Annotated in this window: 49 protein-coding genes (1 of these 49 running past the window's edge); 31 read left to right on the forward strand and 18 right to left on the reverse strand. The window is 39.8% G+C overall.

Annotated elements, in window-relative coordinates; genetic code table 11:
* Positions 1 to 679: 679 nt before the first annotated feature.
* The gene (locus HWQ40_RS04940) at positions 680 to 964 is read right to left on the reverse strand and encodes a hypothetical protein (protein ID WP_292775315.1); all 285 of its coding nucleotides are present in this window, start codon (positions 962 to 964) and stop codon (positions 680 to 682) included.
* Positions 965 to 1706: 742 nt separating this feature from the next.
* Positions 1707 to 1895 (reverse strand): hypothetical protein, encoded by a 189-nt coding sequence (locus HWQ40_RS04945; RefSeq protein WP_292775317.1) that lies wholly within the window; start codon positions 1893 to 1895, stop codon positions 1707 to 1709.
* 509 nt (positions 1896 to 2404) lie between these two features.
* Between HWQ40_RS04945 and HWQ40_RS04950 the strand changes: the two genes are divergently transcribed.
* The 3 genes from HWQ40_RS04950 to HWQ40_RS04960 all read left to right on the forward strand — a co-directional run bounded on the left by HWQ40_RS04950 (position 2405) and on the right by HWQ40_RS04960 (position 4762).
* The gene (locus tag HWQ40_RS04950) at positions 2405 to 2590 is read left to right on the forward strand and encodes a hypothetical protein (RefSeq protein WP_292775318.1); all 186 of its coding nucleotides are present in this window, start codon (positions 2405 to 2407) and stop codon (positions 2588 to 2590) included.
* Positions 2591 to 2857: 267 nt separating this feature from the next.
* Positions 2858 to 4294, forward strand: coding sequence for a carotenoid oxygenase family protein (locus HWQ40_RS04955; RefSeq protein WP_292775319.1), 1437 nt, complete (start codon positions 2858 to 2860; stop codon positions 4292 to 4294).
* A gap of 240 nt (positions 4295 to 4534) precedes the next feature.
* Positions 4535 to 4762: a DUF167 domain-containing protein gene (locus HWQ40_RS04960; protein ID WP_292775320.1), complete on the forward strand. Its 228-nt coding sequence runs from the start codon at positions 4535 to 4537 to the stop codon at positions 4760 to 4762.
* A 122-nt stretch (positions 4763 to 4884) separates the two neighbouring features.
* Here the strand turns inward: HWQ40_RS04960 and HWQ40_RS04965 are convergent, their stop codons facing one another.
* Positions 4885 to 5496: a glutathione S-transferase family protein gene (locus HWQ40_RS04965; RefSeq protein WP_292775321.1), complete on the reverse strand. Its 612-nt coding sequence runs from the start codon at positions 5494 to 5496 to the stop codon at positions 4885 to 4887.
* 199 nt (positions 5497 to 5695) lie between these two features.
* On the opposite strand from HWQ40_RS04965, the gene HWQ40_RS04970 reads away from it, so the two are divergent.
* From HWQ40_RS04970 to HWQ40_RS04985, 4 genes are all read left to right on the forward strand, one after another.
* The gene (locus HWQ40_RS04970; protein ID WP_292775322.1) at positions 5696 to 6397 is read left to right on the forward strand and encodes an SOS response-associated peptidase; all 702 of its coding nucleotides are present in this window, start codon (positions 5696 to 5698) and stop codon (positions 6395 to 6397) included.
* Positions 6398 to 6587: 190 nt separating this feature from the next.
* The gene (locus HWQ40_RS04975; protein ID WP_292775324.1) at positions 6588 to 7109 is read left to right on the forward strand and encodes a photosystem I assembly protein Ycf3; all 522 of its coding nucleotides are present in this window, start codon (positions 6588 to 6590) and stop codon (positions 7107 to 7109) included.
* A gap of 69 nt (positions 7110 to 7178) precedes the next feature.
* Positions 7179 to 7469 (forward strand): Asp-tRNA(Asn)/Glu-tRNA(Gln) amidotransferase subunit GatC, encoded by a 291-nt coding sequence (gene gatC, locus HWQ40_RS04980; RefSeq protein ID WP_292775326.1) that lies wholly within the window; start codon positions 7179 to 7181, stop codon positions 7467 to 7469.
* Positions 7470 to 7883: 414 nt separating this feature from the next.
* A complete protein-coding gene (locus HWQ40_RS04985) occupies positions 7884 to 8144 on the forward strand; it encodes a MoaD/ThiS family protein (protein WP_292775327.1) in 261 nt (86 codons plus the stop codon).
* A gap of 61 nt (positions 8145 to 8205) precedes the next feature.
* Here HWQ40_RS04985 and HWQ40_RS04990 read toward each other — a convergent pair whose 3' ends face one another.
* Complete coding sequence (locus tag HWQ40_RS04990) at positions 8206 to 9063, reverse strand: lysophospholipid acyltransferase family protein (protein ID WP_292775328.1); 858 nt, start codon at positions 9061 to 9063, stop codon at positions 8206 to 8208.
* A gap of 262 nt (positions 9064 to 9325) precedes the next feature.
* Here HWQ40_RS04990 and HWQ40_RS04995 point away from each other — a divergent pair, with 262 nt between their 5' ends.
* On the forward strand, positions 9326 to 9583 hold the full coding sequence (locus HWQ40_RS04995; RefSeq protein WP_292775329.1) for a hypothetical protein: 258 nt from the start codon (positions 9326 to 9328) through the stop codon (positions 9581 to 9583).
* 500 nt (positions 9584 to 10083) lie between these two features.
* Here the strand turns inward: HWQ40_RS04995 and HWQ40_RS05000 are convergent, their stop codons facing one another.
* The gene (locus HWQ40_RS05000; RefSeq protein WP_292775330.1) at positions 10084 to 10482 is read right to left on the reverse strand and encodes a DUF2809 domain-containing protein; all 399 of its coding nucleotides are present in this window, start codon (positions 10480 to 10482) and stop codon (positions 10084 to 10086) included.
* A 1293-nt stretch (positions 10483 to 11775) separates the two neighbouring features.
* On the opposite strand from HWQ40_RS05000, the gene HWQ40_RS05005 reads away from it, so the two are divergent.
* The 4 genes from HWQ40_RS05005 to HWQ40_RS05020 all read left to right on the forward strand — a co-directional run bounded on the left by HWQ40_RS05005 (position 11776) and on the right by HWQ40_RS05020 (position 21354).
* A complete protein-coding gene (locus HWQ40_RS05005) occupies positions 11776 to 13566 on the forward strand; it encodes a calcium-binding protein (RefSeq protein ID WP_292775331.1) in 1791 nt (596 codons plus the stop codon).
* A gap of 272 nt (positions 13567 to 13838) precedes the next feature.
* Positions 13839 to 19313, forward strand: coding sequence for a DUF4157 domain-containing protein (locus HWQ40_RS05010; RefSeq protein WP_292775332.1), 5475 nt, complete (start codon positions 13839 to 13841; stop codon positions 19311 to 19313).
* A 62-nt stretch (positions 19314 to 19375) separates the two neighbouring features.
* Positions 19376 to 20005 (forward strand): hypothetical protein, encoded by a 630-nt coding sequence (locus HWQ40_RS05015; protein WP_292775333.1) that lies wholly within the window; start codon positions 19376 to 19378, stop codon positions 20003 to 20005.
* 215 nt (positions 20006 to 20220) lie between these two features.
* Positions 20221 to 21354, forward strand: a complete 1134-nt coding sequence (locus tag HWQ40_RS05020) for a YbjN domain-containing protein (RefSeq protein ID WP_292775334.1) — start codon at positions 20221 to 20223, stop codon at positions 21352 to 21354.
* A 107-nt stretch (positions 21355 to 21461) separates the two neighbouring features.
* On the opposite strand, the gene ilvN is transcribed toward HWQ40_RS05020, so the two are convergent.
* Positions 21462 to 21980, reverse strand: a complete 519-nt coding sequence (gene ilvN, locus HWQ40_RS05025; protein ID WP_104905365.1) for an acetolactate synthase small subunit — start codon at positions 21978 to 21980, stop codon at positions 21462 to 21464.
* Positions 21981 to 22249: 269 nt separating this feature from the next.
* Between ilvN and HWQ40_RS05030 the strand changes: the two genes are divergently transcribed.
* Positions 22250 to 22615 (forward strand): BON domain-containing protein, encoded by a 366-nt coding sequence (locus HWQ40_RS05030; protein ID WP_292775336.1) that lies wholly within the window; start codon positions 22250 to 22252, stop codon positions 22613 to 22615.
* Positions 22616 to 22650: 35 nt separating this feature from the next.
* Here HWQ40_RS05030 and HWQ40_RS05035 read toward each other — a convergent pair whose 3' ends face one another.
* The 3 genes from HWQ40_RS05035 to HWQ40_RS05045 all read right to left on the reverse strand — a co-directional run bounded on the left by HWQ40_RS05035 (position 22651) and on the right by HWQ40_RS05045 (position 26118).
* Positions 22651 to 23583 (reverse strand): alpha/beta fold hydrolase, encoded by a 933-nt coding sequence (locus HWQ40_RS05035; protein WP_292775337.1) that lies wholly within the window; start codon positions 23581 to 23583, stop codon positions 22651 to 22653.
* A 50-nt stretch (positions 23584 to 23633) separates the two neighbouring features.
* Positions 23634 to 24860, reverse strand: coding sequence for a transposase (locus HWQ40_RS05040; RefSeq protein WP_292775392.1), 1227 nt, complete (start codon positions 24858 to 24860; stop codon positions 23634 to 23636).
* A gap of 238 nt (positions 24861 to 25098) precedes the next feature.
* Entirely contained in the window at positions 25099 to 26118 is a 1020-nt protein-coding gene (locus HWQ40_RS05045; RefSeq protein WP_292775339.1) for a saccharopine dehydrogenase-like oxidoreductase, read from the reverse strand.
* 106 nt (positions 26119 to 26224) lie between these two features.
* On the opposite strand from HWQ40_RS05045, the gene HWQ40_RS05050 reads away from it, so the two are divergent.
* A complete protein-coding gene (locus HWQ40_RS05050) occupies positions 26225 to 26359 on the forward strand; it encodes a hypothetical protein (RefSeq protein ID WP_292775340.1) in 135 nt (44 codons plus the stop codon).
* Positions 26360 to 26743: 384 nt separating this feature from the next.
* Positions 26744 to 27001, forward strand: coding sequence for a hypothetical protein (locus tag HWQ40_RS05055; protein ID WP_292775342.1), 258 nt, complete (start codon positions 26744 to 26746; stop codon positions 26999 to 27001).
* A 169-nt stretch (positions 27002 to 27170) separates the two neighbouring features.
* Here the strand turns inward: HWQ40_RS05055 and HWQ40_RS05060 are convergent, their stop codons facing one another.
* Positions 27171 to 27557 (reverse strand): VOC family protein, encoded by a 387-nt coding sequence (locus tag HWQ40_RS05060; protein ID WP_292775343.1) that lies wholly within the window; start codon positions 27555 to 27557, stop codon positions 27171 to 27173.
* Between the two features lie 93 nt (positions 27558 to 27650).
* Here HWQ40_RS05060 and HWQ40_RS35560 point away from each other — a divergent pair, with 93 nt between their 5' ends.
* Positions 27651 to 27755, forward strand: coding sequence for a hypothetical protein (locus HWQ40_RS35560; RefSeq protein ID WP_366933913.1), 105 nt, complete (start codon positions 27651 to 27653; stop codon positions 27753 to 27755).
* Positions 27756 to 28322: 567 nt separating this feature from the next.
* On the opposite strand, the gene HWQ40_RS05065 is transcribed toward HWQ40_RS35560, so the two are convergent.
* The 3 genes from HWQ40_RS05065 to HWQ40_RS05075 all read right to left on the reverse strand — a co-directional run bounded on the left by HWQ40_RS05065 (position 28323) and on the right by HWQ40_RS05075 (position 33080).
* On the reverse strand, positions 28323 to 30431 hold the full coding sequence (locus HWQ40_RS05065) for an NACHT domain-containing protein (RefSeq protein WP_292775344.1): 2109 nt from the start codon (positions 30429 to 30431) through the stop codon (positions 28323 to 28325).
* Positions 30432 to 30546: 115 nt separating this feature from the next.
* On the reverse strand, positions 30547 to 31827 hold the full coding sequence (locus HWQ40_RS05070) for a VWA domain-containing protein (RefSeq protein WP_292775345.1): 1281 nt from the start codon (positions 31825 to 31827) through the stop codon (positions 30547 to 30549).
* The gene (locus HWQ40_RS05075) at positions 31824 to 33080 is read right to left on the reverse strand and encodes a VWA domain-containing protein (RefSeq protein ID WP_292775347.1); all 1257 of its coding nucleotides are present in this window, start codon (positions 33078 to 33080) and stop codon (positions 31824 to 31826) included. Before HWQ40_RS05075 ends, HWQ40_RS05070 begins: the two co-directional genes overlap by 4 nt.
* 238 nt (positions 33081 to 33318) lie before the next feature.
* Here HWQ40_RS05075 and HWQ40_RS05080 point away from each other — a divergent pair, with 238 nt between their 5' ends.
* From HWQ40_RS05080 to HWQ40_RS05090, 3 genes are all read left to right on the forward strand, one after another.
* A complete protein-coding gene (locus tag HWQ40_RS05080; protein WP_179067383.1) occupies positions 33319 to 33981 on the forward strand; it encodes an ATP-dependent Clp protease proteolytic subunit in 663 nt (220 codons plus the stop codon).
* Between the two features lie 107 nt (positions 33982 to 34088).
* Positions 34089 to 34700 (forward strand): ATP-dependent Clp protease proteolytic subunit, encoded by a 612-nt coding sequence (locus HWQ40_RS05085; RefSeq protein ID WP_292775349.1) that lies wholly within the window; start codon positions 34089 to 34091, stop codon positions 34698 to 34700.
* Positions 34701 to 34933: 233 nt separating this feature from the next.
* The gene (locus HWQ40_RS05090) at positions 34934 to 35560 is read left to right on the forward strand and encodes a J domain-containing protein (protein ID WP_292775350.1); all 627 of its coding nucleotides are present in this window, start codon (positions 34934 to 34936) and stop codon (positions 35558 to 35560) included.
* A gap of 505 nt (positions 35561 to 36065) precedes the next feature.
* On the opposite strand, the gene HWQ40_RS05095 is transcribed toward HWQ40_RS05090, so the two are convergent.
* Positions 36066 to 37268 carry a PLP-dependent aminotransferase family protein gene (locus tag HWQ40_RS05095; protein WP_292775351.1) on the reverse strand — a complete coding sequence of 401 codons (1203 nt, stop codon included), beginning with the start codon at positions 37266 to 37268 and terminating at the stop codon, positions 36066 to 36068.
* A 134-nt stretch (positions 37269 to 37402) separates the two neighbouring features.
* Here HWQ40_RS05095 and HWQ40_RS05100 point away from each other — a divergent pair, with 134 nt between their 5' ends.
* The 3 genes from HWQ40_RS05100 to HWQ40_RS05110 all read left to right on the forward strand — a co-directional run bounded on the left by HWQ40_RS05100 (position 37403) and on the right by HWQ40_RS05110 (position 42072).
* The gene (locus HWQ40_RS05100; RefSeq protein ID WP_292775353.1) at positions 37403 to 38191 is read left to right on the forward strand and encodes a basic amino acid ABC transporter substrate-binding protein; all 789 of its coding nucleotides are present in this window, start codon (positions 37403 to 37405) and stop codon (positions 38189 to 38191) included.
* Positions 38192 to 38604: 413 nt separating this feature from the next.
* Positions 38605 to 40608, forward strand: coding sequence for a serine/threonine phosphatase (locus HWQ40_RS05105; RefSeq protein WP_292775355.1), 2004 nt, complete (start codon positions 38605 to 38607; stop codon positions 40606 to 40608).
* Between the two features lie 180 nt (positions 40609 to 40788).
* Positions 40789 to 42072 carry a protein kinase gene (locus HWQ40_RS05110; RefSeq protein WP_292775356.1) on the forward strand — a complete coding sequence of 428 codons (1284 nt, stop codon included), beginning with the start codon at positions 40789 to 40791 and terminating at the stop codon, positions 42070 to 42072.
* A 70-nt stretch (positions 42073 to 42142) separates the two neighbouring features.
* On the opposite strand, the gene HWQ40_RS05115 is transcribed toward HWQ40_RS05110, so the two are convergent.
* Positions 42143 to 42361 (reverse strand): DUF4327 family protein, encoded by a 219-nt coding sequence (locus HWQ40_RS05115; RefSeq protein WP_012407469.1) that lies wholly within the window; start codon positions 42359 to 42361, stop codon positions 42143 to 42145.
* An 899-nt stretch (positions 42362 to 43260) separates the two neighbouring features.
* Between HWQ40_RS05115 and HWQ40_RS05120 the strand changes: the two genes are divergently transcribed.
* From HWQ40_RS05120 to HWQ40_RS05160, 9 genes are all read left to right on the forward strand, one after another.
* A complete protein-coding gene (locus tag HWQ40_RS05120; RefSeq protein WP_292775357.1) occupies positions 43261 to 43665 on the forward strand; it encodes a tetratricopeptide repeat protein in 405 nt (134 codons plus the stop codon).
* Between the two features lie 39 nt (positions 43666 to 43704).
* The gene (locus HWQ40_RS05125; protein WP_292775358.1) at positions 43705 to 44529 is read left to right on the forward strand and encodes a phytanoyl-CoA dioxygenase family protein; all 825 of its coding nucleotides are present in this window, start codon (positions 43705 to 43707) and stop codon (positions 44527 to 44529) included.
* Positions 44530 to 44569: 40 nt separating this feature from the next.
* Positions 44570 to 45319, forward strand: coding sequence for a class I SAM-dependent methyltransferase (locus HWQ40_RS05130; protein ID WP_292775359.1), 750 nt, complete (start codon positions 44570 to 44572; stop codon positions 45317 to 45319).
* 237 nt (positions 45320 to 45556) lie between these two features.
* Positions 45557 to 46243: a WbqC family protein gene (locus HWQ40_RS05135; protein ID WP_292775360.1), complete on the forward strand. Its 687-nt coding sequence runs from the start codon at positions 45557 to 45559 to the stop codon at positions 46241 to 46243.
* A gap of 130 nt (positions 46244 to 46373) precedes the next feature.
* A complete protein-coding gene (locus HWQ40_RS05140; protein ID WP_292775362.1) occupies positions 46374 to 47345 on the forward strand; it encodes a hypothetical protein in 972 nt (323 codons plus the stop codon).
* Positions 47346 to 47347: 2 nt separating this feature from the next.
* Positions 47348 to 47884, forward strand: coding sequence for a GNAT family protein (locus HWQ40_RS05145; RefSeq protein ID WP_292775363.1), 537 nt, complete (start codon positions 47348 to 47350; stop codon positions 47882 to 47884).
* Between the two features lie 271 nt (positions 47885 to 48155).
* Complete coding sequence (locus HWQ40_RS05150; protein WP_292775365.1) at positions 48156 to 49211, forward strand: FkbM family methyltransferase; 1056 nt, start codon at positions 48156 to 48158, stop codon at positions 49209 to 49211.
* A gap of 122 nt (positions 49212 to 49333) precedes the next feature.
* Positions 49334 to 50539 (forward strand): aminotransferase class I/II-fold pyridoxal phosphate-dependent enzyme, encoded by a 1206-nt coding sequence (locus HWQ40_RS05155; protein ID WP_292775367.1) that lies wholly within the window; start codon positions 49334 to 49336, stop codon positions 50537 to 50539.
* A gap of 24 nt (positions 50540 to 50563) precedes the next feature.
* On the forward strand, positions 50564 to 54418 hold the full coding sequence (locus HWQ40_RS05160; protein WP_292775369.1) for a glycosyltransferase: 3855 nt from the start codon (positions 50564 to 50566) through the stop codon (positions 54416 to 54418).
* Here HWQ40_RS05160 and HWQ40_RS05165 read toward each other — a convergent pair.
* From HWQ40_RS05165 to HWQ40_RS05175, 3 genes are all read right to left on the reverse strand, one after another.
* The gene (locus HWQ40_RS05165) at positions 54415 to 54750 is read right to left on the reverse strand and encodes a XisI protein (RefSeq protein WP_292775371.1); all 336 of its coding nucleotides are present in this window, start codon (positions 54748 to 54750) and stop codon (positions 54415 to 54417) included. The two genes, HWQ40_RS05160 and HWQ40_RS05165, sit on opposite strands and share 4 nt — an antisense overlap.
* 154 nt (positions 54751 to 54904) lie before the next feature.
* The gene (locus tag HWQ40_RS05170) at positions 54905 to 57124 is read right to left on the reverse strand and encodes a tetratricopeptide repeat protein (protein ID WP_292775373.1); all 2220 of its coding nucleotides are present in this window, start codon (positions 57122 to 57124) and stop codon (positions 54905 to 54907) included.
* Positions 57125 to 57259: 135 nt separating this feature from the next.
* Positions 57260 to 57671: the 3' portion of a type IV pilin-like G/H family protein gene (locus HWQ40_RS05175; protein WP_292775375.1), read on the reverse strand. 155 nt of this gene lie beyond the right edge of the window; only the last 412 of its 567 coding nucleotides appear in the window; the start codon falls outside the window, past its right edge; it ends in the stop codon at positions 57260 to 57262.

A 57671-nucleotide genomic window follows, 5' to 3' on the forward strand; every position in this document is an offset into this window, starting at 1 on the left:
CCAATTTGATTGGATACTTGTACGTTCTTACCTTTGGCTTTAACGTCAACTTTCGCCTTGCTATCGATATCTATACCTCCGCGTCCTCCGACAATTCCACTGATTTCTTCATCAGCTAACTCAGTCATGACTACGAGTGTTTCTTGTTCAAGTGTTACTACTGACATAAAAATTCCTTCCTTGTACAAAATGGTTTTGGAATAGTGAAATCTTTATTTTATTTAACCAAATAATAAAAATATTTAGATGCTTAAAATAATAAGTATCTGACGATTTTTATTATCAAATATGTTGTTAAAACACACTAATATAATGTGCATAACAACATTTTTTATTGGTTTATTTTGCGATTTCACTATGTTTAAACAATACAGGTTTTTGAAAGAATTTTATATAAAGAAATGATGAAGTTAGGAGAAAGTTTTTTAAAGATTAGTCTTTTAAGAAATATCAAATATCGGCATTAGTTCAAATTAAAAAAGGTAGGATAAGTAGAAGGTATATCTAAAAATCAATTTTTTTAAAGTGACTACAGGTATTACAAACCCTTGCTGAATAGGCAACGGCTAACATCTTAAATTATTCATAAAAATAATATCCCCAACTTCTAAAGAAGTTGGGGATACGTACCTTTAATTTGGTACATAAACTGTGAGTTTAATTTGAGTTACTGTGAATGCTAAGTAGATGAAGTCACTGTTGAATCTATTGTTTGCACTACTCCATTTATAAACGTATATATTCTTCTTCTGCGTGTTCTTTGCTTAGTCTTCGCATTCACAAAGTCCTGATTGGAGTCTTGAACAACAGCATCATTCCCATCAGTTGAAGTTGCATTTATCTGTGATGAAAAATCCAAAACAATACCTCCCACTATTCCCTTTAATTCACCATCTATCAGTTCCTCAACAATAACTTTTCGATTACAGGTGGATCTGAAACTCACTTGATTTACATTAGCCATAAATTCCTCCAGAAGTATGCAGACATTTTGTGTCTAAGATATATTTACAAATAACAGTTTATTTAATGTTTTGTCAATAGATTATAAAAAAATATCTAATTTTTCTTAATTAACTTATTCTTGTCATTTTTTAATTTTCACTTCTTGAATTTTTCCTAATTTTATTACTAATGTTTCTAGAACGTACAAGTTTACTACTACGATTTTTCATGAGAGAAGATTGTCGGCTAGTCTTTTCTATCCGACAAAAATTAACTATCAATAAAAGCTGTGAAAATATTCGCTCTATGCTTGCCAGACGACTTTTGATGTTGGCAGCTTCACGCATCTTTATTACAGCACTGAACCACTAAAATCTCAAATCCTCAATCTCAATTTAAACTTCTGGCACAAATAGATTCTTTGTGAACACAGAAGTGACATGAGAAAATTCAGAAGTCAGAATATTCTGACTTCTGGCTAAAGTATCCAACAATGAGGACTGTATAATTGGGGTTATACTAGGTATTAGTTCAGCGACAACGAAGGTGAATTTGTAGTATTTTTTTTGAGCAACAGACTTTTATAAAAATTACAACCTTTACAGGCTAATATTTTTATGCTAGCTGCTTCCTTGCCTTTATTTACTTTTCAAAAATCACCTTGAGTTGTTTTATGATGTTGATTCGCTCAAATTCACCTCATGTATTAGAAATGACATTTCTTAAACTTTGCTTTCGTGGAATTTGGCAGATCAACTACCTTAGAGAGGTCCTGAAAGCTGTCCAAGAAGTATATCGGCAGATGCGCCCACGTTTCCGAGGAAAGTGCCTACGGCTCCGAGTAAACCTCCGAGAACTCCTCCAGTTACTCCTTCTAATTCTTCCTCACTAATTTCCTCCAAAATAACTTCTTGATTGTTGGGTTGTGTCAAGTTTTTATCGTTAGTCATAATTTTCTCCAGAAAGTATGTAGGTAGGCATTTGTGCCTTGGATGTACTTATAAATATCAATTTATCTAAAAGCTTGTCAACAGTTTTTATAAAAGATCCCACTTTTCCCACTTTTTACACTTTTTAAATCCCACTTTTCCCACTTTTTACACTTTTTAAATCCCACTTTTCCCACTTTTTTCACTTTTTAAATCCCACTTTTTTAAGTTTTTTTCCTAATATTTTAACGACCTGCTAATAGGCGTTAAATAAGTAGTTATTATGAAGTTACATAAAATTTTAACGACCTGCTAATAGGCGTTAAATAAGTAGTTATTATGAAGTTACATAAAATTTTAACGACCTGCTAATAGGCGTTAAATAAGTAGTTATTATGAAGTTACATAAAATTTTAACGACCTGATAATAGGGGTGAAATAAGCAGTTATTCCGAAAGTCCCGCTAAGGATTTGATCCGCCGCTTTCAATATTCCGTAGCTTGCTGCCGCAGACATCGCCAGGGATAAAATTGTCTGGTGCAACTAGTAAAGAACTGCCATTAAAAATTGGTCTGGCAATTACCGTAATCGAATTGCTCCTTACACCTTTTGCAGGTTGGCAGAACTTTTGGAGCTACAACCTAATTTTGGGCTTCGTGGTTGCCGTGATTCTAGAAAGATTGGTATCGGGAGTTATACCAATACTTTTCGGATAAACCCAACAATCTCTCTTTTGGTCTGGGGAAAGGTTTCTGGGCAATACGCTTGGGTTAAGGGTTATTGGTGTAGAGAATTGGTTTTTCAAGACGCGATAAATCGCGTCTCTACATGAGGGTTTTGGGCTTATCTGATATAACTAGCATGAGGATGCAGGGGAGGAATTTTGTAAGTTGCTAAATCATCCCGCTTTCTCTGCAACGCCAAAAATTGCAACAATGTCAGAATACATCGGTCTACATCAATGTATCAGGCAATATTTTAATATGCAGACTATCACTAAAAAGTCAACAAAAAAAGCCTGGGCGAATGCGATCGCAGAACCAGCAAAAGAATTTCCCCTTACTCAACTGTCAATTATTTCTGGCAAAATCCCAGATGGCTTGCGTGGCACTCTTTACCGCAATGGCCCTGCACGCCTAGAACGCGGTGGTCATCGCGTGGGACACTGGTTTGATGGAGATGGGGCAATTCTCGGCGTCCATTTCACGGATGCAGGAGCTGCCGGAGTCTATCGCTATGTGCAAACAGCAGAATATCTAGCTGAAACTCAAGCGGATAGGTTCCTTTATGGTGTCTATGGGATGCATCCGCCAGGCCCCATCTGGAAGCGCTGGGGCCGACAGATTAAGAATGCAGCCAATACCTCAGTGTTAGCTTTACCTGATAAATTGTTGGGTTTGTGGGAAGCAACCAGTCCCTATGCCCTTGATTTGCAAACTTTAGAAACGAAGGGATTGGATGATTTGGGTGCTTTGGATAACGGATTACCTTATTCTGCTCATTACAAGCGTGATTCACAAACAGGCGAGATTTTTAACTTTGGAATCAGTATCGGAAGTTCTGTACAACTGAATCTCTACAAAAGCGATGACACGGGCAAAATTATCCAAAAAACTGCTTTCAAGCTAGATCGCTACTCGATAATGCATGATTTTGTTTTAACTCAAAGGTATCTGGTGTTTTTCATGCCACCAATGCGGATGAAAAAGCTGTCACTTTTGCTAGGTGTGACTACTTTTAGTGAATCTCTGTTGTGGGAACCTCAATTAGGAACCCAGGTATTAATCTTCGATCGGCAAAACTTATCCTTAGTTAGTCGTGGCGAAACCGATCCTTGGTTTAATTGGCATTTTGGCAATGGCTATGAAGATGAAGACGGTTCCGTGATTCTGGACATGGTGCGATATGCAGATTTTCACCAAACTAATGAGTATCTCAGAGAATTCGCAAGTGGTAAGACGCACACAATTTTTAGAGGAACATTGTGGCAAGTGCGCCTCAATCCTCAAACTGGTAAAGTTACAGCAATACAGGAAGTTGTCAACCGCAAGTGTGAATTTCCTGTAGTGCAGCGACCGCAAGTTGGGCAACCTTGCCGCTATACTTACATATCATTAATGCCTCAAAGAGGGGATATAGACAAAGAATGGTTCGGTGCGATCGCCCGCTTCGACTACAAAACTGAAACCCTCACCGAAGCAGACTTAGGAGAAAACCGCTATGGTTCAGAACCCATCCACGCGCAAGATGCCCAAAACCCTGAGCAAGGCTGGGTGCTAACTGTTGTATACGATGGTAATTCTCATAGTAGTGAAGTTTGGATATTTGATAGCGATCGCCTGGATGAAGAACCCGTTTGCAAACTAGGATTACCTAGCGTCATTCCCCACAGCTTCCACGGCACTTGGAACCCAGCTTAACAATTCGACTGGGGATTGGGGATTAGGGAAGGAGCAAGGGAGCAGGGGAGCAGGGGAGAGTTCTTGTACAAGTTCTTTCCCCTCTGCCCCTCCGCCCCTCCGCCCCTCCGCCCCTCCGCCCCTCTGCCTCTTGTGCCCAATACCCAATGCCCAAGTCGCGTCGCGGCAATGGTAGAGGTGCTGCGACTAGCTCCACCGCAGACCGGCATCGCAAATGATAGACTTTACAGTGAATAGGTTATGCAAAAAAAAGTCAAGGTTAAACCTAATTCAAAACAGCAAAAAATTGAAGAACAACCTGATGGCAGTTTGACTGTTTATTTAAAATCGTCCCCAGTTGATGGTAAGGCTAATGAAGAGTTAATTAAACTACTAGCAGATAAATTTGATGTACCCAAGTCTCATATCAGAATTAAGTCAGGTTTCTCCTCTCGGCAAAAGCTGATGGAAATTGATACGAATACCTAACTGCTGCTTAATAATATCTTTTTTGAAGACTTTGCTGCCTTCTGAATGTGAGCTACATTCCACCCAGTACATTCTCTACTAGAGACAAGAAACGAGAAATAGAAACTTGCAAAATCTAATTTTTATGCCTCTGTAATACTGATATACCTGGGTTGAGTTTTGACTCTTTCTATCCAAGCTTGGATAGCAGGATATTGTGTTAAATCAAACCCACCTTCATCAGCTACATGAGTGTAAGCGAACAAGGCAATATCAGCAATCGTATAACGTTCTGCCACAAAAAAATCTTGAGAAGTTAAGTGTTTATCCATCAAGTTAAGTGCTGCATAGCCTGGTTCACGTTTTTGTTTGATAGCTTCACTATATTCTTTAGTTTTACCTAAAATAGAAATCCAAAATCTTGATGTAGCAATAAAAGGATCATGGCTATATTGTTCAAAACATAACCATTGCAGCACCTGCGCTCGTAAAAAGCGGTCATAAGGTAAAAACTCTGTACCTTCACTCAGATAAACCAATATGGCATTTGATTCTGCTAAATATTTCCCTGGCTCGATTTCTAGAACAGGTATCTTACCGTTAGGATTTTTACTTAAAAATTCTGGTGTTCGAGTCTCGCCTTTTAAGATGTTAAGCTCTATCCTCTTAAAAGGCATACCTAGTTGTGTCAATAAAAGACGTATCTTATAACCATGACCAGAAGGTAAAAAATCGTACAGATGCAGTAGTTCCATGTTAAAATACAGTTGGTAATATGTTGATAAGTGAAGGTTCAAAATACAATATCTTACCAAAAGATTTTCCCAAAACCGGATATTTTTTTTGTATTTAGTATCTGAACGTACTACATAAAATTATTCGAGAAAATAAAAAAAAATATTATTTATTTCTAGATTGAGATGTTTAATTTAGTTAATGGTCGAAAATAAAACTATGTGTGGAAGATTTACTCTAAACCAGTCGGCAGCAGGATTATCTGAAGTTTTCCATGTCGAGTCAGTTCCCGATTTGGCAGCCGAATATAACATTGCACCTACGCAAATGGTGGCGACAGTGTTACAAAATCCTGAAAGCGAAAAGCGGGAATTTAAGCATTTGTATTGGGGATTAATTCCGTCATGGGCGAAAGATGCAGGAATGGGGGCAAAGCTGATTAATGCTAGGGCAGAAACTGTTGCCGAAAAACCTGCTTTTCGTTCGGCTTTTAAGCACAGACGCTGTTTAGTGCTAGCTGATGGCTTTTATGAGTGGCAACGCCAACAAGGTAAGAAGCAGCCATTTTATTTTCGTCTTCAAGATGGGCAACCCTTCGGTTTTGCAGGTTTGTGGGAGAGATGGCGTTCGCCTGCTAACGAAGAAATAATCTCTTGTACAATTTTGACAACGGCAGCTAACGAATTACTCCAACCCATCCACGAGCGGATGCCAGTGATTCTGGAGCCACAAGATTACGATTTATGGCTAGATTCCCAAGTGCAAACGGTCCAAACCCTACAGCAGCTATTGCGTCCATATCCAGCGCCAGCAATGATTGCATATCCAGTTAGCACCTTGGTAAACAACTCTCGACATAATAGTTCAGAATGTATCGTACCGCTCAGCGAGAAGAATGCCCCCGCAAATCAGTTAAATTAGCTATTGAGTGAACTAGGGGATTGGGGAGATGAGAGAGATGAGGGGCAGGGGAGTAGGGGAGACGAGGAGACAAGGGGGACAAGGGGGAATTATTGAACTTCTTTACTCAGCACTCGAAACTCGGAACTGTTTTGCCCCATGCCCAATGCCCAATACCCCAATACCCAATACCCAATACCCAGAGAGAAATATGCCAAGAACACAAAAAAACGATAATTTTATTGACAAATCCTTTACTGTGATGGCGGATATCATTCTGAAGATCCTGCCAACCAACAAAAAAGCTAAAGAAGCGTTTGTTTATTATCGAGATGGTATGTCGGCCCAAGCGGAAGGGGAATATGCTGAGGCATTGGAATACTATGAAGAAGCTCTAACACTAGAGGAAGATACCAACGATCGCGGCTATATTTTCTACAATATGGGGCTAATCTATGCCAGCAATGGCGACCACGACAAGGCTTTAGAACTATATCACAAGGCAATTGAGTTGAACCCACGTATGCCCCAAGCCTTAAACAACATCGCTGTGATTTATCACTACCAAGGCGAAAAGGAGAAAGAAGTTGGAGATAACGAGGCTGGCGAAGCACTTTTTGACCAAGCAGCAGACTATTGGATGCGTGCTATTCGCATGGCTCCCAATAACTACATCGAAGCGCAAAACTGGCTGAAAACCACTGGGCGATCGCAAATTGACGTATTCTTCTAAAAGTGATGAGTTAGGAATTATGATTTATTCACTCCTAACTCCTCACTCCTAATTCCTAACTAGAAAAAGATGATTGACCAAGAACAAGTTCACAAAGTAGCTAATCTTGCTCGTTTAGAATTGACTCCAGAAGAAGAGGAACAATTCACTACCCAGTTGGGAAATATTCTGGACTATATCGAACAATTGAATGAACTTGATGTCAGTAATGTGCTGCCAACAACACGCGCAATTGATGTCAGTAATATCACACGAGAGGATAAATTGCAACCCTATCCTGACCGGGAAAGTATTCTCAACAGTGCGCCTGAACAGGAAGGCGAATTTTTCAAAGTACCAAAAATCCTCAATGCTGAATAGTCAAACAATTTGGGATTTTAGATTTGCAATTTTAGATTGACGATAGCGCAGCGTAAAGCCTTCTCTTCTCACCGAGTCCCTTCGGGACGGGGGTAAGGGTGTAGGGGTGTAGGGGTGTAGGGGTGTAGGGGTATAGGGGAAACCCGTCCCGAATATTGGTTAGAAGCCTCCCCTTTTAAGGGGAAGAAAAAAAAGATGTGTTTTCAGACGGCGTTTGGCGCGAAAAAACACGGTGTCCTTGTTTAAAACTCCCTGTCCCGAAGGGTGGAGTCCCCTACACACTTCCAACCCCTATTCCCCTACACCCCTAGTTATAAGGGGCGGGGAAGCAAAACATACATAAGTTATGTTGAACATTTGTTTACATTATTGGCAACTATTAAAATACTTGCTCGTACTGCCAAAGTATGTTCTATGTCTAAATCTATAATCACCGTTACCGTCAAGTTGTTCGCTGCTTATCAAGAAGCCTTTAGGGTTTCGGAACTAGTGCTGGAATTTCCTAATAGTATGCCAGTCAAAGCAGTATGCGATCGCCTCATAGCTGAACACCCTGAACTCTCACAATGGCGCGATATAACCCGTTTTGGGATTAATTTGATATTTGTCGAACCAGATACCCTACTACAAGATGGGGATGAGGTTGTGTTGATTCCACCAGTTAGCGGCGGCTAGGAAAACAGTTAAGAGTTAGGAGTGATAAATTAAAGATTCAAAACTTCTAACTCACAACTATTCAAAGAGAATTGGTCTTAGCAGTTAGCTTTATTAAGTTATCTAACTCTTGCTGCATTTGACTAACAACTAATTCATAACATTCATTGACATAGTGGCGATCGCTAGCTGCTTCAGGGCCGTAGCGTTCAAATACAATTGGCGGACAAATCCGCGTGTAGATGGGCACTGGTAATGGAATATTGGGCAATGGGCCAATTGCTAATCCCCAAGGCAGTCCCAGATAAATTGGAAAAACTTCTGGATCGATACCTAATAGCCAAGGCATCCCCCACTCGTGGAGTTGCTGCACAACTTTGTAGCAGTCAGCGACTACAATGAGTGTATCGTGAGCGCCCCAGGAAATCACAGGCACAATCGGCACATTTTCCCGTAACGCTAACTTGATAAATCCTTGTCGCCCTGCCAAGTAGATTTTGTTACGTAAATAATGGGGTCGGAAGACATCTTCGGCTCCACCGGGATAAACTAGCACACTCGCTCCAGAGCGTAAGGCAGTGTAAGCCATTTTCGGATGGGCGATGATTGCTCCAGCCTTGGCGACCAGTTGCGCTAGTGGCGGGCTAACTTGCCAAGCCTTGGGATGCATCAAACCATAAATGGGTTTCTCTACACCAAATCTTCGGAACCAGTCGTACATCATCATTGACATATCGGGTGCCGCGAGTCCCCCATTGTGCGAACCAACAAATAGGACTTTTTGTTGGGGTGGAATATTATCCCAGCCACTAGTTTGAACTCGGAAATAGTAGTGATACAAAAAGCCAAACAGGGGCATCAGAGATTCTATGAACTTTGGATCTCGCTCATCCAAAGACCAACCGGGTTTTTTGTTTAAGAAATGTTGCTTTTTTGACATCGATGCATTCTAACAGGACTGAAGTCACGCAAAATCATACCAGCAAAAAGAAACTCCCTAGAGTAGAGGGAGTGTTTTTGTATCCCTAAATCAACGTGAGTTTTTGTTTCAATGCTCACCAACATTGCGTATTTATCCTAATTCCCAGTAGTGAAACGCTTCGTGGAAAAAAAAGTACGATCTTTTGGTAGGTACCTTGATTTTTAGTGTTATATTTAGTAGATTAAATACGCAGTCAATCAAATAGCAGTTCTAAACTAAGATGAAAAACAAAATCAAAGCAAAAACATTCAACATTGAAAACCTGCAAGCTCCAGTAATCGAGGAACTTAGTGATGTTGAAATCATAGCAATAGTAGGTGGAGAGTCGGCGGGCATACTAGAAAGCGAAATCAGGGAGTTGAAAACATTACCACGCGAACTCGAGAGTCCGAAGGAGCCCCAGGTAATTAAACGCCTTGAGCTTAGATTAGCAGGGGTAGAACGTCAGGCTGAGGAGACATTAAAGAGAATCGGCTAAGGCATTATGTAAAAATAAGTTGTACAAAATTTATATGGAATAGCTTGCTAAATCTAGCTTTCACACAAAAATTGTTCAGGTTATTTATACACAAATCCTAAACATAATACCTCACACTTGCACATCCGATACTTAGCACTGCCCACAGGGCAAACGTATCTAAATATTGATGAGCCTGAATCAGAGTATAAATTACCAAAACCCCAATCAGATAAGGCTTTCAGTAAATTAAATATTAATTCACATAGTAATGATAATCATTGTAAAGGGGGATTAGAGGTAGCTGTTGGCTGCCTGTTTCTTTAATTGCGATCGCTTAATCATTAGATGTTTCCAGAAATTAAATATGCGTTATCCATAACCTTTGTAGAGACGTAGCAGTGCTACGTCTCTACATTCGTTTTCACTCATATTTCTATTGCCACATCGCGGCGATTAATTTGGTGATGTCTATGGAGTAGTTGCTGGTTTTGAACGACCAGCCTTTTAAGGTTTCTGGTTTAACTTGCCATTTTGTGTAATTGTCGCAGCCACAACCAGCCTAAAACAGAACCCAATACATAATGAGGAAAATCCCACCAAACAAAGGTCGTACCAAGTAACAATTTACCTATCAAGGTGGCGCGAATTTGCTCTAATAGTGGCGGATGCCAAAGTTGCAAGAATTCTAGTATACAGGTGATGACAAAAACCCATATAGGAATTTGGATTACCGCTGCCCTACTTCTGAAAAACCAAAATGCGAACAGACACCAAAATATTTCGTAAAATACAGCTGCTCCGTAATCATTAAACCAGTGATGGGCAGGCCCATTATAATACTTAAATAAAAATCCTATCGGTACAACGATGAGCGCAGAAATAATAATAAATATTGTTTGGTTACGGTATCGAAGCATTTTCTATAGACTAAAGACTATGCAAGATTTTAGCAGCGGCATAACTATAAGTCTCGGCTGGGTACTAGCGAAGAAAATATAAGTAAGATTTGGTTGAGGTCTGAATCTTCATTCCAATTTTCAAGAGTCTCCAATTTACGCGCTCTGGTTTGGCTTCAGTCCCCTTTCAATCCTACATGGGCTATTGCTCCAAATACAGATTTGGCATGTATTGCTCTATATGGAAGCAATATATGACTAAATATTTATATTTATCATCCCACAGCTTGGTGCATGAGTTTTTATCTGAAATTAGTACTTTTCTATTACTTTCGTTAGTACACAATCTGAAACATCTGTTTCAGATCGGCTTTTGCCCATTGACATTTGTTTAGATGGTTTTTGTGGGTATGCGTAGACTAGCAAAAACCGCAGAGATCGCTAATTTCCAAAAAAGCATATAAAATTTATGTAAAGCTTAACTGTTATTAAGCATAAAAATCTTCTGGATATACATCAATTTAACTTATCTAAGTATAACGGCGTAAATATTTGTAGTTGAGATGAGGCAAGATGCAGATCGCCCTTGGCGTCTCCCCTTGGGAGAAGGCAGATCGCTTTTAGCGTCTCCCCTTGGGAGAAGGCAGGAAGAAAAAGAGTTTTAGCCTTATTTATCTTTCTTAACATAGTTGTGTTTTTTCCACTGACTTACTTATTTAAAAGATTATTTCTTTAATAGATAAATGGTTTTTTGTAATTAAACATAATAATTCTTTAACAAAAAAATGATCTTGAAACCTAACTTAATGACAAACCCCATCAAGCTAAAAAAACTGCCAACATTAACCAAACAAATCAGTAGATTTTAAAAAATATTTAATTTAAGGTTTACAAACATATATCAATATATTATGAATCGGATTTATTAAGTATTTTGAAGATTTAGTAAAGAAGTTTGTGTAACCTTGTACTTCATGATAATTAAATAATTACAGCATGGGTTCAAAAAGTTGGAAAAAAACCAAAATATTTGACATACATTACTTAATCATTTGCGTAATCAATTTAATGGATTGTCAGGAAATAAATTATCTGATTTTTTAGGTATGCGTTTTGCTTGCAACCAAGGGCTGGCTTTTCGGATCAGCCCACAGTAAGTAGTTGGATATTTTTTATTGAGCAGCTACTAACTAAATAGTTAATGTTTTTTAACATGAAATTACGCAAATGACAAGTCATCTATATGGAACTGATAAATAGTTCTTTGATTGATGCTGAACTTACATATTTAGTGAGAAATTTAGGAGAGATAATATGGCTTTCGGTACTACAAATCCTGACACGATAAATGGGAGTTCGGGAAATGATACCATAGTTGGTTGGGCTAGTGGTGGTAACGCCAATACTACCTCCGGTAACGATATCTTGAATGGTTTGGCTGGTAACGATTCCCTCGCAGGTGGGACGGCAAACGATAGTCTAAGCGGTGGAGATGGCAATGATACACTTGATGGCGGCACAGGAAACGACATTTTAAAAGGTGGTGCTGGCAGTGATACCTTCACAGGCAGTCAAGGTAACGACAACATTGATGGTGGAGATGGCATTGATACCGCAGACTACACTCAACTAGGTCAAACTATTACCTTGTCAGGTGTTGGAACCATTCAAAAAGCTGGGGGATTGGGAAAAGACCTACTCTTTAAAGTAGAAAAAGTTATTGCTAATGCTAAGGTTGCCAACAATACCATAGATGCATCCCAATCTTTGGCTGGGGTATCTATCATCGTTAACCTGCAAACCCAAAGTTTAGCTGCCAATAACGTTCCTGGTTTAGGAACATTGTCATTTACCGCAGTCAACTTTGATAATGTCATCGGCACAAATGGAAATGACATCATTGTTGGCGATAACCAAAATAACCAATTATCCGGTAATAATGGCAATGACACACTTAATGGTGGTGTAGGAAATGATACTTTAAAAGGTGGTGCAGGTGACGATAGTTACTTTGTTGACACTACTCTTGATACCATTACAGAGGCTGCGAATTCAGGCATAGATACCGTCCGGTCTTCTGTCAACTACACACTAGGAGCCAATCTGGAGAACCTGAGGCTGAGGGAAGGTGGCAACATTACCGGGACAGGTAACAGTTTTAACAACTTCCTTTTTGGTAATACTTCTAATAACACTCTAAATGGAAGAGTAGGCGATGATACGCTAGACGGTAGTAATGGCGATGATATCCTCAATGGTGAGGACGGCAATGATAGCCTACAAGGCGGGCCGGGTAATGAAATACTCAATGGGGGATCTGGAAACGATATCCTCATCGGTACTTTTCCTGGTAGTCCGCTTCCACCTGGATTAGGGGAAACTGATACCTTAACTGGCGGGACTGGAGCAGATAGATTTATCCTGGGGGACGCTGTAAATATTTTCTACGACGATAACAACAGTGCAAATCCTGGTTTTGGGGACTACGCTACTATTACTGACTTCGACTCTAGCCAAGATCGAATTGAACTCAAAGGATCTTTACAGGACTACCGCCTGCAAGTTGTTGGAAGCAACACACGAATCTTCTCAAACAAACCAGGAACAGAACCAGATGAGATCATCGGTATTGCGTTAGGGAAAAACAATTTCAAACTTGATAGTGATGACTTCCTTTTCTTTGAGGGGGAGAATGCTGGAGAAGGTACAAACAACACACTGGCCACCGCTGAAGGATTAGGTTCCTTATCATCAGGCTCAAACATTAATCTTTCAGCCCAAATTGCCACAGTTCAACCAGGGGACGATCCCGATTTCGACTTTTTTAAATTTTCTTTAGCAAATCCAGGAACTGTCACTATTAAGACAGTGACATCGGGAGATACAGTTCTTGGACTGTTTGACGATACTGGGATTGGGACTTTATTGGAAACGAACGACGATAGTGGCGGTAGCAATTCGTCATTAATTACCAGTTCCCTGGGTGCAGGTACGTACTACATTTCAGTGAGTAAATATGCTTTCTTGCCTGAAAATGGCGGAACTTTCTCTGGTAGCAGTTCTAATCCTGATTTTTCTTATACACTAGGAGTCAGTTTTGCATAAAAACATTGTCAACTTAAGAAAGTACTAATATTTAGAAGGCAAATTCAAGGATACTTTTCCTCGTGGCTAGGGGAACACGGCAGCGTGTTCTCCTTTATCCGACATGAGACCATCTACAAGCAAGTACTTATCTCCAGGGGCAACACATCTTAATTCTTTCTAATTGATTAGCATTCTAAAATTATCTTGATAATTGCAATTTTGGGTAAATGATAATCAAAACTAATCACCTAGACAAATTGAATCGTCAATAGATAGTTGCAATAAAACCGATGAAATCCCTTAAAAGTCCCTCATCCAGCTTTTCTAATTCCCAAGTACCAGAACAAACTCCTCAACTGGCGTATAGACCGTTTGGTGGCCAAACTCAAAAAGCATCTTTTACGCCAGTGACACAAACGGACGTAGAGAATGAAGCTTTTGCAGAAGAAAAGATGGAAGTAACTGGATTGGAATTACAAGCCAAGCATCGGACGATTACGCCAGAGGGACAAGAACGGCTGACTGTATTGCAAGCCAAGATGGATCAATCATTGAATTCTCGACTGGAAAAAGCAACTCGATTTGGTCATAACTTTGCCAATATTCCAGTAAGAAGACCAGATACATCAACACCAATTCAGGCAAAACTGACGATTGGGGAGCCTGGAGATCGTTACGAGCAAGAAGCTGACCAAACAGCACGTCAGGTGATGCGAAGAATTCATCAGCCACAGAGTGAGAAACTTCAGCGAGAAGAATCACCTGATGATGAAGATGAATTGCAAATGAAACCAGAGGGCAGTATTCAGCGCGAGGAACTGCTAGAGGAAGAAGAATTGCAAATGAAGCCGCTTGGTACTTCATCCCAGACAGTAAATGAGGCAAAATCCCCAAGCAAACCGCTTGGACATGACATTAGTCGAATATCACTCCGGCGTCCACAAACAAAACTGACAGTTAACCAGCCTGGAGACATTTATGAACAGGAGGCTGATAGCGTCGCTCAGTTGGTGATGCAGAGGATGAGCGAACCTGTGCAGTCTATCCAACGGGAGGCATTACCAGAGGAAAAAGACCAATTACAAATGAAATCCCTGGCGGATTCCGTTACTCCTTTGTTACAGCGTCAGGGTGGAGGAAGAACAGCAGCGACATCTGAGCTAGAAACTTCAATCCAACAAGCACGTGGCAATGGACAGCCGCTTGCAGATGATATCAAGCAACCAATGGAGCAAGCATTTGGGGCTGATTTCGGTAGTGTCCGGGTTCATACTGATGCTCAATCTAATAGCTTAAATGAATCTATACAAGCTCGTGCTTTTACCACAGGGCAAGATGTGTTCTTCCGTCAGGGCGAATACTCTCCTGAAAGTGATGCAGGCAAAGAATTACTGGCCCATGAGTTGACGCACGTTGTCCAGCAGAATGGCAGTGCAGTGCAGCCGAAATCTCTTCATGTTGTAGCACCAAAAGAAAATAAACTCCAGACAAAAGCTCTGCCGACAACCTCTGCGGGGCATGGGCTAGCTATCCAACTGCGGGAGAATTTCCAAAAACCAACTGACGAAGATAACCAAAAAAATTTAGAATCCAAAACTGATACAGAAAACGGCGAACAACAAAATCAGGCTACGACAGAAAAACATCAAGCTATCCCCACACCCCCAGATGATGGTGGGAATGCGGTAACAGATCCACCCCCGACAAAAAAGGTTGGTGCAGCAGTAACTCAGAAACAGGTTGAGGTTGGGGGAAATCAACCAAAAGAGCCTGAGTCAAAAGATACCAAAGTTAATACAGAAAAGGTCGATTCTCAACAGCAAGCTCAAAGCAAAGGAGGATTACCAGGAGCAGATGTAGGTAAGGGAGCCATAGATTTACCTGGAGGAAACGCAGGGAAAGCGATCGCACTATTACCAGGAGCAAATGTAGCCAGTACAACAGCAGTTGATGGTGAAAAGGCTCCCACTTCCCCTAAAGATGACCCAGCATTTCAAGCGGTAGTCGGCACAACAAAAGAGGTTGCCGGACAACAGAAAAAACACCCACCTGCCAATAGCAAAGCCCAAGAAGCCCAAGCGGCAGCCCAACCCCCAGGTAATGAAGTAGACAGCAAAGCGCAAGCCAATCAAGTTGGGGAGATGCAACAAGCCCCAACACCAGGATTTGACGCTGCCGCCTTCAAAGCCAAATTGATGGAGCGCATTGCTGATATGGCTCCCAAGAACTTGGAAGAGGCGGACAACTTTAAAAATAACAACAAACTGGATTCTGTTAAGGGTGATTTGAGTGGCCAGGTTAAAGAAGAACAGAAAAGTTCTCAGGGTCAGCTAGAAGAGAAAACCAAAGAAAAACCTGATGCCAGTGGTATTGAGGCTAAACAAGTAACACCACTGCCAAAGAATGAGCCAGGGACACCGCCAACAGGCGTTGATGCAGATAAAGCTGCACCCAAATCTAAGGGACAAGGTGAAGTCGAGGCACCACTGCAAGATGACAGTAAAAAACTTGACCAGCAGATGAAAGAGGCGGATATTACTGAGGAGCAATTGGCAAACTCCAATGAACCGGAGTTTCAAGGGGCACTTGCAGCCAAGAAAGACGCTCAAACTAATGCACAAGAAGCGCCGCCACAATATCGCCAACAAGAGCAAGGCATACTAGCAACCGCTCAAGCGACGGCAGAAGCTACAGCCCAGCAGCATTTGCAAGCAATGCACGGTATCCGTACCCAAAACCTGGGTCAGGTAGGGGAGCAACAGGTTGGAGCCAAGAGCAAGGATGAACAAGCACGGGCAAAAGTTGCTGGTGATATTAATAAGATTTATGACAAGACCAAAGGCAAAGTTGAGAAAACCCTCGGTGAACTAGACGGGCAAGTTATACAAGCCTTCGATGCTGGTGCTGCTGACGCAAAGAAAGCCTTCGAGGATTACGTTGGCAAGCGGATGGACGATTATAAGAGCGATCGCTACAGTGGCTTTTTTGGGCCATTAAAATGGCTGAAAGACAAATTGTTTGGTATGCCCTCAGAGGTGAACGCCTTCTATCAAGAGGGTCGGCAGCTTTACATCAATCAGATGGATGGTGTAATTAACAAAGTTGTCGCCATTATCAGTAAAGGACTTACCCAAGCCAAAGCAGAAATTGCTAATGGGAAACAAGAGATTCAGAATTATGTTAACCAACTGCCGCAAGACTTGAAAGGAGTTGGTCAACAAGCCGCCGCAGACATTGACAGCAAATTTGAAGAATTGCAACAAAGTGTTGACGATAAGCAAGATGAGCTAATTGACACCCTAGCACAGAAATATCAGGAGAACTTGGAAGCTGTTGATGCCCGCATTGAAGAGATGAAGGCAGCAAATAAAGGTTTTATTCAAAAAGCTTTCGACTTCATCGTGGGAATCATCAAGACGATCATTGAACTGACCAAAATGCTTTTGGAAGTGCTAGCGCGAGTTGCTGGCGTAATTGGGCAAATCCTCAAAAACCCGATTGGTTTCTTGACTAATTTGATCCAGGCGGTGAAGCAAGGCTTCCTCAACTTCATGAATAATATCGGGAAGCACCTCCAGCAAGGATTAATCGGCTGGCTGACAGGCACAATGGCAGAAACTGGTATTGAAATGCCAGAAAATTTCGACCTCAAAGGGATCTTTAGCCTAGCCATGCAGCTTTTGGGCTTCACCTATCAAGCAATTCGTGCCCAAGCTGTGAAACGATTGGGTGAAGAAAAGGTCAGCCGATTGGAACAAACTGTTGATGTATTTCAAGTCTTAGCCAGTGAGGGTGTGGCTGGGATGTGGCAGTTTGTCCAAGAGAAGATGGGCGACCTCAACGCTTTGGTAATCGAACCCATCAAGAATTTTATTATTGAAAAAGTGATTACAGCCGGGATTGAGTGGATTCTCAGCCTGTTGACCCCAGCTTCAGCATTCATCAAAGCTGCTAAGGCGATTTATGAGATTGTCAAATTCTTTATTGAACGCGCCCAGCAGATTGCCGATTTAATTAATGCTATTTTAGACGCGATTGGGGCGATCGCTAGTGGTGCGATCGATCAAGCAATCAAAGGTGTTGAAAATGCTCTAGCAAAATCTTTACCTGTAGTTATCAGTTTCCTAGCAAGTCTTTTGGGCTTGGATGGAATTGCCGGCAAGATTCAAGGAATATTCAAGAAGCTGCGTAAACCGATGCAAAAAGCAGTTGATTGGGTAATTGATAAAGGTGCAAAGGCGTTTAAGAAAGTTGGCAACAAGGTTAAGAATAGCAAGTTTGGTAAGAAGGCTGGAGAACTGAAAGATTCAGCGAAGGAGAAATATAAAGCAGGTAAGCAGTGGGTTGATGATAAGAGAGAAGCTGGTCAGCAATGGGTTAATGATAAAAAAGAAGCCACTGAGCAGTGGGTTAATGACAAGAAGGGGGCGCTCAAGGATAAGTTTAAGCAGAGCAAGCTAGGTCATAAGTTTGAGTCAGCGAAAACTTGGGGAAGTAAGAAGAAACAAGCAGCTAAAAACTGGCTGGAAGATAAGAAGGGAGCAGTGAAGGATAAGTATAAAAAAACAGTAGACAAAGGTAAAGAAAAAGTAGCTGCGATCGTTGAATGGTGGAAAGCTAAGAAGCAGTTTAAAGCTTCAGACGGCGAAACTCATACTCTATTTTTTAAGGGGACTGATAGAAACTCCACATTAATGGTAGCGAGTAAGAATCCAAAACCCTATACGCAATTTTTAGAGTGGGTAGAAGGAAATGAAACATTAAATGACGATCAAAGAAAAGTTATGAAAGAAGCAAAATTAATTGCACAAGACATTGAGCAGGAGAAAACTAGACCATTAGGAAAAAAACTGTCTAGTACACAAAAAGAAAAAGCTATAAAGGATAAGAAGGAAAATATCGACAAGCTTCTACAAAAACTTCAAACACCTACTGCAAAACTTTTTGGCAGTGATTTACCTGACTGGCAACCACCGAAGTTGGGGGGTGTGAATAGTGCGGGTTTTGGTAAGTGGATGAAAGCTGAAGCTTTGACAAGAGTGAAAGTAGGAAGCGGTTCTACTCCTACTCAAGCAAAACATGATACATACGACATCTTAAATAAGCGCAGAGACAAAGGAGGTGCTGCCTATTATGTTAGAGGACATTTATTGAATGAAAAACTCGGTGGTGAAGGTAAATGGGAAAACATGACACCTCTTTCAAGAGCAGGCAATGGAGAACATGAAGCTCAATTTGAATCTTTAGTCAAAGCGGCTGTAAACTCAGGTGCTATCGTGGAATACCACGTAGAACCTATTTATCAACAAAGAAGCAATAAAACTTCATTAAAAGCAGAAGTTGACACACATAATACTTCAACCGATGCTGCACTAATAAAAACAATTATTGATGCCGAGGATTATGTACCAGTTGCATTGACATGCCACACTCAAAGATTAGAAAAAGTTAATAATAAATTGCAGGCCATAGGAACTCCAAGAGCTTGGTCGCTAATCAATGAAGTAAAGCGTAATGCAGATGATTACTTTATTGAGAATGGCTCAAGTAAAAAACCTGAGCCGATTAATATTAATTCAGCATCAGCAGTTGAATTAATGAAAATTCCAGGAATAACGAAACAGGAGGCAGAAAATATTCACGAGGTTGTTCAAAATCGTAAGCGGCGTTTCGGACAGTACGATACTCTAGCTAGAGAGACTGGTATAGGTCTTCCAAAGTTAAAAAAATTGAAGGAAAATGGTGATATTGTTTTGGGATCATAGTCAGCTTCTGACCTCTGAGAAAATATTCTAATATAGTTAGTAATTGTTCATGTCTAATCATTATGGAAACCAGAAAGAAATTTCAGGCATTAAAAAAAGAACTGGGAGATTTGAATAATATTCAAGTTAATACGTGCGAACTGACCTTCTCCGCTCCGAAAAAAGTAAGGGATAAAGCGCAGGATATGGGAATACCACAGGAAATCCTTTCTTTTTATGAAAACTCTAATGGATTTGAATTAGATTGGGAAATGCTAAGTTCCCCCGATCCAGATGTTTTAGGAAGAGTTAAAATATTATCTTTGGGTGAAGTAATTCAAGATTGGAAAGACGTTGTATATTTTGAGGATACTGAATTAGATGATCCTATCCTCAATTTTCGTCCATTTGATTTTTTTGTAGATGAAGCCTGCGTTGGTATTTACTTAGAAGAAGATTTTGATAATTCACTTTACCTTTATCAATTTGACTCAGATCCATTTAGATTAGATTTGGATATTTTTGGCTATATTGAATTACTAATAGCTGCAAGAGGATTTCTTTATTGGCAAAACGTTATCAAGTCATTAAAGACAGAGAGTGACAATTCAGAAGCAGAAAGATTTAGAGTATTTATGCCTCAAATTTTTTCAAATTTCTCCTTTGAAGAGTTCTCTAATACTTATGAAAGTCTTCGGCTTTCAAAACAATAAAACTTATATTCATTGTCGAGATGGAAGCACTTACATAATTTAAATAGCAAAGAAAGCACTTCAGGATTAGCAAGTTCTGGTAGAACTATGTAAGCACAACGAGAAGTTAGTAAAACTCAGTCAACTATCAGAAGATATTACCTATGGAATTCGCTGCCAGCAATATACTAAAGATATTTAATAAAGATATTTTGCAACTTTAATCACATCTTTATATGGCAGATCGCACTGAAACTCATCAGCTTAACACCGAACTAACCCTACACAATTCCTCACAAACTCCCCTCAGAGTTCGCGCGATCGCTCTATCTCTCACCACACAAGACAACGAACTCATCGAGTGTCGCCTCACCTTCCAAGTCAACCCACAACTCTACCAACGCATCGATACCGCCGCCTTATTCAATCTCAAACCAGATGCGCGTAACCCCCTATCATTTGGTAAATTCTTCAGCGAACCAGACATCACCATTGAAACCAGTCTTAAACCCGATTTATTACCACTCCTCGCAGAACACGCCGTCAATATTGATGAAACGGCAAAATATATCCTGAATTTAAGCCAAGAAGAACCCGATAACCAAATCCTCTTCACCGAAAGTTGGTTGGGCTTATCTGTTAAACAGCAACAAGAATCAGGCGAAATCGGCTATCGTACTCTTTGGTCTTATATTAGTCCAGAAAATATTGCTCAAACAAGCACGAACAGTGAAGGAATTGCTGAAGGTATTGTCAAATTTTTTAAAGATTGGACTGAGGCGAATTTATCAGCTAAAACTCAAAAATCTGCTGCCAAAATACTAGAAGGAATCGATAAATTTTTGACTGAATTCGCTGATATTAACACAGATGAGATAACACAAAAAATAGAGGCAACTTTGCCTTCAGATTCTACAGATGGTAGTATTTTTGAAGAAATAATCAATTTTTTCCAAGCTGATGATTGGCCGTTTGTACAACTTCCAGGACAGCCAGCTTTACAGATAGCTTTTCAAGGTGAAAATGGCAAATGGAATTGTTACGCTAGAGCCAGAAGTGAACAAAATCAATTCGTTTTTTATTCAATTTGTCCAGTCAACGTACCAGAAAATAAGCGGCTGGCTGTAGCAGAGTTTATCACTAGAGCTAATTCTGGTATGATTATCGGCAACTTGGAGCTAGATTTTACTGATGGTGAAATTAGTTACAAAACCAGCATTGATGTCGAAGGTGACAGACTCAGTTTTGCACTTATTCAACGGGTGGTTTACGCCAATGTCACGATGATGGATGAATACCTGCCAGGGATTATGTCTGTCATCTATGGTAATGTCTCACCAGAAGAAGCGATCGCTAAAATTGAAGGGTAGTTGGATATTTGTTTTTTTGCTAGTCCCTAAACAGAAGCCATAGTAACAATTGCCACTATGACTTCTGCTGCGGTTGAGTATTTCTGAGTCTTGATTTAAATTTCCAACTAAACCTTTGCTTCCAAAGATTTGAGTAACTCGGTATTCACACCCGACTCACGAGTCAGGGCTATTTTGCCAGTGCGGGCGATTTCTTTCAAACCAAATTTTTGCAACACTTGCACGATCGCTACCATTTTACCTGGATCTCCCACAACTTCTAAGGTGAGAGAATCTTCCGCCACATCCACGACTCGCGCCCGGAAAATCTGAGACAATTCGATCACTTCTGAGCGATTGCTGCTACTAGCATTCACCTTCAAAAGCATCAATTCCCGCTCGACACAAGGAGTTTCGGTAATATCCTGGACTTTTAGGACATTGACTAACTTATACAGTTGCTTAGTGAGTTGCTCAATGATGCGATCGTCACCAGGGACAACCATTGTAATTCGGGAGACTCCTCCTTGTTCAGCAGGGCCAACAGCAAGGCTTTCAATATTAAAGCCGCGACGCGCAAATAAACTAGAAATGCGGGAAAGAACACCCGCCTCATCTTCTACAAGAACTGAAAGGGTATGTTTCATCTTCGCCAACAGAGGCTAGAGCAGGAATTGAGTAATGCAGACACTAGCAAAGGGCAATGCTAGACCTACTACCGCACTAAATTTTCAGTGCGACCTCCTATTGTAAACTTAACAGCTGCACTCATTGCATTCTCAATCGAGAAATTGTTTAGAAATCATACTGCTAGCAAGAATTTGATTGAATGTATATCTTTTTGTTGGCAGATGCAGCATTTTTGTAAAGCTTTTATACTCAGATTTGATAAGCCTCTAATAGGAGAAAAGTTTTTATGGGTTGGCTACAAAGATTGTTTGGAATGGAAAAACCTCAAAATGCAGAAGTAAATCCGGCTCCACAGGCTGTACAGCAAGCTCCTAGTAGTGATGTCGCTAGTGCTACGCAATCAATACCTCCAGAACGTCTAGGATTAAGCGGAGAATATGACCAAAGTGGTTTAGCAAAGCGGGTAGCGTTGGCATTTGATGAAGATCCCCAACTCGACGATGTTAACACCCTTTGGGTTGCTCAGACGGGTAGCACTGTGGTGTTGAAAGGTAAAGTCCCCAGTCAAGAAATTCTCAACAAAATGATTTCTGTGGCGGGTTCTGTAAATGGTGCTACAGATGTTGACACTAACCAGGCGACGATTGGCTAGGTACTGCTGATGCGATCGCTCCCATTGCATAATATTTAGGGAACAACCAATGGTTGGCGATCGCCAACCCATCTTTCAATCCAATCTAAAATCGCTTGGTTAACTTGTTCTGGACATTCATCATGGGGACAATGCCCTACATCCTCCAGATTCAGCAGTTCCAACTTCTCGTTATATTGGGCAAATTGGCTAGCCAGGGCTGGCGGCACAAATCGGTCTTTTTGTCCCCAAATTAAAAGCATCGGAATTGTTAAGGTTGGTAATACTGTCTTGACACTGGGACTAAAATTAATTCCGATCGCAGCTTTGAACAAAGCACTAAAGGCCCTCGCAGAACCCCGGTCTTGGGGAGGCCCTGCTAAAATTTCGATGAGCTCATCGGTAATCGCCTCTGGGTTAGCGTAGGCGAGACTAGCCCAGCGACGCAGCATCCCAGGACGGCGCACGAAGTTAAATACAGGTTTAAGTATCAACGGCGAAGCAACAACATTTTTAATTGCTGTGACAAGTGGTCGCAGCACAGGAGGAATTGCTTCTTGTTCTAATGACGGGTCGGGTAAACTCATCATCACCATACCCAGCACCATATCAGGATGATTGGCGGCGGCGGCCATCGAAATCAGTGAACCGTTGGAATTGCCTATTAATATCGCTGGTTGACGGATAAATGTTTTCCAGAAATCGTAAACTTGCTCAACCCAGAGTTCGATGCTGTAATTAGCTGCGGCTTTTTGAGAAGCGCCAAAACCTAACATATCTATGGCGTAAACTGTGTGATGCTCACCCAAAACTTCTAAATTATGTCGCCAATGCCCAATGGAAGCACCAAAGCCGTGTAATAGAATTAGGGGTGTTGTATTGGGGTGATTTTGGCTAGGGCGAATGTAAGTATAGCGGGTTTGCCAGCCACGCCAAATCCAATCTCTTTGATTACCAACTCGTTCCTGCCAGTGTACCGTAGTGGTCACACTTACCTCCGATTTATCAGCACTGAAATACCATTTTGACACTCCCCGCTCTAAAGAGACGGGGATTCTTGGTTCCCTGACTCGCCATAAGAGGGCAGAGTTACCCCAACCGCCCAAGAGGGCAAATCTCCCCAAGCGTAGCTTCCCGTATGCCCTACGGTAGTTAATCCACGTTTTAGAATATTGATACTGGCGTTCACGTCCCTATCTTCTACATAGTTGCAATGATGGCAAACATGAGTTCTTGTCGATAGAGACTTTTTAACCTTAGCGCCACAGTTAGAACAATTTTGGCTAGTGTTATGGGGAGGCACAGCAACCGTTACCTTCCCATACTTATACCCAAAATACTCTAACCATGACCGGAATGTTGACCATCCAGCATCAGATATTGATTTAGCTAGATGTCGGTTCTTGACCATGCCCTTGACATTTAAGTCTTCATAGGCTACTAAATCGTTAGATTGGATGACGGAGTACGCTAATCTCTTGCAATACTCTTTTCGCTGCCTACTTACTCTTAAATGCTTACGCGCATACCTATTTCTAGCTTTGTGGTAGTTGGCTGATTGTGGCAATAGGGCTTTCTTCAATGACTTGTCGTACTTCTTAGACTTCTTGCGATTAGCACGGTTTAACTGTTTCTCAGACTTACGGTAAAACTGGGGTGATACCTCTACATTGCCTTTATTATCAGCAATGAAATACTTTAAGCCCAAATCAATGCCTGCCACTTGACCAGTGGGTTGAGTTTCAACTTTTTGGTCAACACTTATCGCAAATTGAGCGTAATACCCATCAGCACGACGCACCAAACGGACACGCTTAATCTGCTTGATATCGTAGTAGTTAAGGTCATAAGTTCCTTTTAATTTTAAGGTTCCTATGCCTTTCTTGTCTGAAAAAGTTATGGATTTACGAGTAGCAGAAAGCTTCCATCCAGTTGTTTTATATTCCACTGAACGACAGTGTTTTTTGAACTTGGGAAACCCCTTCTTACCCAAAACCTTCTTCTTGCAGTTGTCATAAAACCTACTAATCGCACTCCACGCACGCTCTGCCGCAGACTGCCGAGCCATTGAATTGAGTTCGTTAGCAAAGGGGAATAAATCAGCAAGTACAGCACAATATTTGTTCAGGTCGTATTTACTCAAACCTTTAACATCCATCCATTGCCTTAAGCATTTGTTTTGGATGAATTGAGATGTACGAATAGTGTCATCTATTGCCCGATACTGTTTGTCTTTTCCCTTGACTTTAAACTCGTAGATTATCACTGGTTCGACCAACCAACTACATTCTTATACTACCATGATTAGCATAATAATGCTCAAGAAATTCAGCAATCCGCTTATATCCCCCGAATAGAATTCGGGGGATATAAGCATCACACCTCATAAGAATTGGGCATTGGGGATTGGGCACAAAAGGCAGAGGGGCAGAGGGGAAAAACTTACTGCAACTTCTCCTCTGCTCCTCTGCTCCCCTGCTTCTTCCCCATGCCCCATGCCCTATTTACCTAACAAATTGGGGCATAATTTCGGCAGCGGTGAATATTCCATAGATGCCGCGTTGGTGTAATTGTCTACCAGCTTTGAGATAGCCGAAAGCAGGGCCGCAGACATTTGCTGCCATGCTGGTTTCATCTCCCAGAGTAAAGGTGTGGGTAGAAATCTTCCCTTCAAAGGTACGTCCTGTTACCTTAACATTAGTGCTGAGGGGCTTTTTGGGATTACGGGTATCTACTACACCACCAACTGTAACGCGATCGCGCCCTACTATCCCTGCTACTTCTAACATCACATCATCAGCGTGTTCCATATTTGTCAAGGTCAGCACGCCATTAGTTTTATCTAGTAGTGCTTCTACTTGTGCGTCAGTCATCGCCCTCGCAGTTTCCACTGTATAACCAGGCATGTGGCCGATGTCCTCCCTAACAGTGGCGCGGTAAGCTTCCCAGTTAGCAATTCCCACCCCAAAGGTAATTTCAACTTGATGAATTTCGGCATAGCTTTGGGCGGCTAAAGCTGCTGCTGCTGTTAATAGTCCAGGGGTAGCACCACATCCTGTCATGTAGGTAATCCCGGCCGCTTGCAGTTCCTCCTTCATCGCTAGGAGTTGTTCTACAGCAGTGGTGCGTTTAATCGCATCTACTAGTACCCCACGCCAACCAGATTTGATAAATTCCTTGGCGACAGTGGGAATAAAGTCATTAGGTAGGTTAGGTAAAGCCAAAAAATACCCATCTACTTCAGCTATTTCGATTAAATCCTGAATACTTTGATTTGTTAATGTACCAATTGGCTCTAAATAACCCACCGAACCTTGGGACTGATAGGTTGCAATGGATTTTTCAGTATTTAAACCCTCGGTAGCATAAACGTAGCCTTTTTGATCTGCTGCTGCGACTAAAATCATTTCTTGTTTACCAGCAACTACCTTAGCGGCTGCTTGTCCGAGTCCGCCGAAACCCAGTACTCCCACACGTATCGCTGGCGAAATATTTAGAGAATTTTTGATTTGTTCAGAATTCATAGTCAATTCGTTAAGTTGAATCAAAAGCCTTGATTATTCGGCATCTCAGCTTCCGGCTGATAACTGGTGGCTGATAGCTGATAACTCAAAGCTATAGAGATTAATTATGATTCATTATCCTGGGTTCTTTAGCCTGAGATTGCAGATATTTATCTCTGAGCGATCGCTTTTGAGTTTTTTGACTGGAAATATACCAGATTTAAAGCAATGGCCGCAACTAGCAACCCAGAAGAAGGCTTAAGAATACTGGCTAAACTTGATGCTCTGACAGAATAGAGTTTCTGGCACGATGATGCAAACACTCACGGAGGCGATCGCTTAAAATAATTCGTAATTAATAATGACCCTCGATAGCATCTCTTAGTTGTCATTCATATTTCTTTCCTTCTGCCTTCTCTTTGTGATGGTTAATATTTTTACAATAACTTCATTATCTGCTTTTATATTTGCTAGCATCAGTACTTTATTGCTAGTCCAGACAGTCACAGCTAAACCAGTACAGATAAAAAGGCAAGTCAATCAACCAATACCATTCAACTCAAGAGTACGAATATATCCTGCAAATAATAGCTTACCAGCAAGCTGCTTGATTACGATTGAAAGTGTTATAAAAAAGTCTAGCAAGATGCAAATCACAGAAGCAAAACTTACAACATACGAGGAATTTGCAGCTAAAACAGGGCTATATAAATCATCGATTTCTAACAACCGAATGGTGTGGATAGTGACTGGTTTTGTTCAAGGTGAGTTGAGAATGTCTAGAGGTAGAAGTGTCTGTACTGATAATGCTAAATTTGTGGAAGTAACGGATGCTGAAACTGGCTATTCTTTTGGTAGAAGTATTTACTGTCCCCCAAACAATGAGATAAATTTTATGCGGTAAAGTTGACTTAGAATCAAAACAATTTACTTTCAAAAAATTGACTTTTATGACATAGATATCTACAAAAAACCTCACATTTTCGTTAAAAAAATAACTTTTAAAAAAGTTTTAACATTAACTAAACCGTATTGATTTATAGTGATAAGAAGTTTGTCTGTCAGCAGTAATTTTAACGCTCATAAATTTCTAATGGTAAATTGTCTGGGTCTTTAAAGAAAGTATATTTCTTACCTGTAATTTCATCAACTCTGATATTTTCTACCTCTAAACCTTTTGATTTTAAATAAAAAACAGTTTCTTCTACATCATCAACTTGAAAAGCAAGATGTCTTAAACCACAAGACTCTGGTTTACTAGGCCGTTCTGGAGGATTGGGAAAAGAGAATAGTTCGATTTGAGTATTTTCTGCAACTTTTAAATCTAATTTATAAGAATTTCTGGCGGCGCGAAAAGTCTCTTGAATAATCGAAAAGCCTAAAACTTCTACATAGAATTTTTTTGAGCGATCGTAGTCAGAACAAATAATCGCTACATGATGAATGCCAGTGGTTTTCATGTGTACTTCTCAAGCTAACAACCATTTACCTGTAGCACTTTTAGCAGAGTTTTGCTAGTCTTTGCAAGATAAGGGCTTTAGCAAAGTGCTAATCTGGAAAATACAAACCTTGATGCCATCAACCTTAAAGACGCTGATTTACGTAGAGCAATATTTATTACTGTAGATCAGATCAGAACTGCTACATTTTGGTATTAAGAAATATAGGACGATGATTTTCGTATTGACGTGGGTGAAATTGCGATGTCTGAAGCTGAAGATGCAGAAATCATCTGTTACCTGATGTCTAACTTTTCGCATATTTAACTAAAATTTATATTTAATCAGCAAAAAGGCTTATTGCTTTCTCAAAACTTTATATTCAATAAGCAAAAAGGCATATTGCTTACTCAAAATGACATTTTGCTTTCTCAAACCCCAGTTTGCTTTCTCATTTTGGTGTTTTCCGCAAGCAAAAGAAGCTTTTACTTTCTCAAACCCCAGTTTGCTTTCTCATTTTGGTGTTTTCCGCAAGTAAAAGAAGCTCTTACTTTCTCAAACCCCAGTTTGCTTGTTTATTTAAGTAATTTCCGCATTCATTTTGGTATATCGTTGAGCCGTTAGCTTGCGATGCCTGCGACGGGCGTAGCCATCGCTTCATTCAATAAGAATCTTTCAATGGCTGACTGTTAACTTTGCTGGCTCGTTGGTTAAATATTAAAGTTCGCCAAGGTTTTAAAGCCATGAACCAAACATTGCAAACTAAGGCTGAACACATTACTCAAACTACAACAGACGCATATTGGCGAAGTGGTCGAGTAGCAAACGGTGGATAAACCGATAACGGCCACCGACTTGTTGAATTAAGCGACGTTGTGCTGCACGGTTGAGAAATTGGGCATAGTTCCAAGGTATGTAGCCACTGCACCAAAGTACCAAACGTAGGGAAACGTGCTGTATGCAGGCGAATCCTCCACCGTAGAATAATGTAAGTAAAAAAGTAGTAGCTTGGATAATATTCAAAATTAAAGTATTCTCACGAGGTATAGACAACTTTTGGTTTAACCAAAAGATGAGAATACGAAGAATACTAAATATAATTGTGATAAAAACTGTGATGAAAAGCGTGTTCGTGAATGATGCCCTAATACCTTGGTTGGGTTTAAATTTAGTTTTTAAATCTGACTTTAGTCCCTTAAATAACGCTCCAATTAGCGCAAAAATCAGCGCAAAAATTAGTCCATACAGCCCAGAAGAAATCAGCACTAGAATCAGCGCATAAATCAGCCTAGAAATCAACCCAGAATTCGGCACTAGAATCAGCGCATAAATCGGCGCTAAAATCAGCCCATAAATCAGCCAAAATTTTAGCCAAAATTTTAGCCAAAATTTTAGCCCTAAAGTAAAATTTTTAAGAAAAACATGAATTTTTAATCGTTTAACTGACAATTGAATTTCTTCGACTGGTTCAATGGAAGAAATATCTAAAATCAGCACAGAAATCAACCCAAAAATCAGCCCAGAAGTCAGCCCAGAAGTCAGCCCAAAAACCAGCCCAAAAATCAGCCCAAAAATCAGCCCAATCTCTTGATCATTCACCGTAAAACTCAGCCCAGAAATTAGCCCAGAAATTAGCCCAAAAATTAGCCCTACAATCAGCCCTACAATCAGCTTATATAACCACTTTTGCTGACGATTTTGCAACCAAGATGGCTGCATATTCTCAATCAAAAACTCCGTCTGCGTTTTTTGCAATCGCTTTGCTAAAAATGCTAAAAAATGTATATTTTTCTTTCGCTGCGGTTCTCCCTTCCCCACAGGCAGCAAATTAAACCTACGCTCGATATAAGCATTAAATAAATCCTGCTTTGTCTGTATTGCCCTTCCTTGATATGCAACCACCATCATTGAGAGTAATAATGGTGTCCTTGCTAATTCCAAAAATTCCGCGTTTCTCTGAATTTCTTGCCACACATCAGGTCTATTCAACTGATTTAAATAATCTTGAATCTGTCTTTCCGACAACTGCTGCAAACAAACCGCACCATGTAACTGTGTAAGCTGTTCTTCCCCTGTATGATATTCCTCTTCCCGACAGCAAACAACCAAATCTCGCTTTGCATCTTCACCCAAATATTGATTAATTGCTTTGATGCATTTTTTCTGTCGTTGCAACCCCAACTCATCCAACCCATCCAACAACGGCAAAATATCACCCCGTTCCAACCAAAACCGACTGATACCAGGTGTTAGATTATATTCCTCCTTGAGTTGAATAATTAACCAATCCAGAATGTTGACGCTATCATCTCGCCATGCCGAAAGTTCAAATATAAAGGGCATTGGGGCTGTATCATCTCGCTTTGCTGTTTCCAATAATTCTTCTGCTAAATTTAGTAGTGTCGTAGTTTTCCCGCCTCCCGGCTGTCCTAAAATTAATAACCTGCCACCGATGTCTTTTCGCTGCAACACTTCCACCATGCGATTAATTTGCTGAGGTGGACTTGTATTCTGATTTGCAGAGATTGTATACAAGGGTTGTAGTGGGTTTCGTCCGACTTTTTCCGGTTGCTCTTGTGCGTCTAGTTCAATCATCAGTGACAAAAGCAGAGAATCTTGCGATCGCTTTTTAACCTTTGTTTCTTTTGCTTCCAGTAGTCGCGGTCTTAAGGTCGGGTCGATTTGTTCTGGTGCGTCTTCTGGCTGCTGCTGTGCCTGTTGATATGTTCCCCATGCAATCAACAGCGTCACAATAATCACAGTACCAATAATTAATAAATTTTTATGCGGGAAATCTGGAATTGAAGGTAATTGATTAATTAAATAACCGATTAAACTTGTGGCAGTTGCGCCAAAAATGAACAAAAAGAGCGGATTTTTGAGCAGCTTGTTCATACAGTAAACTTGAAAGCAAAGAATACTTAAATTGATTATCGCTATGTTTGAGTATTACTGCTGACAGTCTTGACGCGAAACTTTCATACCGTTAATCAGCAACGTTGAATTTTTACTATTCCTGCAAAACGGTCTTTGATACAATCCTAGTTTTCTTCAGGTCTGCTTCGGAAAGTTCTTCCCCAGCTTGCAAGCGGGTGGCTGAGGTTTGCAACACTGTCGCCGCCCCTTTATCTCCGATTTGTAAAGCGGTTTTAGCAGCCGTTTGCAGCATCGTTGCTGCACCAGTGCGATCGCCTTGTTGCAATTTCGCCTCTGCTAACTGAGTTTGGCGATACTTCGCTAATGCTAAAATAGATTGTTGCACCTGTGGATTAGATGTCGGTTCATACGCCCGCACTACATCTGCATACACTGGCATCAAGGGCGAAAGTAAACCTTCTTCGTTAACCAACGGGTCATCATAACGAATTTGTAGATGAGCGATCGCTTGTTTCCCTTCTGGCAATTGTCCCAGATAAATGTTCGCCAAAACTACCCGTTCTACATCCTGCATCAAATCTCCCAAACGTACAGCAAAGCTACCATCAGCTTCGGGTTTCACTGGTAACTCGATTGTGTCTGGGGCAACTTGGGCAATGGGTTTCAATTCTGCTAGTCGGACATTGGGCACTAGAGATAACAGCAAGTAGGCATTAGTTAGCCCAATAGATTGAATCCGTCCAAATAGCCGGCTAAATTGATCCACAGCTTGTTCAGGGCGTTCAATATGCGCTAGAGTCCCACCACCGACATCGGCAATGTTTTCTAGCAAATCCTGATTCCAGCTATTGCCAAATCCGAAAGTGTTGATAGTTAGGTTCAGCTTGGCAGCCTTTTGTGCCAGTTTAAGACAGCGTTTGTTATCATCTCGCCCAATATCCCACTTCCAAATTCGCAAACCGCTTTCACCATGCCCATCTGTCAGCAGAAACGCCTGGGAAACAGCGCCTCTTGTGCCCTTCATCAGTTCTGTAATTCCCAGTTCCAAACCATCAGCGATCGCAGTACCGCCGCTAGCAGTCAGTTTGCTTTTTATTTGAGATTTGATGCTTTCGGGGTCTTCGATCGCTTGGTTAGGGATAATGACTTCCGCAGAACCAGAAAAAGCTACAACTGAGATGCGATCGCCTACTTTCAACCGATCGATTAATCCTTCCACTGCCTGGATCACCGTTTTTATTGGTTGTCCATGCATGGAACCACTTCTATCCAAAATCAAGCAGAGATTAAGGGGGAGATTTTGGTCAGACTCACCAGCGATTGCAAAAATCGTTATTGCTAGTTGACGTTGGCTACTTGTTTGAGCCACATCAACATTATTATCATTTAACGCCGAGAGCAATTTAACTTTCATTGCGGAGGGGTATCTTGCAAAACTGTTTTAGAGACAATCCGGGTTTTCTTGCGATCGCTTTCAGATAAATCTCCACCAGATTGTAGCTGGGTGGCAGAAGTTTGCAACACCGTCGCTGCCCCAGTATCTCCCATTTGCAAGGCAGTTTTCGCAGCCGTTTGTAACATTGTCGCCGCACCAGTGCGATCGCCCTGTTGTAATTTCGTTTCGGCTAGCTGGGTTTGGCGATACTTAGCTAATGCTAAAATAGAATGCTGTACCTGGGGATTCGGGTCTGCTTGATAATTTTTGACTACATGGGCATAAACTGGGATATTTGGTGTAACTAAACCTACTTTGTTAGCGGCTGGATCGTCGTAGCGGACTTGCACATTAGCGATCGCTTGTTCACCTGTTGGCAATTGTCCCAAATAAATATTAGCTAAGATTACCCGTTCTGCATCTTTCATTAAATCTCCCAACCGCACAGCGAAACGTCCATCAGCTTCTTGTTGCAGTGGTAACTCAATTGTGTCTGGGGAAACTTGGGCCACAGGTTTAAGTTCTGCTAGCCGGACATTGGGCATCAGGGAGAATAACAGATAAGCATTAGTCAATCCCACCGTTTGAATACGGCTGAACAGGCGATTAAACTCTTCCACTGCCTGTTCGGGTTTTTGAATATAAGATAAAGTACCTAAGCCAGCATCAGCAATTTTTTCTAAAACATCTTGGTTCCAGTTGTCACCAAATCCCAAAGTATTTAAAGTTAAATTATAGCTAGCAGCCAATTGGGCGAATTTCAAACAACGGTTGTTATCACCGTGTTCATTTTCCCCGTCGGTTAACAAAAAGGCTTGGGAAACAGTATCTTTTTTCCCCTTTGCCAACTCCTCAATCCCCAAGCGCAGTCCTTCATCAATCGCAGTTCCACCATCGGCGGCTAGGCGATTAATTTGCTGCTTGATTTTCTCTGGGTTTTCGATAGTTTGACTGGGTACTAAGACTTTGGCACGGTGATCGAAAACTACCACACTGAGGCGATCGCCAGGATTGAGTCTATCTACCAGACGATTCGCCGCTTTTTTGACCGTTTCTAGCGATCGCCCGTTCATCGAACCACTATGATCGAGAATTAAGCATAAATTCAAGGGTACATGGCGGTCTTGAGTCTCTGCGATCGCCGAAATCGAAATTCCCAACTGACGTTGACTGTTCAGTTGATTTGCGTCCAAATTACCATCATTCAAGGCAGGCTGCAAATTAACCTTCATAACTCAGAGTCCCTATTCAGGATATACATACTAAAAAATAACTTCAAAGCACTACTTTAGCTCTACGGAAAACCTCTCCAACATAAATACATTAATATAATCAGAATATCTTAGAAGCCAAGCATTGGCAGATGCGAAGCCACCTTCAGCATTAGGGAGAAATCCGCACCTTGAGGAAGGCTGGCATCGCGCTAGGATGTATTACAGTTAACGGCATAGTTTCAGGCGATCAGTTGCTATGGACATTTCCCCAATCAAGGCTGTTCAAGCCCCATATTACGGCGATAACTTTTACCGGACACCACCGCCAGATTTGCCTTCCCTCTTATTGAAGGAGCGAATTGTCTATATTGGGATGCCACTGGTACCTGCTGTCACGGAATTAATCGTAGCCGAATTGCTGTTTTTGCAATCCGACGACCCCGAAAAACCGATTAAAATCTATATCAACTCCACCGGCACTTCTGGTTACAGTGGCGAACCTATTGGCTTTGAAACCGAAGCCTTCGCCATTTATGACACCATGAAATATATCAAGCCTCCTATCCACACCATCTGCGTCGGTTCCGCGATGGGTATGGCAGCAATGCTTCTCAGTGCTGGTACAAAAGGTTGCCGCGCTAGTTTGCCTCACTCCTCGATTATCCTGCATCAGCCCAAGAGCTACGCCCAAGGTCAAGCAACGGATATTCAAATTCGCGCCAGGGAAGTTTTGGTAAACAAAGGGGCGTTAGTTGATATCTTACATCGCACCACTGGACAGGCTCCAGAAAAAATTACTAAAGACATGGATCGGCTGTTGTATCTGACACCTTACGAAGCGAAGGAATACGGGCTGATTGACCGAGTTTTTGAGAAAGAAGAACTCGCAAATCCTCCACTCCCTGCCAGTGTCCTTTAGTGAGTGCTGAGTGCTGAGTAGAGACGGGATTAATCGCGTCTGTGCAGGAGTTATGAGTTATTCCTAACTCTCCCACCGCCCCCAAATTATTAAAAACGGAGTAAATTATGCCTATAGGCGTTCCTAAAGTTCCTTACCGGATGCCCGGTGGACAATATACAGATTGGATTAGCATCTACGATCGCCTTTACCGGGAACGGATTATATTCTTGGGGCGTGATATTGATGATGAAATTGCCAATCAAATTATCGCTGTAATGCTGTATCTGGACTCAGACGATCCAGGTAAAGATATTTATTTATACATCAACTCCCCCGGTGGAATGGTTACATCTGGCATGGCTATTTTTGACACCATGCAACATATCAAATCAGATGTAGTGACTATTTGTGTGGGTTTAGCTGCTTCAATGGGGTCTTTCCTGCTGGCAGCTGGCACCAAAGGCAAACGACTAGCGTTGCCTCATTCACGGATTATGATTCACCAGCCTTCAGGTGGCACCCGTGGACAAGCAACCGATATCGAAATTGAAGCTAAAGAGATTCTGCGGATTCGTCACCAGCTCAATGGCATTTATGCTGATAAAACTGGTCAGACCATAGAAAAGATCGAAAAAGATATGGATCGTGACTTTTTCATGTCTGCCGAAGAAGCAAAAGAATACGGTTTAATTGACCGTGTGATTGAAGAACGAACCTCGGTAATAACAGGGGAGTAGGAAGGTAGGGGGCACAGGGGCAGGGAGCAGGGGGAGCAGGGGAAGAATAATTAATTGCCCAATGCCCAATGCCCAATGCCCAATGCCCAATGCCCAATGCCCAATGCCCTTTTATGAACAAACTGTCAACATTGAACTTTAAAATCACAAATTAGCCCTTATTATTAGTAGTTCAGGCGTGAAGCAGATAGCTGATAGCCTATAGCTGCATATTCGATAGCTCATAGCTCAAGATGGATCTTGGAGATTGCTACCGTTTATTGGGTTTAAGGTCGGGAGCTTCTTTTGCTGACATCAAAGCGTCCTATCGGCGATTGGCGCAGCAATATCATCCCGATATCAACCCAGATGACAACAAAGCCAAAGATAAGTTTATTGCGTTGACAGAGGCGTACAAACTCCTACTGACGGTGGTACTGCCAGAGGAAACTGTGGCACATTCAACTCAGGTGTCAACATCTGGTGGGCGTGATGACGCTAAGGCAACGCATAGGCAAAAAACACCAGTAACAACGGTGACAAGTCAAGAATCAGGGAAACCAAAGCCGCCTAATCTGTTGGAAATAGAAGAACGGCTGAAGTGGAAGACTTATGAGCAATTGCAGCGATTTTTGCAAGAAAGACGATTTCCGCAAGCGATCGCCCTGGCAGAAGCTTTAGCAGATCGTTTGTCAACAGATGCAGAAGTCCGTCAATGGCTAGCGATCGCCTATCAAATTTGGGGACGGGCGCTAATTTCCGAAAAACAACTACTCAAAGCCAGAATTTATCTCAAAAAAGCCTTGAAAACAGATCCACATAATAAAAGTCTCTGGTATGAAGTCCAGCGTGATTTCCAGCGCTTGGAGCAAATTTTTTAAAGATTCAAAATTAGCCCTTTCAAGATAGGTAAAATTTTTGGACAATAATTCTTCTTAACTTCTGTGTTATCTGCGACTAATGCAGTTAAATAAATTCCCAAAAAAATGCTGAGTCACCTTGAAAGGGCTAGTTCTGAGTATAAAAATTTTACCAAAAACCTTGATTTTAGGATTCTGTTAGAAAATAAATGTTTTAATTATCGCTTTATTTACAGTTTAAAAATAGGCTCTTATTTTTATTTTCTCAAAGTGATTAAAGAGGGTTAATTACTTTAGCTTTTTGTTACATACTTGGAAATTTTTCTGCCTCGTTTTGCTAATCTGCAAGCTGTCATGCTTCTAAAATGCAGCATTTAGGTCATTTTCAAAAATACAGCATTTGCAATCCTACCTGCGAAGTGTGGGTTAAATTGTTAAGTCCCTTGTTGCTACATCTCGTAAGTTGGAAAGTCTGATCGGAGGTTTCCTGAGATCGGACTTTCCACAAAATCTAAAATTGGTACGATCATCGCTGCCATCCACGTAGCACTGCTCCCAAGGTAGCGATTCCCTCGACAATCTTCTTAGTTGTTTGAAAGCTAAAAGCTAACCTGATGGCATCATCTCCCTGTCCATTGGCGTAGCAGCGAGTTCCTGGCAGAAAGCTGATGCCTTGTTCATTGGCAGCAGTTAGGAGTGCTTTGGCGCTGATGTCTGGCGGCAATTTACACCAAACGAAAAAGCCACCACCTGGTCGCAAAGCAACTACATCACTGGGAAACTCGTGAGCGATCGCTTCTAACAACAAATTACACTTATGCTTGTAGCAGGCGATTAGCTCCTGAATATGATAATCTAGTTTACCTGTAGCACAGTAGCGGCCAACCACATGGCTGACAAATGGCCCCACAGGCCCTTCACTTTTGAACATTGCCAACCGCTCAATAATTGCTGGATTGCCACAAGCCCAGCCTAGCCTGATACCAGGCGCAATGATTTTCGAGAAGGTATTCACGTATAACACCCACCCCTCCTGGTCTAGGCTTGCCAAGGGAGTTACAGCTTCGCCTTGGAAGCGCAAATCGCTGTAGGCATCGTCTTCTACCACCAACACGCCATACTCAGCCGCTAACGCTACCAGTTTTTGGCGGCGAGATAACGGCATAGTAGTGCCTGTGGGATTATGAAAAGTAGGGATAGTGTAAATAAACCTGGGTCGAATACCCCGTTTTTTCAAGTCGCTTAAAGTTTCTTCTAACGCATCTACATCCATTCCCATCTCATCTACAGGAATGGTAATCAGGCGTGCGCCAGCCTGGACAAATCTACTAACTACTCCCAAGAAGGTTGGCCCTTCCACAATTACCATATCACCAGGTTCGATAAATACATCTGGTAGCAAGCCCAAAATCTGACCGGAACCGTAGCCAATAATCACGCGATCGCGATCGGCAGGGATTCCTTGAGCTTGCAAGCGGAGGATTATTTGTTCATAAAGTTGGGCTGAAGGTGGCCCGTAATTGAGAGCGATCGGAGCTTCTTCTGCCAGTACAGCAGCACTTGCAGCAGACAAGTCAGCATGGGGAAAGAGAATTGGGTCAGCTAGACCATAGGCAAAGCTGACGCTGATGATTTTGGTTAACTCAGTGCCGTAAGTTGGTGGTGTCAGATTTCTAGCTCTTTCGGCGAATAAATCAGCAATTTGGTAAGCAGAAGTGGTATAAGCCATAAGCAATTCAAAATTGGGAGTCAGAATATAGAACACACACAAAGGCAATTAGCGAAAAGTCATACGTATGTATTCTTTCTTATAACATCATGACAAGTATCGTAAATCTTGATTACTAGAACAAAATTACTATAGTGAAATTAATTAACTTCAAGTGGCAACAGCTAATTCTAAGCTTAGGCTGCCTACTACTGATTATTGCCTGTCAGAGTTTATATCCCAATAACCCAGACGCTAAATCTCTCAAGGTGGCCACAGACCCCACCTTTGTCCCTTTTGAAATCCAAACAGCTAGCGGTAACTTGGAAGGCTTTGATATTGATTTGATGAATGCGATTGCTAAAGTAGCAGGTTTTGCAGTCCAGTTTGAAAGTCTGCCCTTTGATGGCATAATCTCGACCTTGCAAGCCAAAAGAGTTGATGCAGCAATTAGTGGAATCACAATTACCGCAGAACGCCTGAAAACAATTGCTTTTTCACGACCTTATTTTAAAGCCGGACTTGCGATCGCTGTCCGCGAAGACAATCAAAATATTAAAGACTTCAATAGTCTCAAAGGCAAAAAAATTGCTGTCCAAATTGGTTCCACTGGGGCAGATTTTGCCAAAACCATCCCCAACACCAAAATTAGTACTTTTAATTCTGGGCCAGAGTTTTTCCAAGACTTACTCAATGGCAACGTTGATGCTGTGATTAGCGATGCTTTCGCAACTTTGTATGCGATTAAAAATGGCAAACTCAAAGGCATCAGAGTTGTTGCGGATTTCCTCACTGAAGAATACTACGGGATTGCTATGCCCAAGAATTCCCCCCATTTGGATGCAATTAACAAAGGTATAGCGAGTTTGTTATCCAATGGCAATTACAAGCAAATTTATCAAAAATGGTTTAAAGTTGAACCTCCACAATTGCCAGACTCTTGACAATTGGGGATTGGGCATTGGGGATTGGGCATTGAAAAGAGACAAGGTAGACAAGGAAGAGGGGGGAGATAAGGGAGAGACTTGTTCAATAATTACCCCTTCCTTATCCTCATTGTCCTCATTGTCCCCCTTGTCCCCCTTGTCTCCTCATCTCCCCTGCTCCTTTGCTTCTTCCTCATCCCCGTCATCTTCTCCATTCCCTATGCCCCATGCCCCATTCCCTATTCCCCATTTATTAAGGAATTAGGTGCCAATATATGAAATATTTATCTAATATGCGTCACAATTAATACTGCCACCAAAATTCATTGATAAACTACAATCTACTGTAGTCAGGGACAGCCAATTGTGGCACCTTGGATCTTAGTGGCTAGAAGCACCTTGGAACGAACGGGAATAAAGGAACTTCCACTATGCTGATTTGCCCTCAGTGTAAATTTGAAAACCCCAATAGCAATAAATTCTGTCAAAACTGTGGCACGTCCCTGACTCACAAGGTCTGTCCTGAATGCAGTACCGATGATGTACCTGTGAATGCACTACGTTGTCATAACTGTGACACAGAATGTGGAACAGTGTTTTGGGCAATTATTGCTAAAGAAACGACTGGGGAAGCTTTGAGAGTAGAAGGGGATGTAGGAGATGTCAGAGGTGAGGGAGGTGAGGGAGATGAGCAAGCAATACCCTCCTCATCTCCTGTATCGCCTAGTTATCAGATTACATTAGGCTCCTATTTAGACTCCCAAGAGCGCTATCAATTGATAGATACGCCACTTGCCCAGACGGAAACTGCCATTATTACTGATGTAGGTGTGAGAGTTCTAGACTGCCAGCCGTATCAAATATCACCCATTGAGGCCATACTAGCAAGTCAGGAATCAGATTTGCTAACGCCATCAGCAGAAGCGAGTGAAATTCCTCGCCTTGCTAAAGCTTATATTGCTTTACAATCCCAAGGTGAGCGGGGGATACCGCCGATTCACGACGCATGGCAGCAAGGTGATATACAGGTATTAATAATCGAAAACCGCTCAGATTGGCAGCATTTACTCGACCTGTGGCAAGAAGAAACAACCAGTTCGTTAAAAATTTTACACTGGTGTTATGAAATGACCCAACTTTGGGCAGTATTGGAACCAGTAAATTGTCGTCAAAGCCTTTTAGATTTGTCGAATTTGCGATTGGATGAAGACCAAACGTTGGCACTACAAAGGTTGTATGTGGAGTCATCGAATTCTCAGCCCGCCACGGAGTTGTTAGAAGATGCCCAAAGCCAAACATCTGCCATTCCAGAAGAGCCGTTAACTATCCAAGCTTTGGGAAGGGTTTGGCAAGCACTATTTAGACAGTCGCAACGGACTCAATTTGGCTCCGTAGTCCAGATGTTGGGGGATTTAGAGGTAGGTAAGATTCAGACGATCGCCCAATTGCGATCGCGTTTGGAGGAAATCTCTATTGAACTGGAAGCACTAGGAACCGCAACTTTGCCCCCAATAAAGGAGAAAAATACTGCTGTGTCCACCATCCCGCAATCAGACGAGTTAGAAGATATCATTAGCAAAACTGATGATATGCCAACTGTTGTGCTGGCGATGCAGTTAAGTAGCTTAGAAGATGCAGGACGCACAGATGTGGGGCGTCAACGTCATCATAACGAAGACTACTTTGGCATTGAAACCAAAATTCATAAACTGGAGTTCCCCAAAAGTCGAGTCTTAGAAGGGCATGGTTTGTATATTCTTTGTGATGGTATGGGTGGACACGCTGGCGGCGAGATAGCCAGCGAGTTAGCAGTCAACACCCTACGGCAATACTTTCAAGAACACTGGATTGCCAACCAGCTGCCAACAGAAGATAGCATTCGTGAGGCAGTGTATTTAGCTAATGAGGCGATTTACAAGCTCAATCAACAAGATGCCCGTTCTGGAGTTGGGCGTATGGGTACAACTTTAGTAATGCTTTTAATTCAAGATACTCAAGCAGCAGTTGCTCATGTGGGAGATAGCCGTCTCTATCGGCTGACGCGTAAGCAGGGACTAGAACAAGTCACAGTAGATCACGAAGTTGGGCAACGAGAGATTAACCGAGGAGTGGAAGCAAGCATAGCTTACGCCCGCCCAGATGCCTACCAACTTACCCAAGCCTTGGGGCCTCGTGATGAAAACTCGATTAATCCCGACGTAGGCTTTTTCGACATCAATGAAGATACTCTTCTGCTGTTGGCATCAGACGGTTTATCAGATAATGATTTACTAGAAACCCATTGGCAAACTCACTTAGAACCCTTACTTAGTTCTGGCGTTAACTTAGAACGGGGCGTTACAGATTTAATTGATTTGGCAAATCAATACAACGGTCACGACAATATTACTGGTATACTTATTCGGGCAAAAGTACGCCCAAATCTGGAAAGTTAATCATAAACGGGGAATTGGGAATGGGGCATGGGGAAGAAGCAGGGGAGCAGGGGAGCAAAGGAGCAGAGGAGAAATTGCAGTAAGTTTTTCCCCTCTGCCCCTCCGCACCTCTGCCTCTTGTGCCCAATGCCCAATGCCCCATTCCCAATTCCCTAATCCATTTACCTTATAGGTTACATTGTGGTTAGTCTGACCCTGTTAGAACCGCAACAGAAAACTCCCCTTCAGCAGTGGTGCTTTGAAAACTCCTCCATAATTCGGATTGGTCGAGCGGCAGATAATCACGTTGTTTTAAATGATAGTTTAGTTTCGCGGCATCATCTAGAACTGAGAAAAGTCGGTGACGCTAGCAATGGCGATGCTTGGCAGCTGATTAGTCAGGGTACAAATGGGACTTTTCTCAACGGTATCCTTGTAATTCAGAGTCCGTTACCAGATAATTCCCTTTTGCAATTGGCACAGGGAGGCCCAATACTGCAATTCCAAATTCAGGATGTAACAGTACTGGAAACTGGTTTGCGATCGCAACAAATACAAGGAACAGAAGAAAACGCTGCCGAGACACTTTACTCAGCAAAAAAACCGGCAAATTTATCTTCCACTTGCACGCACGAAGGCAATTCCCCAAACAATCTGTTTTGTATCCACTGCGGTCAACCTCTCTCAGTCCAACAGAGAATTCGCCATTATCAGGTGTTGCGAACTCTCGGACAAGGAGGTATGGGTACTACCTATCTCGCTTGGGATGAGGCTGGTCTGATTGCGGGTATGCCACAACTGCTGGTGTTGAAGCAAATGAATGCTGATATGGTGAAAATTGTCAAAGCTCAAGAGTTATTTGAGCGAGAGGCGCACACTCTCAAATCTCTTAACCATCCTGGAATTCCCAAGTATTATGACTTCTTTGTAGAAGCAGGAAAAAAATACTTGGCAATGGAACTAATCCACGGACAAGATTTGGAGAAACGTGTCTATACCACCGGCCCAGTAACACCGAACCAAGCGATCGCTTGGATGATCCAAACCTGCGATATTTTAGACTATCTTCATAGCCAAGAGCCTCCACTGATTCACCGCGATATTAAACCCGCCAATTTAATGGTGCGAAGTTCAGGAAATCGCATAGTGGTGCTAGATTTTGGCGCAGTTAAGGAAATTGGCACAGCGCCTGGTACTCGAATTGGTGCAGAAGGTTACTGCTCTCCTGAACAAGAACGAGGACAACCTTTGACTCAATCTGATTTGTATGCAATTGGACCAACGCTGATTTTTCTGCTCACAGGCGAAAACCCTTTCAAGTATTACCGCCAACGAGGGCGAAACTTCAGGTTTGATGTGGCAAAAGTTCCCACCATTAGTTCCCAGTTAAGAGATGTGATTGATCGCGTTACAGAACCATTGCCACGCGATCGCTATCAAAATGCAAAGGAATTGGCTGCGGCCTTAGCTGCCTGTAAAGTTTAGAGAGTCGGGAGTGGCTAGAGATGCGATTAATCGCGTCTAGGGAGTGGCGAATATTAAAAATTCCTATTCCCTATTCCTCATCCCAAGTTTCTACAGCTAGCAATTCACTAACTGGGTCTTGCATACTAAAGCCAAAGTCAAGCAGTTCTTGTTTCCAGTGCTGCCATTCATTACCATATAGCAAAGCGATTTTCCAGATGCTATCGCTTGGCTTGATAATATTCGATTCTATGAGTGATTGCACGTTGCGCTGCAATTTCACCATTGGGTGAATCACTTGCTGAGTCATAACCTCGATTGAATTCTGATTTTGTGGGTAAATGCTTAATTAAAACTGCTTCCCATTCTGCAATTGTTGCCGGCCCGTAGAGTGGTGTTATTTGGTAAAGCTAGTCTTAACTTTTTAACTATACCATAACAAACTCTACTAAGTTACTGGTAAATTCGGTTTTGTACGGTAATTACCACCAGAAAATCTCAATTTTACCAAGCAGTCCTGAAACTTTTTGCAGAAGCCAGACAAAAGTTTTGGGAGAAAGGGTAAGGGATGTTTATGTTTACCCTTTTTCCTTTAACCTTTGCCCTTTTGTTTTTCCTCTTTACCTCTACCTTTTTTCCGCAAGAGTGCAACACTACCTTTCGTAAGATATCTATTGTGGACGCCGAGCAGAATAATTAGTCCTCAGGGAAGTTCCACTAAGTAGTGTGACTGAGGACTACTGGGAAAATTCTGTTTGTTTAAATTAGGAAAAATATGCTTGCTTGTTGAAGAAGCTATAGGATACGGACTAGTTTGAAAGTTTTTGACTGACAGGGAAATTTGCTATTGAGTAGAAATGTCTACTCTTTCTGTTGATTTAAATGTTATTTAGAATATCGCAAACATCTGGCTTTAGGCAAAATAATTGCAAATCTTTATATATTTTTTATGTTTTGCTCAGAGAATAAGACCTGTTAGGTAACAGGGTGGGGTTTTGCTTTGAGGTAGTAGGAGCGAGTAAACTACGCATGGCAAAATTGTTGGTACAGCATGGGTTTAGCATAAAGTTCCCTTGTCTCCAGAGTCAGCATTTGAAGTTTGTGTAAAAAATTTTTAGCGAGGATGTTAGTTTCTGTTGAGCAGATGGGTATCCTCAGAACGGGAGGCTTGCTGATACCTAAGTATTTACCGCAGCAAGTATGTGAGGCATGGCTAGTTCGGAGGCAGAATACTTAATTACCCGCAAAAAGCAGATTCAGCGGCGACAAAAGATTGTCACGATAGTGTCGATGTTCTCGTTTTTTGGTTCTACGGTATTTGCAGTTATTCCAGCAATCCAACAGGCTACTCAACCTAAGCCAGCAACTGCGTCTGCTTCTCCTGAGTCAGGATTACAGCAACAGGCACAGGGCTACGAGTTGGTTTTACAACGGGAACCAGAAAACCAACTTGCTTTAGAGAAACTGTCTGTGCTGCGGTTGCAATTGAAGGATGCTAAAGGTGCGATGAAACTTTTGGAAAAGCTGGTGAAGTTGCACCCTGAGCGACAAGATTACAAAGTTGTATTAGAGCAGATTAAGAAGCAAGAGGGTAAGAACGTCTCCGCTCAATAAAAATGGGGCGCATTGGTCAACGTCTAAAGGTAGTATGATATGTCTTCCTACTCTCAAAGTGAGTATCCTAATAATGAAACTTATCTTTCTTCATCTGTACTAGTAGGAAAAGAGCTTGAAAAACAAGGATGGTTGTTATTTGAAAATATTGTTGATAATCAATTAGTTGAAAAGTTGAAGTTAGACCTCGATAAAGCAAATACAATAGCGCGTCATATTCAAATCAAGAATGATGTATCACAAAATACTGATGGGACGATTAATCACCTATTGGGATTGGGTGACAGCTTTATGGAATTTCTAGAAAGAATGTATTTGAAAGAAGCAATAACAAGTTACTTTTGTGGCAACTATATTTTGAATATCTTTGGTGGTGTAAATAATCTTAAGAATCATCCTTCTTATCTTTTAAATATTCATCGAGATGTTCGCAGTTTCACAGGCAACCTAAAACTGATGCTTCAAATGATTGTCATGCTAGATGATTTCACGCTAGAAAATGGTGCAACTTACTTCATGAATGGAGGACATTATCTAGCAGATCGCCCATCTGAAAAATTATTCTACGAAAATTCCACTCGCGCTGTTGGAAAAAGTGGTAGCATCATTCTTTTTGATGCTAACCTTTGGCACGCGGCAGGAAGCAATCAGACGGATGAGCCTAGACGCGCTCTTACACTCTGTTTCACTAAGCCTTTTGTCAAGCAACAGTTGGATTTACCTCGATACTTTGGATATGACTATGCAACCAGTTTATCGGAAGAAATGAAGCAAATCCTTGGATACAATGCTCTAGTTCCAACAAATTTGGAAGAATGGTATCAACCTCCAGAAAAGAGATTTTACAAACCAGGACAAGGTTAATTTATTAATGCATCATAACCCATAGAAAGAGAGACTTACTATGAGAGATTACAATAAAGAATATTCAACCTTTAATACTAATGACCCTGACAAAAAATATGAGTATAGCTTTGACAAACTTCTAAGACGCTATATGCTGCGTTCTTTTCTACCATTTTTGTCATCGGGTAAGGCATTAGAGTTAGGTTGCTTTCAAGGAGAATTTACTGAGATGCTGATCGAGCACTTCACAGATATCACCGTTGTTGAGGCTGCTGACACTTTAGTAGAATATGTAAGAAATCGTGTGGGATATAAAATTAAATTCATTAACTCAGTCTTTGAAACACTAGAATTGCAAGACAAGTACGATGCTATTTTTCTAATTCATACCCTTGAACATTTAGATGATCCTGTATTCATTCTACGTAAAATTAATTCCTGGTTATCAGATCAGGGACTGCTTTTCTTAGCTGTCCCCAATGCAAATGCTCCATCTCGGCAAATTGCCGTTAAGATGGGTCTTATTTCTCACAATACGGCAGTTACTGAGGCAGAGTTTGCTCATGGACATAGAAAAACTTACGCTTTTGATAGCTTAGAAAAAGATACTATTGATGCTGGTCTCAATATTGTTCATCGAGGCGGTATATTTTTCAAAGCATTAGCCAATTTTCAATTTGATAAATTATTAAGTACTGACATAATTTCAGACTCATATCTAGAAGCTTGCTATAAATTAGGAATGCAATACCCGGATCTCTGTGCTAGCATTTTTCTAGTTTGCAAAAAAGGTCTGATCCAAAAATAAGATATTGCTGAATTAAGGTATATTTTAGACCGATAGAGAAACAAGATTATACTTCAGATAGTGCAGTAATAATCTTCGTCAGTGTTATTTTCTGCGCTGCATAGTAGCAGTACTATTTAGTGTAATCATCTACGAAATTTCAAACTTTCAGCGACTAGTTTAAATATTTTTATCAACAACGTATATTTTTTATCGTTCACTGGTTTAAACAAAGGGCTATTTATGAAGATGACTATAATGCAGCCATACTTATTTCCCTATATTGGGTATTTTCAGCTTATAAATATGGCAGACAAATTTGTAATACATGATGATGTACAGTACATAAAAGGAGGTTGGATAAATAGAAACCGAATTCTATTAAATAGAGAAGCTTACCTCTTTACATTAAGCATAAAAAATGATTCTGCTTTTTTAAACATCAATCAGAGATTTTTTACAGAAAATTTTGATCGAGAAAGAAAAAAATTATTAAACATAGTAGAGTTATCTTATAGAAAAGCGCCTTATTACTCAAACATTAAAAAGTTATTAAATTGTATTTTATACGTAGATACAATTAATATTTCACAGATGATAACACATAGCCTAAAGCTCATATGTAATTATTTAGATATAGGTACACAATTTTATTTTTCTTCAGAACTGAATAAAGACAATACTTTAAAAGGAGAACAACGCGTTATAAGTATAAACACTTGTCTAGGGTCTGACCATTACATAAATTCAATTGGAGGAGAAAAATTATATTCAAGAGAGGTTTTTCAAAAAAATAATATAAAGTTGTCCTTCCTTCAACCAAGATTTGTCGAATATAATCAATTTGATAATCAGTTTATTCCTTGGCTTTCAATCATTGATGTTTTAATGTTTAATGATAAAGAAAAAATTCAAAAAATGTTAAATGAATATGATTTAATCTAAATAAAATGACAATTTATTGATTAGACATAAAAAAGAGAAGTAATTATAATAGATATTTTATTTAAAAGCAATAATCAGATTCATAACTATTTAGATAAACATAAATTTATGTGAGGTTTTAAAAATTGATATGAAAACTAGAGTAAAAGCAATTGGAGGTTTTTTTGAGTTAGAAATTCAAAATAAAGATTACAGCTATCATTCTAATGCAATTGCTCTTAGTAATGGAAGAGCTTGCCTAAATCTCATACTTGAACACATTAATGCCCAGAAAATATGGATACCTTTTTACACCTGCGATGCATTGTTGGAGCCAATTAAAAACAACCAAATTCCTTATAGCTTTTACTCAATCAATATAAGTTTAGAACCTACTGAAGATTTTGAATTAAAAGAAAACGAGTATTTTCTTTATATCAATTATTTTGGAATAAAGAGCAAATTTATTGAATCCTTAATCAATCAGTATAGCGATCAAATTATTATTGATAATACTCAAGCATTCTTTGATCGGGAAAATAGTAAAACTTGGTCTTTTAATTCTGCTAGAAAGTTTTTTGGCGTACCGGATGGAGCATATCTTTATACTCCTTATGATATTGCTGTTGACTATCAAAGGAATACTGATTTGAGTTGTAGTTATTTATTTAATCGTTTATTAGGAAAGCAGAAACAAGCATATCAAGAATTTATAGAATACGAGAAAGGATTGAATGATGAAATTAAAAAGATATCAATAGTTTCTGAATATTTACTAGCTAATATTGATTACCTAAATATTGCTCAAAAGCGTCGGTATCATTTCAATTATTATCATTCCATCTTTGAAGAAATTAATCAATTTAATTTGCCTTTAGCAACTAATGATATTCCTTACTATTATCCTCTTCTTGTCAAAAATATAATAGATAGAAATCTATTATATGAGCAAAATATTTTTATTCCAATATTATGGAAAGATACAATACAGAGAGGATTAGAAGGATTTTATTTTGAACAATATTTAACACAAAAATTAATTGCACTTCCAATAGATCATAGATATGAAATTGAAGATATAGATTATGTGATTGAATCAGTAAAAGAACTATTAGGTATCTAAAAATGTTCAGATTAAGAGAGATTTCAAGACAGGATATAACAACAATTAATACATGGAGAAATGATTATGAGATTATCAATTTTCTTGGTTGTAATTTCCTTTATATTTCTGAAGAAATAGATAATAAATGGTATGAAAACTATCTTAACAATAGAGATAAAAACGTTAGACTCTCTATTATTGAATCAGATAATAACCATCTTATCGGCAATGTTTACTTAACAAATATTCAATCTATTAATTGTTCTGCTGAATTTTCAATTGTTATCAGCAATAAAAATTACTGGTCTAGAGGTATTGGAGAAGCGGTGTGCCGAGAAATTATTAAGCACGCTTTTATTAATTTGAATCTTAATCGTATTTATCTTTATGTTCTTGAGGAAAATACTAGAGCTATTAGAATGTATGAAAAAGTTGGTTTTTTACTAGAAGGGAAGTTGGAAGAGGCAGTTTATAAAAATGGCAGCTATCATAACACTTTGCTGATGGCGATTCTTAGAAAGAATTACAATAAAGATATTCAAAAAAATAAAATTTAATATAAAATATTATTTTTAATAATCCTAAATACTACAATAGGTAGCTTTGGCGAATTTGACACGATAATAAATAGTATGAATGCGTTATATAAGAAATAAACCAATTTTAAAATGATAGTTTTTGGGAAGTTGTGGGTAGTCTAATAACTAGGAGAACTGCTAAAACTTTGACCGTAGCAATCTCTTATACATAGCAATTTTAGGTAGTGAATTATTTCCTTCTTATAACTGAGTCAAGTTGAAACATTTGAAATCTGGTAACAGCAAGATTATGTCCCAATTTATCAATGATATTATCCATGCTTTTTATGTAAATATTCATACTTTTCAGGAAAATAACTGGGATTATGATAGGTTTCAAACATTATCAAAGGATCATACCAATAGCCAGATTTTTATAGACTCATATAGTTATTATCTTAAGTTTCTTTTCCAAAATCAGGAAAATTTTCAGCGAGTTCACGAAATTCTAGCTGATTCTGAGTCTAAGAATTGGTTAACAAACTTATTACTTTTCCGTCTGGTAGGACATCTACACTTTAAATTACCTACCAATAATGAACAACACTGGCGAGACAGACACAAAGCTAGGGAAATGATAGTTTCCGAATCTGATACAGATTACTCTGGTATTTTTGGTGAATTGCAAAAGTATGCAGTTAGCTTTGAAGATCAACGTATTACTATTGATTGCTGGTGGGGCAATGTGGCTTGGACATTTTTCTTCAAGCAGTATTACTTTAGTAGAAATAATGTTCAAATATGTCCTGAGCCAGGAGATTATGTTATTGATGCTGGTGCGTGCTTTGGTGATACAGCAATAGCTTTTGCATCAACTGTTGGTTCAGAAGGTAAAGTTTTTTCGTTTGAAATAGAGCCAAATAATTTAGATGTATTTTGCTACAATTTGATGCAGAATGAGGATTTAGCAGAGAGAGTAGTTATTAGTGATTATGCTCTAACTGATAGTTCAGAAACTCAGCTTTATTTACATGGCGAAGGACCTGGTGCAAATATTAGTAACACTCCATCGGAAATACCTATAGCTACTACCACAATTGATCAATTTGTATATGAAAAAAGTATAGATAGAGTGGATTTTATTAAAATGGATATTGAAGGTGCTGAGTTAAGTGCCTTACATGGGGCTGTAGAAACTATCCGTAAGTTCCGTCCAAAACTTGCTATTTCTGTATATCATCAACCAAATGATATTTTTGATATTCCTATTTTTATCCATAATTTAGATATTGGCTACCAGTTGTATATAGAACATTACACAATACATTCTGAGGAAACAGTGCTTTACGCCAAAGTTATGGAATAAACCAGAAAAATTATTTTTGTTTTTCAATATATCAAAGACCCTCATTTTTCAAACTTCCTATAATGATTTGTTTAAAATATTTTCTAAATTTTTCCCAAATACAAAATTAAAAAGCGCTTCAAATGAAACAACAATTGAATAATTTAGCTATATTTACTGGCATACCAACCTTCACAGAAAAATTACACGTTGGTCGTCCTAATATTGGAAACCGCGAACGCTTACTTAATCGCATCAATGACATCTTAGATAAAAGATGGCTAACAAACAATGGCCCTTATGTACAAGAATTTGAGCAACGCATTGCTGAATTTGTCGGAGTAAAGCATTGCATTGCTAGCTGTAACGCTACAGTAGCATTAGAAATAGCCATCCGCGCTGCGGGTTTAAAAGGCGAAGTTATTGTCCCTTCTTTTACCTTTATTGCAACTGCACACGCTCTACAATGGCAAGAAATTACCCCTGTATTTTGTGATATTGACCCTAAAACCCACAACATAGATCCAAAGCAAATAGAGCAATTAATAACTCCACGTACTACAGGCATTATTGGCGTTCATTTGTGGGGTCGTCCCTGTAGCGTGGAGGCTTTAAGTGAAATTGCCCGTACCCACAACTTAAAATTAATGTTTGATGCGGCTCATGCTTTCGGCTGTTCACATCAAGGACGTATGATTGGCAGCTTTGGAGATGCCGAAGTTTTTAGTTTCCATGCTACTAAATTTTTGAACACATTTGAGGGCGGAGCAATTGTGACTAATAATGATGAATTAGCTGCAAAAATTCGCCTGATGACTAACTTTGGTTTTACTGGTATGGATAACGTTATCTATATTGGTACAAACGGGAAAATGCATGAAACATCAGCGGCCATGGGTTTGACAGGACTTGAAAGTTTAGAAGAATTTGTTGCTATCAATTATCGTAATTACCAACAATATAAACAAGAATTGCAGAGTCTTCCTGGGCTAAGACTTATTACTTATGACAAAACACAAAATTGTAATTATCAGTATATTATTTTAGAAATTGATGAAAATAAATCTGGTATAAGTCGAGATTATTTAGTTGAAATATTACAGGCTGAAAATGTTATCGCTCGAAAGTACTTCTATCCAGGTTGTCATAATATGGAACCTTATCGTTCTTATTTTCCTTACAATAGGCTATTGCTACCTGAAACTGAAAAACTTGTCAATCGAGTACTCTGCCTACCAACAGGCACGGCATTAATACCAGAAGATATCAGCAAAATTTGTCAAATTATTAAGTTAGTCGTCACAAATAGTTGCGAACTTTCTAAAGTCCGATATTATTCACACATCTAAAATTTATATCTTAGAGGTAAAAGCATGAAAGTTAGCGTTTTAATGGTTACTTATAACCATGAAAATTTTATTGCTCAAGCAATAGAAAGTGTATTGATGCAAAAAGTTGATTTTGAATATGAACTTGTGATAGGTGAAGATTATTCTACAGATAATACACGTCAAATTGTAATTGAATACCAAAGAAAATACTCGGACAAAATTCGCTTATTACTGCCTGAGGTAAACTTGGGGGCGCACAAAAATTTTTTAAATACATTCAAAGCCTGTCAAGGTCAGTATCTAGCAATATTAGAAGGTGATGACTACTGGACTTCAAACGAAAAACTACAAAAACAAGTAGATTTTTTAGATAAAAACCTAGACTTTGCTATATGTTTTCACAATGTATTAGTATTTTGGCAAGATAACAGTCACTCACCTGGGATTTTCCTACACAATCAGTCAAAAACGTCTACTATAGAAAACTTGCTAATAAACAATTTTATTTCTACTCCTTCAGTAATGTATCGTGCTGGTTTAGTACAAGAGTTTCCCGATTGGTTTTATGAACAAAGTATGGGAGATTGGACTTTCCATATTTTAAATGCACAGTACGGTAAAATCGGATATATTGATGAAGTTATGGCAGCATATAGGGTTCATGCAAAAGGAGTATGGTCTAGTAAAAGCCGAGAATCACAAATAAAAGAAACTATTAGAATGCTTGAGACTATAAAATATAATCTTAGTTCTCAATATCAAGCAATTATAAATACATCAATAAATTTTTACTCTCAACAATTAGCTAGTGTCTTAAAGGATGAAGAATTAAATAAATCACAGCAACAAACTGCTTACAAGAAAAGTAACTTATTACAAGTAGAGCCATTAGTTAGTATTTGTATTCCTACTTACAATGGGAAGGACTTTATAGCAGAAGCAATCAATAGTGTTTTATCTCAAACATATAAAAATATAGAAATTATTGTTTCCGATGATAATTCTGATGACCAGACCATAGAAATAGTTAATAATTTTAGACACACATCTGAACTTTTGTTTTTTGTTCTTAAACATAGCCAATTTGGACTAGCTAAGAATTGGAATTTTTGTATTTCTCAGGCTAAAGGTAAATATATAAAGTTTTTATTTCAAGACGATTTACTAGAGCCAACCGCTATTGAAGAAATGGTCAATTTAGCTGAACAAGATGAAGAGATAGGTTTGGTTTTTTCTCCGAGAACACTCTTCACTGATACTGGTCATACTGTTTATGATTCAAACTTTTTAATGCATCATGAAGCTAAGGATGTACACAAAGCTTGGTCGACATTAAAGCTGATTCAATCAGGACAGGAACTTTTGCTAGATCCCAATATACTTGACAATCCAATTAATAAAATTGGAGAGCCAAGTACAGTTCTCATTAGAAAAGATGTTTTTAAAAAAGTAGGATTATTTAATTCTGAGTTTTGTCAACTTGTAGATTTGGAAATGTGGCTCAGAATCATGAGTCAATACAAAGTTGGTTTTGTTGATCAAGTTTTATCTCACTTTAGGATACATCCACAACAACAAACTCGTCGAAATGTTGCTTTAAAGGATGCTATTTTATTAGATTACCAAAAACTATTTCAGACAATTTATAGTGATACAAGATATCCTCAAGCAACCAGACAACAAGCTCTTTATAGATACGCAGCTTTAAGTGAACAAAATGCAGAATTGCATCAGTTGCGAAAACAAATAACAGAAGAATGGCTAAATATCTCAGATGAGCAGATAAAAGATATGTATGTGGGTCTGCTAGGTAAAACACATAAGATGTTACTGAATAGTAGTATCAAATATGAAAGTCTGACTGATGAAGAACAGATTTTTGCTAGTGATATCGTTAAGAGTATATCTCAAGGTTTTGAGCAGCCAAAAGCAATTCAGAATTTACTAGCAGCTATGCTGTATTGCCGTGCTGACCAGTTACCATTACAACATGACCTCTCTCGCATACCCCGTTGGTTACTTAAAGACTATTTACAATTCCTATTTTCTGCCCCAGTCCACTTTCAAGAATTGGGTGATGCAAATAATTACTATTACTATATGCAGGGGTGGATTGATTACTTACACACATCGATAGTCAAAAATTCTGATTCTCAGTTGTGGCATGAAGTAATTAATAATTTTGCGCCCATTGCTAATTTTATTCCCTTATATTTTAATGAGCATAATCTTAAAGATATCTATGTTAAGCGTGGAGAGATTATAGAGTATTTACTGAAGCTTAAGGGTTATGAGGTAGATTACGAGTTTGCTGATAGACCTATAACCAGAAAAAAAATTCGCTTGGGTGTCCTAGCAGCATATTTTTTACCTGGTTCTGAAACATTTGCTTACCTTCCTATTTATGAGTATATCAGTAGAGATTTTGAAGTAATTCTGTACTCTCTTAATCAAACTGGTCATCAATTAGAGCAATATTGCCAAAGCTGTGCAAACTCCTTTAAACTTCTACCGCAAAATTTAGCAGAACAAGTAAATATTATTCGTGCTGATGATATCGATATATTATTCATTGCTACCAATGTAACGGCTGTAACCAATCAAATCTGTTTCTTATCAATGCATCGGTTAGCCAGAATACAAATCACAAGTGGCGGATCTGTGGTAACAACAGGAATGCGGCATATAGATTATTACATTTCTGGTATGCTAACTGATCCATCGCCAACGGCAGAACAGCAATATCAAGAAAAGTTGGTGAAACTTGAAGGGTCTGCTCATTGCTTTAGTTATGGTAATGAAGAAGAAAATATAACTGTCAAAGTTGATCGAGAAAGTTTGGGTATATCTGAAGAAACAGTTATTTTTATCTCTGGTGCTAACTTCTTTAAAATCATCCCCGAACTAATTGATATTTGGGCAAAAATAATTTCTGGAGTTCCTAACTCTGTTTTAGTGCTTCTGCCATTTGGTCCAAATTGGTCAAACAATTATCCTAAGAAAGCTTTTGTAAATCACTTAATTAAAGTGTTTTCAAAGCATGGAATACCAGCAGAGCAATTAATAGTTTTAGATCCTCAGCCAGTGCCAAAGCGCGAAGAAGTTAAAGAATACTTTAAAATTGCCGATGTTTATCTAGATTCTTTTCCATTTGCTGGAACAACTTCTTTGATAGAACCACTACAGGTTAATTTACCAATAATTGCTAGACGGGGAACTAGTTTTCGCTCTGCAATGGGGGCTGCAATGGTGCAAGCACTCGATGTACCTGGTTTAGTTGCAGATAGTGAAGAGTCTTATATAGAGTTAGCGATCGCACTCGGAACCGATCCTGAATTACGCCAACAAAAGAGCGCCCAAATCAAGGAAAAAATGCAAGCTAATCCTAGTTTTCTAGATAGCCGCGCTTACTCAGCTAAAATAGGCAGCCTCTTCCAACAACTATTTAGTAAATATCTTGCAGACACCCTGAGTCAAAATTTCCGCTTAGGAGATATTAACTTAATCATTTTCCCAGACTGGTTACAGCCAGAAGACCTACTATATCAAGATTTAGCGAGTGTCATTTCTACTCTCACTACTCACCCAGATAAAAGCCACATAACTCTCCTAATTGATACTCACAATATTTCTGAAGAAGAAGCCGATATGCTTTTATCATCTTTGACGATGAATTTGCTTATGGAAGATGATGTAGATATAACTGAGGGGCCAGAAATTTCTCTGCTTAGTAAGATGAGTGATACACAATGGAAAACTCTTTTGCCTAGAATTAATACTCGAATTGCTTTAGCAACAGATAATCAACAGGCGATCGCACAAGCGAAAGCAGAAAATCTCCCATTCTGCGATGTAGATAGCTTGAGCGCATCTAAATTAGAGATGACGCCTCTCTAACCCACTGCATATTCTGTAAACTTCCTCATGAAAGGAGACTGAAACCCTAACACAATATCCTCTTTAGGAACTCCTATAGTAACTAAATTTGCTGCAATATCATCTTCTGTACCATTCCACTGAAGCCAAATTTTTTCACCCTTAATATCAATATGGATGATGCAACTATGTACCCAATCTTGCCCTTCCCAGCCTACATGGACTACCTGGTAATGGTCACGTTCTATATCAAAAATATTCTCAACGTCTATATTACCATCAGAGGGTTTTTGCTCACTATACTCCTGTAATATCTGCTGTACTATCTTGCGATAGTGGGCTAGTTTATCCATTTGAAAATAACCTCTTGCTCTACATCATAAATAATCATTTTGACTTGATTCTCTTCAATCATGGCTTGGAGGAAATCAAGCGATAATCTGTGATTTATTTACCTGGAAATTTCTGTAGGAGGTTATTTTGAGTGCTTAAGCGCTAACTACGAGCTTATTTCCCCTCAATATACCTTTGCCACATCTGCTCGTAAGCCTTTTCCATCTGACGGGTAAACTGTTTACCATTCCACAACGGTGCTGTTTGCCGCGATGCTTTCAGCTTCAAAGCGACTTGCTGACGTAAAGCCTCATCTTTCCCCAAGCGCACACCCCATTCTATATACTCTTCATCTGTCCAGGCAATACCTTCTGTGATACCCGCGTTCATCATCATGGTGTAGCTGTTACGCGCTGCAAATTGTTCACCAACTCTTGTCACTAAAGGGATACCCATCCACAATGTTTCTAAGGTTGTTGTCGCTCCGTTGTAGGGAAATGTATCTAATACAATATCAGCAATGCCTAAATTAGCACGATGAACTGACTCTAAATAAACTTGTGGTAAAAATCGTAACCGAGAACAATCTACACCTTCTTCTTCGGCAATTTGGTAAAAGAAGCGTTTAATTGTTTCCTCCTCAGCAGGCCCCTTAATCAAAAAGTAGCTGTTAGGTACTTGTTTAATAATTTGCATTTGCCATTTTGTCGTTTCTGGATGGCGCTTATATCCTCTTTGGGCGCTGAGATAAACAACGGCATCCATAGGAATATCCAAGTCATCGCGGCGGAGAGTTGGTACACCAACTTCAAAACCATCTACTGCTATATAAGTTTGGGGTAATCGCCAGATTTTTTCTGTATAGTAATCTTGTGCATCATTTGGCAGTACATAAGGATCTGCGATAAAGTAATCAATTGCGGGTATGCCTGATGCATCCCACCCCAGCCAAGTAACTTGAATTGGTGCTGGCTTGAGTGCCATCACTTCACTGGTAATATCTAGAGTGATGCTATCAAGGTCAATTAAAATATCAATTTCATCTTGATATATCTGGTCAGCAATTTCTAGACCATTCATACCTAATTGACGAGGTTTTCCTGCCTGACCTAGATACCACTCTTGGAGATAGTCATTTACTAATTGATAGTTAACAAAATAAGTATGAATATCAAATTTATCTCGGTCATGATGCTGAAATAACCAGCGAGCTAGCCAACCAACAGAATGATTCCTTAAAGCGTAAGATACATAACCAATTTTTAACTTCTTAGTAGGGGAAGATAAATCTCTATTATTGATAATTTTGTGACAATAATTTTTTCCTTCTGATTGGGCAAGAGCATTAATATAAAAGTTAAAAACTTCAGCTACCTGATTATGAATAGCTCGGAAATCCGCAGGAGCATCTTTAATGTGAGGTATCGCAAAAGATGGCGTAAGCAACCGTAAGATTCTTCCTTCTTCTAAAGGAATTCGTTCAGCTTTAATAAATTGTTGAAACACAGTTTCCAATTCTTGACAAGTTGTACATATTTCTTGCCAATATCCCCCTGCTGTCATTAGACCCCTTAACAGCAAATGGAGTGCAAAAATTTTATCAGCCAATTTTTCTGATAAGGAATAACATAATCTAGCTGTCTCTATTCCTTGAGAATAATTACGAGAGTCTTGATAAAAAGTCGCTAAGTGCCGCAAAATTTCTACATTATTTGGCTCCAATCGTAAATGCAATTCTAGCAGAGATCCTGCTAGTAAAGGCTGCCGCAAAGTATGACCAATTTGGATAGCAGCAGGAAGCAGTAGAGAGAAACTTTGATGAGTATTAGAGAAATAAGGAAGACTAGCTTCTATTAAACTTAGATTAATTGGATGTAATGGAACAGTATTTAAAAATTCTTTTAAAAATTGGATTAATAATTCGGTATTGATTTCTATATTTTTTTTTGCGTTTAAGCTTTCAATTAATCCCCAATCATTCAAATTATCAACTTCTTCAAATTTTTCCAATTTGATAGAAAGTATAAGGATTTGAAGTAAATTATTTATATAGCCAGGATTAATTTCCCGTATATGCTGGCGAATTAACCAAGCTAGAGAATATTCTGCCAGTATTTCACGCCTTTCAGCTTCTATTTGTAAAAATTGAAATAGTTCATTTATCCAAATTGGTAACTGTTCTTCATCTGCCTCTGCCATTGGCAGCATCCAAGTCATTTGAGCTTCTGCTTCTTGCCCTTGTAATAGCAATAGTAACCCTAAATGCCAATAATAAGAGATAGTATTTGGTTCTATTGCTATTGCTTGTTCATATAACTGTGCTGCTTGCAAATATTTTTCTTGAATAAAGTATTGTTCAGCTTGATTTTGCCAATTACATATATCAGTAATCATTGTAATTCTCTGAAAAAAATTTATGAGGAATATACTTGTGAACAACTTACATAATGAAAATAAAGTGGATAGAAGCATCTACCCACTTTGGAAAATATCTAGTTGAAAGACAATTTATATATTGTTTGTCCTTGGTTACTTAGCCAAAGAGATGAAGTTGCTGGTACAACTAGGTGCTCCAGCGGTGTAAGTAATAGCTGCTCCACTAGCAGCATCTGCATTTGTACCATTGTTAACCATAGCGTCTTTAGATTCACACAAAACAGCTACGGTAGTAGCTTCACTGGTAGCTTGTTGGGTTGTCACCTCTACAGCACCAATATAGGCCTTAAGAGGCGCCTTGCCACCGCCAGCTATTACTATTCCTCGGTTGTTTATTGTACTCGCGTCTCCAGTAACAGCGTCATATTTGTAATTTACAGTTTGTGTTGCAATACCAAGACCTAAACTACCAATTGAAGTTGAAAATGTACTATTTTCTAAGTAATAAGCTTGTTGAGCGCGGTTCATCGAACCTACATAGGTTTTTGCTTCTGACTGCTTGGCT

The organism is Nostoc sp. NMS9, from assembly GCF_017114995.1.
Lineage (GTDB): Bacteria > Cyanobacteriota > Cyanobacteriia > Cyanobacteriales > Nostocaceae > Nostoc.

Excerpts from the sequence above, each read along its gene's own strand:
- HWQ40_RS04940 (WP_292775315.1), bottom strand. The coding sequence starts at position 964 with ATGGCTAATGTAAATCAAGTGAGTTTCAGATCCACCTGTAATCGAAAA.
- HWQ40_RS04945 (WP_292775317.1), bottom strand. The coding sequence starts at position 1,895 with ATGACTAACGATAAAAACTTGACACAACCCAACAATCAAGAAGTTATT.
- HWQ40_RS04955 (WP_292775319.1), top strand. The coding sequence starts at position 2,858 with ATGCAGACTATCACTAAAAAGTCAACAAAAAAAGCCTGGGCGAATGCG.
- HWQ40_RS04960 (WP_292775320.1), top strand. The coding sequence starts at position 4,535 with ATGCAAAAAAAAGTCAAGGTTAAACCTAATTCAAAACAGCAAAAAATT.
- HWQ40_RS04965 (WP_292775321.1), bottom strand. The coding sequence starts at position 5,496 with ATGGAACTACTGCATCTGTACGATTTTTTACCTTCTGGTCATGGTTAT.
- HWQ40_RS04970 (WP_292775322.1), top strand. The coding sequence starts at position 5,696 with ATGTGTGGAAGATTTACTCTAAACCAGTCGGCAGCAGGATTATCTGAA.
- HWQ40_RS04975 (WP_292775324.1), top strand. The coding sequence starts at position 6,588 with ATGCCAAGAACACAAAAAAACGATAATTTTATTGACAAATCCTTTACT.
- gatC (WP_292775326.1), top strand. The coding sequence starts at position 7,179 with ATGATTGACCAAGAACAAGTTCACAAAGTAGCTAATCTTGCTCGTTTA.
- HWQ40_RS04985 (WP_292775327.1), top strand. The coding sequence starts at position 7,884 with ATGTCTAAATCTATAATCACCGTTACCGTCAAGTTGTTCGCTGCTTAT.
- HWQ40_RS04990 (WP_292775328.1), bottom strand. The coding sequence starts at position 9,063 with ATGTCAAAAAAGCAACATTTCTTAAACAAAAAACCCGGTTGGTCTTTG.
- HWQ40_RS04995 (WP_292775329.1), top strand. The coding sequence starts at position 9,326 with ATGAAAAACAAAATCAAAGCAAAAACATTCAACATTGAAAACCTGCAA.
- HWQ40_RS05000 (WP_292775330.1), bottom strand. The coding sequence starts at position 10,482 with ATGCTTCGATACCGTAACCAAACAATATTTATTATTATTTCTGCGCTC.
- HWQ40_RS05005 (WP_292775331.1), top strand. The coding sequence starts at position 11,776 with ATGGCTTTCGGTACTACAAATCCTGACACGATAAATGGGAGTTCGGGA.
- HWQ40_RS05010 (WP_292775332.1), top strand. The coding sequence starts at position 13,839 with ATGAAATCCCTTAAAAGTCCCTCATCCAGCTTTTCTAATTCCCAAGTA.
- HWQ40_RS05015 (WP_292775333.1), top strand. The coding sequence starts at position 19,376 with ATGGAAACCAGAAAGAAATTTCAGGCATTAAAAAAAGAACTGGGAGAT.
- HWQ40_RS05020 (WP_292775334.1), top strand. The coding sequence starts at position 20,221 with ATGGCAGATCGCACTGAAACTCATCAGCTTAACACCGAACTAACCCTA.
- ilvN (WP_104905365.1), bottom strand. The coding sequence starts at position 21,980 with ATGAAACATACCCTTTCAGTTCTTGTAGAAGATGAGGCGGGTGTTCTT.
- HWQ40_RS05030 (WP_292775336.1), top strand. The coding sequence starts at position 22,250 with ATGGGTTGGCTACAAAGATTGTTTGGAATGGAAAAACCTCAAAATGCA.
- HWQ40_RS05045 (WP_292775339.1), bottom strand. The coding sequence starts at position 26,118 with ATGAATTCTGAACAAATCAAAAATTCTCTAAATATTTCGCCAGCGATA.
- HWQ40_RS05050 (WP_292775340.1), top strand. The coding sequence starts at position 26,225 with ATGATTCATTATCCTGGGTTCTTTAGCCTGAGATTGCAGATATTTATC.
- HWQ40_RS05055 (WP_292775342.1), top strand. The coding sequence starts at position 26,744 with ATGCAAATCACAGAAGCAAAACTTACAACATACGAGGAATTTGCAGCT.
- HWQ40_RS05060 (WP_292775343.1), bottom strand. The coding sequence starts at position 27,557 with ATGAAAACCACTGGCATTCATCATGTAGCGATTATTTGTTCTGACTAC.
- HWQ40_RS05065 (WP_292775344.1), bottom strand. The coding sequence starts at position 30,431 with ATGAACAAGCTGCTCAAAAATCCGCTCTTTTTGTTCATTTTTGGCGCA.
- HWQ40_RS05070 (WP_292775345.1), bottom strand. The coding sequence starts at position 31,827 with ATGAAAGTTAAATTGCTCTCGGCGTTAAATGATAATAATGTTGATGTG.
- HWQ40_RS05075 (WP_292775347.1), bottom strand. The coding sequence starts at position 33,080 with ATGAAGGTTAATTTGCAGCCTGCCTTGAATGATGGTAATTTGGACGCA.
- HWQ40_RS05080 (WP_179067383.1), top strand. The coding sequence starts at position 33,319 with ATGGACATTTCCCCAATCAAGGCTGTTCAAGCCCCATATTACGGCGAT.
- HWQ40_RS05085 (WP_292775349.1), top strand. The coding sequence starts at position 34,089 with ATGCCTATAGGCGTTCCTAAAGTTCCTTACCGGATGCCCGGTGGACAA.
- HWQ40_RS05090 (WP_292775350.1), top strand. The coding sequence starts at position 34,934 with ATGGATCTTGGAGATTGCTACCGTTTATTGGGTTTAAGGTCGGGAGCT.
- HWQ40_RS05095 (WP_292775351.1), bottom strand. The coding sequence starts at position 37,268 with ATGGCTTATACCACTTCTGCTTACCAAATTGCTGATTTATTCGCCGAA.
- HWQ40_RS05105 (WP_292775355.1), top strand. The coding sequence starts at position 38,605 with ATGCTGATTTGCCCTCAGTGTAAATTTGAAAACCCCAATAGCAATAAA.
- HWQ40_RS05115 (WP_012407469.1), bottom strand. The coding sequence starts at position 42,361 with ATGACTCAGCAAGTGATTCACCCAATGGTGAAATTGCAGCGCAACGTG.
- HWQ40_RS05120 (WP_292775357.1), top strand. The coding sequence starts at position 43,261 with ATGGCTAGTTCGGAGGCAGAATACTTAATTACCCGCAAAAAGCAGATT.
- HWQ40_RS05125 (WP_292775358.1), top strand. The coding sequence starts at position 43,705 with ATGTCTTCCTACTCTCAAAGTGAGTATCCTAATAATGAAACTTATCTT.
- HWQ40_RS05130 (WP_292775359.1), top strand. The coding sequence starts at position 44,570 with ATGAGAGATTACAATAAAGAATATTCAACCTTTAATACTAATGACCCT.
- HWQ40_RS05135 (WP_292775360.1), top strand. The coding sequence starts at position 45,557 with ATGCAGCCATACTTATTTCCCTATATTGGGTATTTTCAGCTTATAAAT.
- HWQ40_RS05140 (WP_292775362.1), top strand. The coding sequence starts at position 46,374 with ATGAAAACTAGAGTAAAAGCAATTGGAGGTTTTTTTGAGTTAGAAATT.
- HWQ40_RS05145 (WP_292775363.1), top strand. The coding sequence starts at position 47,348 with ATGTTCAGATTAAGAGAGATTTCAAGACAGGATATAACAACAATTAAT.
- HWQ40_RS05150 (WP_292775365.1), top strand. The coding sequence starts at position 48,156 with ATGTCCCAATTTATCAATGATATTATCCATGCTTTTTATGTAAATATT.
- HWQ40_RS05155 (WP_292775367.1), top strand. The coding sequence starts at position 49,334 with ATGAAACAACAATTGAATAATTTAGCTATATTTACTGGCATACCAACC.
- HWQ40_RS05160 (WP_292775369.1), top strand. The coding sequence starts at position 50,564 with ATGAAAGTTAGCGTTTTAATGGTTACTTATAACCATGAAAATTTTATT.
- HWQ40_RS05165 (WP_292775371.1), bottom strand. The coding sequence starts at position 54,750 with ATGGATAAACTAGCCCACTATCGCAAGATAGTACAGCAGATATTACAG.
- HWQ40_RS05170 (WP_292775373.1), bottom strand. The coding sequence starts at position 57,124 with ATGATTACTGATATATGTAATTGGCAAAATCAAGCTGAACAATACTTT.